General features: G+C 42.3%; 40 protein-coding genes, 1 tRNA gene and 3 pseudogenes (1 of these 44 running past the window's edge). 9 read left to right on the top strand and 35 right to left on the bottom strand.

Going from position 1 to position 57,671, the window contains the following annotated elements:
• The 10 genes from BW716_RS10925 to BW716_RS10880 all read right to left on the bottom strand — a co-directional run.
• On the bottom strand, positions 1-2,351 hold the 5' portion of the coding sequence (locus BW716_RS10925; RefSeq protein WP_083722577.1) for a TonB-dependent receptor. The gene continues 925 nt to the left of window position 1, outside the view; 2,351 of the gene's 3,276 nt are visible here — the first part of the coding sequence; the start codon lies at positions 2,349-2,351; the stop codon falls past the left edge of the window.
• Between the two features lie 148 nt (positions 2,352-2,499).
• Positions 2,500-3,435 (bottom strand): FecR family protein, encoded by a 936-nt coding sequence (locus BW716_RS10920; protein WP_143708824.1) that lies wholly within the window; start codon positions 3,433-3,435, stop codon positions 2,500-2,502.
• Between the two features lie 69 nt (positions 3,436-3,504).
• Complete coding sequence (locus tag BW716_RS10915) at positions 3,505-4,107, bottom strand: RNA polymerase sigma factor (RefSeq protein ID WP_083722575.1); 603 nt, start codon at positions 4,105-4,107, stop codon at positions 3,505-3,507.
• A gap of 161 nt (positions 4,108-4,268) precedes the next feature.
• The gene (msrB, locus tag BW716_RS10910) at positions 4,269-4,784 is read right to left on the bottom strand and encodes a peptide-methionine (R)-S-oxide reductase MsrB (RefSeq protein WP_083722574.1); all 516 of its coding nucleotides are present in this window, start codon (positions 4,782-4,784) and stop codon (positions 4,269-4,271) included.
• Between the two features lie 166 nt (positions 4,785-4,950).
• Positions 4,951-5,919, bottom strand: coding sequence for a tartrate-resistant acid phosphatase type 5 family protein (locus tag BW716_RS10905; protein ID WP_083722573.1), 969 nt, complete (start codon positions 5,917-5,919; stop codon positions 4,951-4,953).
• 190 nt (positions 5,920-6,109) lie between these two features.
• Positions 6,110-7,618 (bottom strand): RagB/SusD family nutrient uptake outer membrane protein, encoded by a 1,509-nt coding sequence (locus BW716_RS10900; RefSeq protein WP_083722572.1) that lies wholly within the window; start codon positions 7,616-7,618, stop codon positions 6,110-6,112.
• Positions 7,619-7,632: 14 nt separating this feature from the next.
• Positions 7,633-10,629 (bottom strand): SusC/RagA family TonB-linked outer membrane protein, encoded by a 2,997-nt coding sequence (locus BW716_RS10895; protein ID WP_083722571.1) that lies wholly within the window; start codon positions 10,627-10,629, stop codon positions 7,633-7,635.
• A 27-nt stretch (positions 10,630-10,656) separates the two neighbouring features.
• The gene (locus BW716_RS10890; RefSeq protein ID WP_083722570.1) at positions 10,657-11,658 is read right to left on the bottom strand and encodes a FecR family protein; all 1,002 of its coding nucleotides are present in this window, start codon (positions 11,656-11,658) and stop codon (positions 10,657-10,659) included.
• Positions 11,659-11,709: 51 nt separating this feature from the next.
• Positions 11,710-12,258 (bottom strand): sigma-70 family RNA polymerase sigma factor, encoded by a 549-nt coding sequence (locus BW716_RS10885; protein WP_083722569.1) that lies wholly within the window; start codon positions 12,256-12,258, stop codon positions 11,710-11,712.
• A gap of 141 nt (positions 12,259-12,399) precedes the next feature.
• Positions 12,400-13,848 (bottom strand): MBG domain-containing protein, encoded by a 1,449-nt coding sequence (locus BW716_RS10880; RefSeq protein ID WP_083722568.1) that lies wholly within the window; start codon positions 13,846-13,848, stop codon positions 12,400-12,402.
• Positions 13,849-14,233: 385 nt separating this feature from the next.
• Here BW716_RS10880 and BW716_RS10875 point away from each other — a divergent pair, with 385 nt between their 5' ends.
• From BW716_RS10875 to BW716_RS36120, 4 genes and pseudogenes are all read left to right on the top strand, one after another.
• Entirely contained in the window at positions 14,234-14,590 is a 357-nt protein-coding gene (locus tag BW716_RS10875; RefSeq protein ID WP_083722567.1) for a hypothetical protein, read from the top strand.
• Between the two features lie 149 nt (positions 14,591-14,739).
• Positions 14,740-17,562 carry a DUF4135 domain-containing protein gene (locus BW716_RS10870; protein WP_083722566.1) on the top strand — a complete coding sequence of 941 codons (2,823 nt, stop codon included), beginning with the start codon at positions 14,740-14,742 and terminating at the stop codon, positions 17,560-17,562.
• Between the two features lie 489 nt (positions 17,563-18,051).
• A pseudogene (locus BW716_RS10865) lies at positions 18,052-18,456 on the top strand (DUF1016 N-terminal domain-containing protein); the annotation flags it as partial.
• The gene (locus BW716_RS36120) at positions 18,438-18,569 is read left to right on the top strand and encodes a PDDEXK nuclease domain-containing protein (RefSeq protein ID WP_143708823.1); all 132 of its coding nucleotides are present in this window, start codon (positions 18,438-18,440) and stop codon (positions 18,567-18,569) included. The pseudogene BW716_RS10865 and the gene BW716_RS36120, both read left to right, overlap by 19 nt.
• A gap of 61 nt (positions 18,570-18,630) precedes the next feature.
• Here the strand turns inward: BW716_RS36120 and BW716_RS10860 are convergent, their stop codons facing one another.
• The 3 genes from BW716_RS10860 to BW716_RS10850 form a co-directional block, all read right to left on the bottom strand.
• On the bottom strand, positions 18,631-20,997 hold the full coding sequence (locus BW716_RS10860) for a glycoside hydrolase family 3 N-terminal domain-containing protein (RefSeq protein ID WP_083722564.1): 2,367 nt from the start codon (positions 20,995-20,997) through the stop codon (positions 18,631-18,633).
• An 11-nt stretch (positions 20,998-21,008) separates the two neighbouring features.
• Positions 21,009-23,063 carry a beta-galactosidase gene (locus BW716_RS10855; protein WP_083722563.1) on the bottom strand — a complete coding sequence of 685 codons (2,055 nt, stop codon included), beginning with the start codon at positions 23,061-23,063 and terminating at the stop codon, positions 21,009-21,011.
• Between the two features lie 63 nt (positions 23,064-23,126).
• The gene (locus tag BW716_RS10850; RefSeq protein WP_083722562.1) at positions 23,127-23,429 is read right to left on the bottom strand and encodes a hypothetical protein; all 303 of its coding nucleotides are present in this window, start codon (positions 23,427-23,429) and stop codon (positions 23,127-23,129) included.
• Between the two features lie 230 nt (positions 23,430-23,659).
• On the opposite strand from BW716_RS10850, the gene BW716_RS10845 reads away from it, so the two are divergent.
• Together BW716_RS10845 and BW716_RS10840 are read left to right on the top strand one after the other, a co-directional pair.
• Positions 23,660-24,889: a peptidase U32 family protein gene (locus BW716_RS10845; protein WP_083722561.1), complete on the top strand. Its 1,230-nt coding sequence runs from the start codon at positions 23,660-23,662 to the stop codon at positions 24,887-24,889.
• Positions 24,882-25,106, top strand: coding sequence for a ferredoxin (locus BW716_RS10840; protein ID WP_083722560.1), 225 nt, complete (start codon positions 24,882-24,884; stop codon positions 25,104-25,106). The genes BW716_RS10845 and BW716_RS10840 overlap by 8 nt, the downstream gene beginning before the upstream one ends.
• Positions 25,107-25,161: 55 nt before the next feature.
• Here the strand turns inward: BW716_RS10840 and BW716_RS10835 are convergent, their stop codons facing one another.
• From BW716_RS10835 to BW716_RS10805, 7 genes are all read right to left on the bottom strand, one after another.
• Positions 25,162-25,491: a hypothetical protein gene (locus tag BW716_RS10835; RefSeq protein ID WP_179091083.1), complete on the bottom strand. Its 330-nt coding sequence runs from the start codon at positions 25,489-25,491 to the stop codon at positions 25,162-25,164.
• A 345-nt stretch (positions 25,492-25,836) separates the two neighbouring features.
• A complete protein-coding gene (locus tag BW716_RS10830) occupies positions 25,837-26,910 on the bottom strand; it encodes an SDR family oxidoreductase (RefSeq protein ID WP_083722559.1) in 1,074 nt (357 codons plus the stop codon).
• Between the two features lie 147 nt (positions 26,911-27,057).
• Positions 27,058-27,633 carry a Crp/Fnr family transcriptional regulator gene (locus BW716_RS10825; RefSeq protein ID WP_083722558.1) on the bottom strand — a complete coding sequence of 192 codons (576 nt, stop codon included), beginning with the start codon at positions 27,631-27,633 and terminating at the stop codon, positions 27,058-27,060.
• Positions 27,634-27,876: 243 nt separating this feature from the next.
• Positions 27,877-27,948: transfer RNA gene (locus BW716_RS10820), tRNA-Met, on the bottom strand.
• Positions 27,949-28,210: 262 nt separating this feature from the next.
• Positions 28,211-29,107: an oxidoreductase gene (locus tag BW716_RS10815; RefSeq protein ID WP_083722557.1), complete on the bottom strand. Its 897-nt coding sequence runs from the start codon at positions 29,105-29,107 to the stop codon at positions 28,211-28,213.
• 192 nt (positions 29,108-29,299) lie between these two features.
• Complete coding sequence (locus BW716_RS10810; RefSeq protein WP_083722556.1) at positions 29,300-31,756, bottom strand: TonB-dependent receptor; 2,457 nt, start codon at positions 31,754-31,756, stop codon at positions 29,300-29,302.
• 84 nt (positions 31,757-31,840) lie between these two features.
• Entirely contained in the window at positions 31,841-32,650 is an 810-nt protein-coding gene (locus BW716_RS10805; protein WP_083722555.1) for a helix-turn-helix domain-containing protein, read from the bottom strand.
• Positions 32,651-33,011: 361 nt separating this feature from the next.
• On the opposite strand from BW716_RS10805, the pseudogene BW716_RS38035 reads away from it, so the two are divergent.
• Positions 33,012-33,449 (top strand): annotated as a pseudogene (locus tag BW716_RS38035) (SDR family NAD(P)-dependent oxidoreductase); the annotation flags it as partial.
• A 52-nt stretch (positions 33,450-33,501) separates the two neighbouring features.
• Here BW716_RS38035 and BW716_RS10795 read toward each other — a convergent pair.
• Both BW716_RS10795 and BW716_RS10790 read right to left on the bottom strand, forming a co-directional pair.
• Positions 33,502-34,203 carry a LytTR family DNA-binding domain-containing protein gene (locus tag BW716_RS10795; protein WP_083722554.1) on the bottom strand — a complete coding sequence of 234 codons (702 nt, stop codon included), beginning with the start codon at positions 34,201-34,203 and terminating at the stop codon, positions 33,502-33,504.
• The gene (locus BW716_RS10790; RefSeq protein WP_083722553.1) at positions 34,200-35,219 is read right to left on the bottom strand and encodes a sensor histidine kinase; all 1,020 of its coding nucleotides are present in this window, start codon (positions 35,217-35,219) and stop codon (positions 34,200-34,202) included. Before BW716_RS10790 ends, BW716_RS10795 begins: the two co-directional genes overlap by 4 nt.
• A 171-nt stretch (positions 35,220-35,390) precedes the next feature.
• On the opposite strand from BW716_RS10790, the gene BW716_RS10785 reads away from it, so the two are divergent.
• Positions 35,391-36,686 carry a hypothetical protein gene (locus BW716_RS10785; protein WP_083722552.1) on the top strand — a complete coding sequence of 432 codons (1,296 nt, stop codon included), beginning with the start codon at positions 35,391-35,393 and terminating at the stop codon, positions 36,684-36,686.
• Between the two features lie 849 nt (positions 36,687-37,535).
• Here the strand turns inward: BW716_RS10785 and BW716_RS10780 are convergent.
• The gene (locus tag BW716_RS10780) at positions 37,536-38,054 is read right to left on the bottom strand and encodes a hypothetical protein (protein WP_143708822.1); all 519 of its coding nucleotides are present in this window, start codon (positions 38,052-38,054) and stop codon (positions 37,536-37,538) included.
• Positions 38,055-38,074: 20 nt separating this feature from the next.
• Positions 38,075-38,551: a hypothetical protein gene (locus BW716_RS10775; RefSeq protein WP_143708821.1), complete on the bottom strand. Its 477-nt coding sequence runs from the start codon at positions 38,549-38,551 to the stop codon at positions 38,075-38,077.
• Between the two features lie 504 nt (positions 38,552-39,055).
• Here BW716_RS10775 and BW716_RS10770 point away from each other — a divergent pair.
• Positions 39,056-39,562 (top strand): nucleotidyltransferase, encoded by a 507-nt coding sequence (locus tag BW716_RS10770; protein ID WP_143708820.1) that lies wholly within the window; start codon positions 39,056-39,058, stop codon positions 39,560-39,562.
• 283 nt (positions 39,563-39,845) lie between these two features.
• On the opposite strand, the gene BW716_RS10765 is transcribed toward BW716_RS10770, so the two are convergent.
• The 11 genes and pseudogenes from BW716_RS10765 to BW716_RS10715 form a co-directional block, all read right to left on the bottom strand.
• Positions 39,846-40,244: a response regulator gene (locus tag BW716_RS10765; protein ID WP_083722548.1), complete on the bottom strand. Its 399-nt coding sequence runs from the start codon at positions 40,242-40,244 to the stop codon at positions 39,846-39,848.
• A gap of 485 nt (positions 40,245-40,729) precedes the next feature.
• Positions 40,730-42,214 (bottom strand): ATP-binding protein, encoded by a 1,485-nt coding sequence (locus BW716_RS10760; protein WP_083722547.1) that lies wholly within the window; start codon positions 42,212-42,214, stop codon positions 40,730-40,732.
• Positions 42,215-42,223: 9 nt separating this feature from the next.
• A pseudogene (locus tag BW716_RS10755) lies at positions 42,224-42,445 on the bottom strand (helix-turn-helix domain-containing protein); the annotation flags it as partial.
• Between the two features lie 157 nt (positions 42,446-42,602).
• Entirely contained in the window at positions 42,603-43,502 is a 900-nt protein-coding gene (locus BW716_RS10750) for a PorP/SprF family type IX secretion system membrane protein (protein ID WP_083722546.1), read from the bottom strand.
• 5 nt (positions 43,503-43,507) lie between these two features.
• The gene (locus BW716_RS10745) at positions 43,508-48,262 is read right to left on the bottom strand and encodes a tandem-95 repeat protein (protein ID WP_083722545.1); all 4,755 of its coding nucleotides are present in this window, start codon (positions 48,260-48,262) and stop codon (positions 43,508-43,510) included.
• 590 nt (positions 48,263-48,852) lie between these two features.
• Positions 48,853-49,995: an AhpC/TSA family protein gene (locus BW716_RS10740; protein ID WP_083722544.1), complete on the bottom strand. Its 1,143-nt coding sequence runs from the start codon at positions 49,993-49,995 to the stop codon at positions 48,853-48,855.
• Positions 49,995-51,386: a RagB/SusD family nutrient uptake outer membrane protein gene (locus BW716_RS10735; protein ID WP_179091082.1), complete on the bottom strand. Its 1,392-nt coding sequence runs from the start codon at positions 51,384-51,386 to the stop codon at positions 49,995-49,997. The genes BW716_RS10740 and BW716_RS10735 overlap by 1 nt, the downstream gene beginning before the upstream one ends.
• An 11-nt stretch (positions 51,387-51,397) precedes the next feature.
• Positions 51,398-54,694 (bottom strand): SusC/RagA family TonB-linked outer membrane protein, encoded by a 3,297-nt coding sequence (locus BW716_RS10730; protein ID WP_179091081.1) that lies wholly within the window; start codon positions 54,692-54,694, stop codon positions 51,398-51,400.
• Positions 54,695-54,881: 187 nt separating this feature from the next.
• Positions 54,882-56,063 carry a FecR family protein gene (locus BW716_RS10725; protein ID WP_083722541.1) on the bottom strand — a complete coding sequence of 394 codons (1,182 nt, stop codon included), beginning with the start codon at positions 56,061-56,063 and terminating at the stop codon, positions 54,882-54,884.
• Positions 56,064-56,126: 63 nt separating this feature from the next.
• A complete protein-coding gene (locus BW716_RS10720) occupies positions 56,127-56,696 on the bottom strand; it encodes an RNA polymerase sigma factor (RefSeq protein ID WP_255373867.1) in 570 nt (189 codons plus the stop codon).
• Between the two features lie 470 nt (positions 56,697-57,166).
• Positions 57,167-57,367: a hypothetical protein gene (locus BW716_RS10715; protein ID WP_083722539.1), complete on the bottom strand. Its 201-nt coding sequence runs from the start codon at positions 57,365-57,367 to the stop codon at positions 57,167-57,169.
• Between the last annotated feature and the right edge of the window lie 304 nt (positions 57,368-57,671).

Below are 57,671 nucleotides of genomic sequence, written 5' to 3'. Positions count from 1 at the left end.
CCCACATTTACTGATTTTGTTTTTTCCCATCCCAGGTCATCATTACCCATAGAGGCTGCATAGATCCCAATAGCGGTGTTAGCGCCAAATACAGTATTGGTACTGCTCATTTCAGATTGGCTGTTGTAAGCGCCAATCCCCTGGTTACCGTTCGTACCGTATGACAATCTTAACTTCAGGAAGTCCAGCCATTCTGTTTTCTTCAAAAATGATTCTTCTGTCAGCACCCAACCGAGGGATACAGATGGGAAGTTGCCCCACTTCTTATTGCTACCAAAACCAGAGTAACCATCTCTTCTCACAGTCGCTGTCAGGAGGTAGCGGTCTTTAAATCCATAGTTCACTCTACCCAGAAAAGACCGGGTATACTCCCTGGAACCTGCGCTGGAACTGGTTTGTACTTCAGCCAGCTCAAGTGCGTTATAGCCCAGTTTTTCAGAGTTAAAACCCGTACCGGAGGCGGTTGTACTTTCGCTGGTCAGCTCCTCATCACTATGCAATAAAGTGACGTCGATATTATGTATCTTATTAAAAGTATGCTTATAGGTAATGATATTATTGACCAGCCATTTGGTCTGGTTTGTAATCGACTTGCCGGCACTACCATTGACCTGAGCGCCCTCTGCTACTGACTTCGGGAAGTACTGAAAATGCCTGTTGAAGATATAGTTCTTGTTGTAGTTGAACTCATATTCCAAGCCTTCAATAGCAGGTATTCTTAATCTGCCTTTCAGCACCAGGTTTAAATTATCCTTAGGTTCATTATCAGTAACATACAGATGTCCCAGTGGATGATAAGCATAGGATTCACTGGCAATATATACGGGAAACTGTCCTGCTTCATTGTATTTATTCCCCAGCGGACTGGCTATAAGCGCATCATTCAGCGATGTTTCCAATCCTGAATAATCACGGTGTGTATAAGTAGGATCGAATTCGATCTTCAACCAGTCAGTAATTTTATTTTCAAATTTGGCAAAGAAAGTGAGTCGTTTGAACTGGTCATTGACGACAATCCCCTGCTGATCGGCATAAGAAGTAGATAAATAATAGTTGGTTCTTGGTGTTTTGCCAGATACACTTAGAGAATAGGATTGAATCGGCGCATCTCTCAACACCTCATTCAGCCAGTTGATATGATAACCTGCCAGGTAATTGTTTTTTTCTTCATCCGTTCGCTGGTAGGAAGCGACCACATCCTTGTCATTCACATCAGGTCTGACAGGTCGGTTATCTGCACTGCCAGGCCCTGTGGCATACCAGCTATACAGATCCTGCTGATAATAATAATCCACGAGTCTGCGGGCAAATGTTTCCGCATCCATAATCTTCGTCATCTGTGTATTAGCAAGATCCTGACTACCATAGTAAGCATTCAGACTAAAAGAAGGCTTATCAGAACTACCTGTTTTTGTGGTGATCACGAGTACGCCATTTGCAGAGCGGGAACCGTATACAGCCGCAGAACTCGCATCTTTCAGTACATCGACAGCAGCGATATCATTGATATTCAGATCGGCAGTCGTCCCATTAAAGATCACGCCATCAACAATAATGAGCGGTACATCGCTCGCAGAAAGAGAGGTCTTACCACGAATAGAAAGGCCACCTGTTTCACCTGCCATACTACCACTCTTCGCATTCAATCCGGGTGTAATACCCTGCAATGCCTGTACAAGATCAGTAGTAGCGGAGTTTTCCTTTCCCTTCATATCAATATGAGAAATAGCGCCAGTAAGGTCTTTGGCTTTTTGCGTACCATAACCGACCACCACCAGTTCATTCAGTTTACCCATATCTTCCTGCATAGTGATAGACATATTTGTTGCCGCAACACGTTCTACAGTAACAAATCCGATATAACTAAATACCAGCATGGCATTGTTATAGACCTTGAGAGAGAAGTTGCCATTACCATCGGTAGTAATGCCATTATGTGTCCCTTTTTCAACAATGTTCACACCTACTAAAGGATGCCCTTTATTGTCAAGCACCTTCCCATTTGCGATTTGATCCTTTGCATGATAAATGACGATGGTGGTCTTGTAAGTTTTGAATTGGAGAGAAGTTTCTTTGAGAATGGACTGCAGAATGTCAGTAACACTTGTATTATTCGCCTGGTAAGAGATAGGACGTGTGTTGGATACATCTCTATCATCAAAAGTAATTCCCCAGTTACTTTTTTGTCCAATAATTTCTAAGGCCTGTGAAAGGCTGATCTTATTAAATGAGACCGATATCCGGACGTTGTCCAGTTCGTTGGCCTGGGCCTTGAGCACATGAGTAACGCTAAGGCAAAAAATACAGGCAAATAATAGTCCCTGCCTTAGCCCCCTAAGGTAATTTTCCATAAATTTGTGCGAATTTTCTAGTGTTATTTTTTCTGTGATTTTGAAAAAGTAATTCTCAGGAATGTTAGCGGAAGTGGTACCAGCACTTCCGTTTTTTTATGCCTGGAACGACGCGATGTGTGATGTTGCCATGTAGGTCATAGTTGTGTTAGTTTGCGGTGATTATAATTTTATTATCTGCTTGCCGGTAAGAGATCTTATTTGTCATGCTCAGAATTTGCAGCACTTCCTCCAGGGTGGTATTAGGCTTGATGACCGCTGTAAACGTCGGCATATTGGCATTGGGATTAGCGATCACCAGGTCGGCATGATACCATCTTTCCAATTCGGAAATTACGTCTGTTAACTTCGTCTGGTGAAACTGTATTTCTCCTTTTTGCCATGCTACAATCCGGGCAGTATTTGGGATAATTTCTTTTGTAATTGCAGTAGGGAATATAGTCAGTCGCTCATGGGCAGTGAGCACATCATAGTTGGATGCACCGGTTACCCCTACAGCCACCTTTCCTTCGGTGACGGTAACGATCGGTTGTTCTGCGCCATAGGCTTTGATATCAAACGAGGTACCGAGTACCTGTGTATAATAATGATCGAACGAAACGATAAATGGCTTAGCGTCATCCTTTGTGACCGTAAAAAATGCTTCTCCCTGAAGGGTAATTTTCCGCTCTTTGAACTTCTTATCAAATGTAATAGAGGAGGCACAGTTCAGCCATACATGCGAGCCATCGGCAAGTAATATGTCTTTATGCTCACCTGTACCGGTAGTAATGGTTTCCCATTGTGTACCTGTAAATAAAAACTTAACAGGTATGATGAATAATAATGCAATTGCTGCCGCCCAGTACCATATTCTTCTATCTGGCTTAGTGCGCATCTTTTTAGATAATCGCGCATATCTTTCGGCGGCAAGGGTCTGATCGGGGATGACATTGTTTGGCAAAGCTTCCCATTCCGCCTGTAAGTAAGCAGAAAAGGCGGCATTGTCTTCAGTTAACAACAACTGTTCAATCAGTTGTTGCTCTTCTCTGGAACATTCACCTGAGAAGTATTTTTTCAATTGCGTCGTTGGATCAGGTTGCACAAAATGTGTTTATACTATTAAATACAGTAAAAAATAAAAAGAGGTCTATGCGGAGGAAAAATATTTTTCTTAGCTGATAATCACGAGGTACATGACCATCAGCACTGCGTCAAAACCGGGGTGCATGAGCAGGTATTTCTTCAGCTGTTTGAGGGATTTAATGATCTGAAGGCGTACCGTGTCCTTAGAAATCCCCAATTCCTGGGCAATTTCTTCATAGGAGAGGCCTTCGAACCGGCTTTTCTGGAAGATCTCTCTACAGCGGTCAGGCAGGGTGGCAAGGGCGTCGTTCAGGATGGAAACGTATTGTTTCCAGACCATATCATTTTCAGGATTGATATGGAAAGCGAGGTTATCGATGGTGTCTGGGGTCAGCTGCTGGTGAGTCTTTTGCTGCTTTAAGGTGTTTAAAATGGTGTTTTTAGCGATTTTGAAGAGCAGGGCAGAGAAAGGCTTGTTTTCATCTATTTGTACCCTGTAATTCCAGACTTTTAAGAATACGTCCTGTAGGATTTCTTCGGCGATCTCCCTGGTAGGGACAATCTTAATGGCATAACGGAATACGCGGTCCTGATAGCGGTAAAAGAGCTCCTGGAAAGCACTTTCCCTATCATAGTATTTAATCTCGCGTAATAATGACTCCTCATCAAGTTGTTGATAGTTCCTTCCCATATGACACTGCAAAATTATAGAATGCGGACAGTAAAGGGGATTAAGGTTAGGTTAATTGTATCTCGTAGCCAAAATAGTATAATCTTTCAGTTTTTTCATACAGGGGCAAAAAAAACGCCCCTGCTGTTGGCAGAGGCGTTAATTATTTATCTGACCATTTGTCAGTGACCATCCGGTTCAAAATCCAGGGAAACGGAGTTCATGCAGAAACGCTTTCCTGTAGGTGGAGGACCATCGTCAAAGATGTGACCTAAATGTGAATTACATCTTGCACATTCCACCTCAATACGTTGCATACCGTAGGAGTTATCTTCTTTATAGAGCACGCTATTAGGGCGGTCTGCTTCAAAGAAACTTGGCCAACCGCAGCTGCTGGCGAACTTAGCGTCGGAGCGGAAGAGTTTATTCCCGCAAACGGCGCAGTAGTAAGTACCTTTGGTATCTGCATCCCAGTATTTACCGGTGAAAGCCCTTTCTGTAGCTTGTTCTCTGGCTACAGCATATAAATCCGCAGGCAGGATCTTTTTCCATTCCGCATTGCTGACATTCAAATGGGAAGTGTCTGTGCGCGAGTAGTACGGGTTATGCATATCTGATTTATTTTTACTTTGCTGAGCGCGGCCGGTACAACTGAAAAGCGTACATAACAGCATACTCAGGTATAATGCGTTTCTCATTATTTATAGTATTATACTTATAATAACGAAATTCGGACCAATTAAGATTGCATGACATTTTAGCCCGGTCAGAACGCTTTCCTGGTAGTCGTGTTCCATATTTCCCCCCATCATTGGGTAAAATGATGCCATGAGGGAACAAATGGTTCCTGAATGGGAATATCGTTTACGCAACCGGGTAAATTAAGGTCTCATAGAGGAGTTTCCCTTCGTGATTGATCACCTTTACATTCAGTTTATCTTTTGCAACGGAGAAGTACATGAAGCCATAATCTGCCGCCTGAAAACGGCTGTAAGGCAATCCATCCTTAACAGGAGTGACTTCAGAACCGGCACCGGAAATGAAATGATGGGTGACACCGCTACCTTTCAGGTGTTGGAGAGAGTGGTCGTGACCGGAAAGGTATACGTTCACTTTATGTTTTTCTAAAACCTCTTCCAACGTCTTACGAATTCCCAATGTATCATAATTTGTAGTCCGTGGTCCGGCAGTATACATGGGATGATGCCCTACCACGATCTTCCAGCGTACATCTTTGTCAGCAGCAGCCAGGGTCTGGTTGATCCATTCCAGTTGTATTTCGGGGTGTTGCCCTTTTACATGCGGGCCATATTCAGGGTTATCATAAAATTCCGGCAACATAGGGTTCGTATCAATAAAGAGCATCAACACCTTACCCTCCTTTCCTACAGAGAACTCTTTGGAATAATAACGTGCCGGCATCTTCCATCGACGGCTGATGTTGGTATATCGTACCTGGGCGTCAGGATCAGATTTATAATCATGATTGCCCAGGATCGGATACCAATCCCACTGAAGGGAGAAATCTGTATAGACGTTTTCAAAGGAATAGTGAAACAAGGGATCGTGCTCACTAATTACACCAGAGGGATAAAAGTTATCGCCGGTGGAGATAATAAATTGATTGGGGTGTTCGGTGGCCCACTTGCCCATCTGACGGGCTACGTGTAACTGATGATCGGCGCCATTGCGGCCCCAGTCGCCAATGGCGAGGAATTGTAAAGGGTAAGGTGCTGCTGGAACGTCTATGTTTGCGTAGGTACTTAAAGACGAAAGCACGGAAGTACTTAATACACTAAAAGCTGTCTGTTTAAAAAAGGTTCTTCTTTTCATTCAATCACATTAAAAAAGGAGGGTGTATTCATTAATTAATGAAACTCCTGAGAAACGTATAAAATGGAATCTGGCTTCATCAGGTATCCGAATTAAAACATTCATGAAAGGGGGAATTCACCAACGGGGGATGAAAACCATTTTCAGAAAAAGAGGGTGTATCTAACTCATGATACACCCTCTTCACATATCAATACCCTGCGTTCTGCACTAAATTTGCATTCAACACGATCTCTGTAGCCGGGATAGGGAACAATCTTCTAAAAGTCCCCTCACCACCGGTCTTAAAGCCCCACGCATCTTCCCACTTACCAAAACGGATCAGGTCATTCCTTCTCCAACCTTCCCATGCCAGCTCACGACCTCTCTCATCCAAAATATCCTGCAGGGTGATTGTAGTCACCGTAGGTGCACTCACCCTTGCACGTACTTTATTAAACAACTCCACGGCTGTAGTGGTGCTACCCCCACTACGCAACAGTGCTTCCGCCTGCATCAGGTATACATCCGCCAGCCTCAGTACAGGAATATCATTGTTCTGATAACGGCTCACCGCATTCGGGTCAGGATAAAACTTGACAGACCTTGCACCACAGGAAACACCATTCACCTCCGCACCCACATTCATAGTCGCCGCATCTGTCAATGTAATCTCCCGGGTCAGGTTCAGCTGATAACTGCCATTCTTCACCGCAGTGCCCGCAAAATCATATTGTAAACCCGATAACCAGGTCGTATCTCTTGCATCACCAGTTAAACTGAACAGATCAAAGAACTCAGGAGAAGTACACATGGCATTACTAGGACTGAAATTAAGCCCGTATTTCGCCTTCAATGTTCCATGCAGGGTGTAACGGGTAAAATAGTTTCCCTGTGCTTTATTGGCGTCAAATACTGCCACAAAGATGGTTTCGTTGTTAGCTGTATTATCCGGACTAAACAGATCCATATAACTCTTTTCCAATGACAATCCTGATTCGCTCATGATCTTATTCCCATAAGTAACCGCGTCATCATATCTTGCCGTACCTGTATAATATTCTGCATTCAGGTAAAGCTTCTGCAGCAATGCATACGCCATCCACAAAGTAGGACGTCCGTAATATTCCAGTGTTACAGTAGCAGGCGCACCTAATCCCGGTACTGCGGCCAGCAATTCACTTTCGATATAGTCAAATACTTCTGCACGGGTAGACTGGGTAGGGCTCTCAGTACTACCATAAGTGGTGATAGGTACATTGCCATACAAGTCCATCATATAGAAGTAAAACAACGCACGCATCGTACGGATCTCTGCCGTAAACTGTGTACGCAGTGCACTGGAATCTGCTTTTGACAACAGGTTCAATACCCGGTTACATTCCGAGATACCACTGTATCCCCAGTTCCATGGTGCATCCAGATCTGAGGTAGTCCAGCTATGTTTGTGCAACTTGATGTAACTGCCATTGTCATAATAGCTACCATTCCTGTTTGGAATCATTGCCTCATCGGTAGACAATTCTATGACTCTCCAGAAGTCAACCGCAAAGGACTGACTTGACATTTTTTGGTATACAGAACCAGTCGCCGCCACATAGCCTTGCTGTGTATTTGGAATAGTGGTCAGTTGTGATTCGACAGGCACATCCAGGTTGGTACATCCTGCTGCAGCCATCATCAGCGTAGCGGAAATAGCGATATATAATAATGCTTTCATTCTTCAGTGTAATTTTAAAATGTAACATTCAATCCCAGCAGGAACGTACGGGTTTTAGGATAGTAACTACGGTTGTCAATGCCTGGTGTCTGTCCAGACACGTTGATTTCAGGATCTATCCCTTTGTACTTTGTAATGATGAACAGGTTATTGCCCGAAGCATACACACGCAACTGATAGTTCTTCTTTGTAGCAAATGAATACCCCAGAGTAGCATTGTCCAGTCGCAGGTAAGAACCGCTCTCTACATAACGGCTGGAAATGAAATGATCCTTATCGTCATTGATAGATTCAGATAATGTACTTACGGGTACATTGGTGGTATTGGCATAAATAGGTGCATTCATATCAGCACGGGTGGCATTCAGGATCTGGTTGCCATACACCCCGCGTACAAAGATGTTGAGGTCGAACTGGCCATAACGGAAAGTATTGTTCCAGCCATAGATTAACTTAGGTTGTGCAGAACCGGTGACACGGAAATTCGTGAATGCAGTACTATCTGTAGACACCGTACCATCAGCGGCTACGAAAGTAGACCTGCCATCTGCATCTTTACCCGCATATTGCAGGGTATAGAAAGAGCCCAACGGCTTTCCTTCTTTAATGATCTGGTAGCCACTGATACCAGATTGTCCGCGTGCACTGAATGCTGCCGTGTAAAACTGCGATGCACTAAACAGGTCGTTGGAGATAGAAGTGATTTTATTCACATTGTGCGCGAGGGTGACGGATGATGTCCAGGTAAACTTACCTGTCTTTACAGGTGTCGTACTCAGAGCCAGTTCAATACCCTTATTGCTCATGGCACCCACATTCGCGGTCATCGTGCTATAAGGATATTGTGTAGTAGATACCGTGTAATCGCCAATCAGATCAGTCGTACGCTTGTCATACACATCCACACTACCACTCAGTTTATTGCCGAACAATACGAAATCCACACCTACGTTCATCGTAGCGGTACGCTCCCATTTCAGATCAGGATTATCATTTTGTACAGGTGTCAGGGAATTGATCCATTCGCCATTATAATAGAAGTAAGAAGAACCGCTACCATAGATCAAACGGGAAGTGTAAGCATTGAAGCCGGTAGAATTACCCACCACACCATAACCAGCACGTACCTTCAGTACATTCACAAAATTCACATCTTTCATGAAACGTTCATTGTGGATATTCCAACCCACGGATGCAGAAGGGAAATAGCCCCAACGATTATTCTTACCAAATGCAGAAGAACCATCACGACGCAGAGATCCCTGAAACAGGAATCGACCATCATAATCATAAAAGGCCCTGCCATAAAAAGAGATCAGTCTCAGGGTAGACACATAGATATCACCATAGTTGACCGTCGTACCATTACCCTGACCCAGGTTATTCCACTTCAGATCGTCAGATACAAAGTTATAACCGCTCACCTGGTAACCATCGCCATTGCGATCTTCCTGCCAGCTATAACCACCCAGCAATTTAATGCCGTGCTTACCGAATCGTCTTTCATAGGTGGCGAATGATTCCAGTACTTTCTTGGTATTGGATACATTCGTACGCTGTGCATACCCTGTATAATCCTGTGCCAGCATAGAAGAACTGTTATAATACAGATCTGTATCATTGCGCTGTTTCTGATAAGAAACAGAGGTAGTAAAATCCAGTCCTTTCAGGATATTCACAGTTGCAATACCATTTATCAACAGGATGTTTGACTTGCTTTGAATGGTATTATCATTGATCAGCGCTACGGGGTTGTAATAACCACTGGTACCAGTAGTACGTGTTCTGTCTTCATAATAGCTACCATCTGCATTCTTCACAGGTACAGTAGGCATATAAGTAAGCATATTGCTCAGCACCTGAGAAGGGATCTGTTTACCATTAGTGACACTGTTGGTCACATTCATATCCAGCTTCAGCCGATCCTTAAAAGCACGATGCTGTACATTGGTACGGATCACCAGTCGATCCATAGCAGATCCTTTGATGATACCTTCATTGTTCAGGTAGTTCACACTCACACCATAAGAAGATTGCTGGTTGCTACCACTGAAAGCCAGATTATGGTTGTGAGAAAAACCGGTACGGGTTACTTCTTTCTGCCAGTCAGTATTACTTACGCCATCATCATTGATCGCATCAATGGTCACATTATTCGCAGCCAGGTAAGAACGCAGCTGGGAAGCGGAGGCCATTTTAATGGTATTGGAAATTCTTTCTACCGCACCATACGTACTATAAGAGAGGTGTGATTGTCCGGAACGCACCTTGCGGGTAGTGATGATGATCACACCATTTGCCGCACGGGAACCGTAGATAGAAGTAGACACCGCGTCTTTCAGCACTTCCATACTTTCAATATCACCAGGTGCTACACTATAGATAGATGCACCTGGTACACCATCGATCACATAAAAAGGTTCGTAGGCATCCGTACCAGATCTGAAAGAAGAAGGACCACGGAGGATTACAGCCGCATTTTCATTGGGGTTACCACTTCTTGAAATATTCAGACCTGCTACTTTACCTTGCAGCATCTGCACCGGATCGCTATATACACCTATATTGAAATCTTCTTTCTTCACAGTGGTTACCGCCCCTACCATTTCACTACGGCTTCTGCTACCGTAGCCAATAACGACAACGTCGCTGAGCTGACCATTGTTTTCCTGCATTTTAAATGCGAGGGATAACTGATCATTGGCCTTTACGTTATAGCGCTCGCTTACGTGTGTGGTATAACCAATGTAACTTGCTTTGATCACATACCCGGTATCAGCAGGTACTTTTGAAAAGCGGAATAATCCGATAGAATCTGTGCGTGTTACCTTAGAAAAAGAAGAAGCATTACGGGTCAGGATGACAGTAGCACCGGGCAGGGGTTCTCCCTTTTCCGTTCTGATCAAACCTTTGATATCTCCCGTTTGGGCAAAAACTTTTAAATGCAGCAATACGGCAAATAAGAGCAGCACCGCGTGTCGCGGAAACGGTCTTTTTCCTCTAAATGTCATGTTATTCTGTATTTATGTATGATCCTGTTATCGGGTGATGTTGTACCCTGTAGCTGTTTTTTCGAGTTTTAATCCATTCACCAGTGTAATGACAGAGAGCAGATCTGCTACACTGTCAGTATCGGCATAAGTACCGGAGAACTTCATATTCTTCAACTGTTGTTCGTCGAAGGTGATACTGGTATGATAATAACTTTGTAAAGTAAGGAACACATTTTTCAGTGGTTCCTGGTGAAACACTTGTCCTTTAGTCTCATTAGCGGCAATCTTTGCAGGTGTGGTTTTCAGCGAAGGCAGCTTGTTATCAGATACGATAGCTTTCTCCTGCTGCGTGTTAAATACCAATTGTTGGCCGGGATTCAGGTATACTGGTTTAAAAGTGGTGCTGGCCTTTTTCACCACTACTTTACCAGAGATCAGTTGTACGTGTACTTCGCCTTTTAAAGCAGTGATACGGAAGGATGTACCCAATGCAGTCGTGGTCAATCCGCCCGCTTCTACAGTAAATGGTCTGTCTTTGTCTTTCGCTACATCAAAGAAGGCTTTACCTTCTAATTGAATATAACGTTGTTGACGCCCGAAGTGCAAAACATGTTTCAGTTTACTACCTGAAGAGAGTACGACTGTAGTACCATCTTCCAGCTGGTAAGTCTGGTCATGCTTTTTGTCGTTACTGATCAGGGTATACCTTACGGTGGTAGTGTCTACCAGCGTAGCCTGTAAGTACCGTTGTTGCTGTGGTTTCCACAGGAGCACACTTGCGCCTATTATTCCAATGACAGCAGCTGCAGCAGCTATTCTGCGGAAGTAATAAACCTTCGGTGTACGCTTAGAGTGTTGGGTAATGTATTGCCACATAGCCGCATCTGTTTCTTCAGGTATGCGTTGCTGTGTAACGAATTCCTCCCATTCTGGTGTACTGATCAGGTCATCTGGGTGTTCAGCAAACCACGCAGCGAGCATTTCCGCTTCTTCCGGACTACAATTGTTGGTAATAAAACGTGCAACCTGTTCGCTGGTGATCTTCATTTGAACTGTTTCTAACTACTATTCGTTTGTAAATTGGGAATACCCTGGCGCTTAATAATTTGTTAACATTAGGAGGACGAGGAGGAGGGCTTTGCGCAGCACACTTAGTATCCTGGAGATATGGTATTCAACCGTTTTGGGGGAAATAGACAGTTGTTGTGCTATTTCATTATAGGTCTTTCCTTCTTCTCTGCTAAGGCGGAACACCAGTTGGCCCTGTTCCGGCATGGCACTGAGAATTTTTTCAATGGCAATGCGGGTTTCGCGTGCCTGATACTGGTTATTGACGCTATCGTCTGATTCAGTAGTTGCTACTACGCCCATGCGTTTTTTCTCAACAGCTAGTTTACGCAACTCATCGATCATGAGAGAGCGGGCAATGCGGAAAATTTGTACATCTATATTAATATCAGGATTGAGTGTATCGCGGTGGGTCCAGACCTTTACAAAGGTTTTCTGTACGACTTCCTGTGCCAGGTACGCTGATTTTGTCCTGCCCAGCAGGAGGAAATACAGCTTATCCTTATACTCTTCATAAACAGACGAGAAGGCTTTTTGATTACCCTCCTTAATGTCTGCTACGGTATAACGTTGGCACATAGTTATGGAAAGGAGTTGTTGAAAAAGCAAAAATATAAAAAGAAGTAGCGCGGGTATATTAAGGTAATGTTATCAAATTCCGGAAGTTAACCATCTCCATGTATGAAGAGTGCCCGCTTACTGGCGGGCACTACCGGGTATTTATCTTGTCAGTTTTACAGTTCCCTGTTCTCTCACCACCTTTCCATAATAATCATTCCCCACTGCCATCCAGATATAAATTCCTTCCGGCACTTTCTTTCCTTTCATATTCGTACCATCCCAGGCAACTTCACCTTTCTTAGGTTTCTGATACACCTGGTTGCCCATGCTATCTAAGATATCAAAAGAAGTGATCGTCTTGATGGTCTTTGCATATACCTGCAACAGGTCATTCTGTTTATCTCCATTTGGTGAAAACTCTTCCTGCACCATAAATGCTTTTGGATTGGCCACACTTACTCTCAATGTATCGGTGGTCACACAGCCATTCTTCTGCATCATCTTAATAAGATAAGTTTCCGGTGCTTTCAAAGTTACTTTTGGATCACTCACCTTTGTATCAGTCAATCCATTATTAGGCGACCATTCATATGCCACACCTTCCATCTTTCTTGCATTCAGCTGCACAGGCTTACCCGGCTCCGCTTTCACAGTTGGCAATGCCTTCGCGGCCATTGGTTCTGTAATTTTTACATCATGAATACTGGTGCCACCCAAAGATGGACAGCTGAGTGGCGTAGCCGTCAATACAACGGTGTATGTACCGACCTTTGCATAAGTAAAGCTCGCACTGTTATTCTCACTACTCTGTCCATCGCCACTATGCCAACTATAATCTACCGCGCCTGTGGCCTTTGTTTTGTTAGTAAAATAAACAGAAGTACCCGTACAACCGCTGGCAAAAGTAAAATCAACAACAGGCGCCAATACCTGTGTCATAGCAATCACATTCGAAGTATTGGAACATCCATTTACATCCACGGCAATTGCCTTATAATCGCCGGGAGCCGACACCTCCAAAGAGTTGCCTTTACCCACAATAGAATCATTCCTCATCCATGTATATGCATACTTGCCAGCTGCGCTTAAAGGCAATGTCTTCAGGCCACAAATAACCGTTCCCTTATCAGCGGTAATTGACGCTACAGGCAATTTATTCACCGTCAGCATTCCATTCACGTAAGTAATATCATAGTTCTCAGCACTCGCTCCTGAGGGTATCAATACATTCGTAGCATCTGCCCTCACAGTAGGATGACTACTCAAAACGCTATCCGATTCATCATACACCCATCCTTTATAAGTTACAGTAAAGGTAGGATCTGGCATACCATAACATTTTGTAAAACTTTGTGCTGTAATGGTCAATGGTGCCTTGTCAATCGTGATTTTTTCAACCGTGCTGTCGGTAGTAATATCCACTACCCCCGCTTTCATAATCTGCACCATCCATTTGTGATCTTCCAGGAACACCCTTGCCACACTGGTATCCGAAGATGTGGCCTGTAGGGTATCGGGGATATTCAGCGCAAAATCCGGGTCCCCGTATTTTTTCTGTCCATATCCATTTAAACAAATGAAACACAATGCAATGAGTAATCGATTCATATTAGAGATTGCTATACTTTGAGACAAAGATAGCACTCCGATTCATTTATCAAAAATGTCCACCCACTTCATCAGCACTCAACAACCCCGACTTGATGGCGAACACGGCCAGGCTCACAGAGTTAAGAGGGCGATGAATCGGGAGTATTCACCGCCCTGTCTTCATGGTTTAGGGAGGGAAAAGGTGTCATTTTTGGTCTTAATGGACAAAAAGCCTACGCTGATGATGTAAAAGTAGGGTATGTGAAAGGGGTAGGAAAGCGGGGGAAATGCAAATTCAATTTCTCACATAAAAATGGGGTCACATACCACATAAATATGTCTTTTCAAACAATCTGGTTTCACCCCTGTTCTTTTGTTGTATTCACATAAAAACAATCTCAACATGAGCACAGCAAACCTAAAAGCTAGCAAATGGAGCAAGACAGCTCCACTATCCGCCCTTGATACAATTCGCATCGAATGCGGCATCGATGAAGACTTCAGAAAAAAATTCATTGCAGATCCTGCTGGTGTATTAAAATCACATGGCATTGACGTACCATCTGATGTAAAGATCAATGTAGTACAGGATACTCCAAGCTCTTACAACATCAGCATTCCTCCTTTCCGGGGTAATGATCTGTCAGAAGCATCTCTGAAATCAGCAGCAGCAAGCAGTAGCGGCACTACCTGGTGTACGACCTGTACTGCTACTACCCCTATCTGTGCAGGCTCACTGGCATCACTGACTTGTGCATAACACTATTACAAGAAGTTATCTTTAGGAGTAACCTGATGGATCTGAAAATTTCTTCATTGAAATTTTTCTCCATCAGGTTCCCCATTCAAACCCGGTAAAGTTATTTTTAAGACAATATCTACTTTCCCACTTATCCGAAAACCACAACTATGAGTGCTGTTCTTGAACAAAAGGCGGTGTACGATATCAGCCTGGCATCCCGTATCAATAGTGAACCCGTTATACCTGAATTAACTGATCCCTTCTGCCAGCAGGCAGGTGCCTTATTACAAGTACGGCTACAGTCAAAAGGAATTAATATCCAGCCCCGTGTTTTGCAAGATCTGACAGATTGGTATGGTAAGATAATTGCCCGGTTGACAAACAACCTGCTTATTCAACGCTATTCCAGTTTCTTCCTGTCTGTATATCCGTTCTGGAGACCGAAAAACACAGCTCCTGGCGATTGTGAACCCGATGCATCCAGAGAAAAACTGGATGAATATATAATATGGGAAAGTGAACAAAACTTATTTTCCGGCAATGAAAACTATCCGGAGTTAACCCGCCTGCTTACACTCGCACAACAAAACTGGCTGACAGTTATTGAAGAACTCTTCGACAGGATACAGTTGCATGGTAAAGATGGCATCCCTGCTTTACATAAATTAACAGCCATCAGTTTCGGAATTTCTGATCCGCATGATCAGGGAAGAACGGCAGCGATACTGGAATTCGGAGAGGTAAAGATGGTGTATAAGCCCCGTTCACTGGATGGTGAATATGGATGGAATTATATATTGGATTACCTGATGGAGAAGGGGCTTCATTATGATTTCTTTTTACCCGGCGTATTAAATTTCGCGGGCTATGGGTTTATGGAATTTGTAGCACCTACGACCTGTCATGATCCGAAACAGGTAGCTGACTGTTATGAAAAATATGGCGCCATACTGGCGGTAGCACATGCTTTTGGTACATATGATCTGCACCACGAAAATATCATTGTACAAGGCGATAGTCCTGTCGTGATAGATGCAGAACCATTATTCAGGTGCCTGTTAGCCAACTCTGAAACAGGAGAGAAACGATTACAACTGGATCGCAATATATCGCTGGAAAATATAGAATCGAGTGAATCGGTGATGGATATTGGGATGTTACCACATACTATTTTGAGTCAGCTGGATAAAGATGGGAATAAGCATGTAGAGTTTATAGCAGGTGCCCTGCATGCCTTTGGTAGTGAGCCGATGAAGGAATTTGTATTTTGTGGAAGGGGATCGGACAATCTACAATTATTGGAGAAATGGTTTACGGCATCGACCATTCCTAACCTGCCTTCATTGAATGGAGCACCACAATTACCCAAAGAATATTTACCCGAAATAGAAAAGGGGTTCCGTACCGCACATCAGTTTCTTTTAAAACACAGACAGGAGATCTTATATAAAGATAAGATGCTGGACCAGTTGCGTCACCTGAATTTACGGCTGTTATTGCGCCCCACAGTACAATATGGCGTAGTATTTATCCGCAGCATCAGTATACAATTATTGAGATCATACGAGCTGCGCAGACAAAAGATCATCGACGATTTAAGGATCCTGGGACAGTTAAGACTCGATGCGATTGATAACATTGAATTACATGAAACTGCAGGTATTTTAAATGGAGACATCCCCCGCTTTGATGTCCTTGCAGGTGGTACAAGTGCTTATGATACCAATTTGCTCTTTTCTCCCATAGAAATGGCAAAGCAGCGTTTTGAGCGCATCAACGAAAAAGAACTGGAACTACAGGTCGTTACTATCAAAGAAAAGATCTCAGAACAGTCACTAAAGGGACAACCCGCATTTGGCATTATTGAGTCGATCGTAAATGCGACGATCTGGAAAGATGGTATTCCATCCTGGGCTTATACAGCTTATGCACCAGGTTATGGCTGTACCATGGTGCATTCTGACCCGGAAGCGCTGTATGATGGCGTACTAGGCACAGCCGTGGCTATCGCAGAAGCAGGGAAACTGGCTAACAATACATCCTGGATGGAGCTTGCGCTGCAAGCGATTCGTCCGCTTTCAAATCCAATCAGTGTAAACAGAGGAGGGGGCCTGGCAAGAGGTCTTGGCGGGGTTATCTATGGCATGATCAGGATTGCAGAAGCGACCAATACACCTGAAAATATACAACTGGCAAAATCAATTGCCATCAAACACTACAAAGAGATATTTGCAAAAGAAGAGCTGGATGAAATACTACACGGTCGTGCCGGATTTTTATTAGCTATGATCGCCTTGTACAAAAGACAGCCAGATTCTTTGCTGGAAACAATCATAGAAGAAACTGCGCAAACACTCATCACCCGATCTGTCTCTCATGAAAGAGGTACCTGTTGGAAAGTATTAGATGGACACTCTCTTCCCAACATCAGTCACGGCACCTCCGGAATGGCTATGGCACTGGCTCGCTGGTATGAATTATCTGGTGACGCAAAAGCAAAAAATGTACTGCTGGGTGCTATGGAATACGATAATTCATTCTGGGATACGACAGAAAGTGGTTGGATAGATGCACGTGTAGCTTTCTTACAGGAAGAGCAGAAAACAACCTGGACATGGTGTAATGGCCGGAGTGGTGGGTTACTTTCCAGACTGGCGGTATCACAGGCAATAGGTACGCCATTTATCGATGACTATTCCCAACATGCATTGTGTGCCTCACATACCGACATCCTGCATGAATCGGCACCTGGCCTATGTTGTGGCACAGCCGGGGCGTTAGATACTTTATTGAAGATCAATGAATATTATCCTTCCGAAAAATTGCAATCACATATATCGCAGGCGAATCGTTTGATCACTTCACATACACCTGATAGTCATTATTCCAATTTAATGCCTGCATTATTCACAGGTAGTGCAGGGTTGGCTTTTGCCATGATGCGGGCTGCGCATCCTGACAAGGTACAGTCAATGCTATGGTTTGGATAGGGGTGATCAGGTTTTGCCATAAATGATATTTGGCTGCGCATCCAGATATGATTTGATTTGAATCGCGTAATCAGCTTTTTTTATAAGGGATCGAACGTATATGATGATCTTTATCATCCATACCTTCTACATGTCTTTTTTCATGATCGGGTATGCTTTCATACGCTACTTTTAGGCGTGCTATATCTTCTTCTGCTGAACTTACATAGAGGATGAACTCACCAAGTTTAAACACAATTGATTCATTTTTTGTTTCGATTCTTCTGCTGATTTCATTTCAAAAACATGATAATCAATATCTTTTTGAATTACAGTCTATCACAGTAATATCGCAGGTTTCAAGGCTAAATGTCATAAAAAACAGTTGTCACTAAACTCCGATCTCTGCAATAAGTAAGTGATTAAAGACCAACTAAAATTGTTTGTTTTATGAATGAATACGTTACTGTATTAAATGAGATCAAGAAAAAAGTCTAACAAGCCCAATTAAAGACAGTTATTGCAGCCAATAAACATATGCTGTTCCTTTATTGGGAAATGGGGAATTACATTCTTAAGCACCAACATGAACAAGGTTGGGGGGCTAAAATAATTTCTCTCCTTGCAGCTGATTTGAAAAAAGCGTTTCCATCGGTCAAAGGTTTTTCTTCCTGGAACCTGTTGTATATGAAGCAATTTGCTGAGGCATATCCAATAACAATGCTGCAAACATATAACCAATTGGAGGAAGAACTGAGCAATGGAAAATCCTTCACTTACGATTGGAATGAAAAATTACAATTAATTGAAAAAACAATTAATTGTAATTACGCAACAGGTTGTTGCGCAATTAGAGGAAGATACTTTTGCTCCTCTGCAAAGGCAAAAACGAAGTCATGGCTGAATATGCCTTAAAAGGCATCGGCCACCCCATCGGCGTAGCCGAATACCAACTCGCCAAAGCCATCCCGGAAGAACTCAAATCTCAATTACCAGACATCTCAGACTTAGAAAACGAATTAAACTAACACACTTCCAAATTGCGCAGCAGGTTGCTGCACAATTTGGAAAATCCTGAAGGCTATCCACTTATTTTTCAAATGCTTTGTGGACCTTTTCTACTATCAGCTCGTCATCCAGCGTGAAATCGGTTTGCTGGTGAATGTCCAATGAAGAGCTACCCACCTTCACTGTATATTTTCCCGATTCCGCAACCCAGGCTTGCTGTGCTTCTATAAAGGAAGCCAGGTCTCTTGCCTGTAATTGTAATGTCACGACTTCACTTTCACCGGGTTTCAGGACTTTCGTCTTGGCAAAAGCCTTCAGTTCTTCGCTGGGTTTGTCAATACTGTTATGAGGTGCGGACAGGTAGAGCTGCACCACCTCCTTACCTGCTACCTTGCCAGTGTTCTTCACTGTCACGGTGGCGGTCAGTTTATCTTTATCCACTTTCAGATCGCTATAAGCAAAAGTCGTATAAGAGCCTCCATAGCCAAATGGATAAGACACCTTGATGTGCTTAGTATTAAAATAACGGTAACCCACATAAATACCTTCTTCGTAAGTTACGTCAGTAGGATTGTCAGCAGGAGTACCGAGCCAGTTCTTTGCAGAAGGCGTCTCATCATACTTCACAGGGAACGTCATGGTCAGTCGGCCACTTGGGTTTACCATTCCGCTGAAGATGTCTGCTACAGAGTTACCACCTTCCTGACCTGGTTGCCAGCTCAGTAAAATAGCATCTGGTTTATCTTTCCAGCTCGCAGTTTCAATTACACCGCCGATGTTCAGGATCACTACTACTTTCTTTCCTTTTGCATGGAAGGCAGTGGTCACATTTTCGATCAGCGCTACTTCATCTGCAGCCAGGTTGAAGTCCTCATCTACTTTTCTGTCGCCACCTTCGCCGGAGTTACGGCCAATGGTGATGATAGCCAGAGCATCGGTAGTTGCTTTCTTATCAATGAGGGCTTTCTCCACATTCATCTCTTTCATACGTTGTGGCAGTGCCAGCAAACCATCTTTTACCTTGCGGAGAGAATCCTGGTAGTTCGCATTCTTTACAAAAGGAACATACAGTTGCTTCAGCTCCTGGTCCACTTTATAACCGGCATTGCTAAGTCCTTCTATTAGTGATACGGTGTACGCTTCATTCACATCACCACTACCGGTACCCCCTGCTATGAAGTTGTAAGAAGTAACCCCAAATGCAGCAATCTCTTTTGTCTTATTGGTATAAGGTAGCAACTGCTTGTCATTCTTTAACAGGATCATCCCTTCTGCTGCAGCCTGACGGGTGATGGCTGCGTGTGCTTTCAGAGCAGGTTTATTGCTGTAGGCATATTTCGCCATAGCCGGGGAGCGGAGTACAAAAGTGAGGATCCTTCTCAGGTCGGTATCTACTACTTCTTTCGTGAGACTACCACTCTTCATCGCATCGAGGATCGCTTGTTTCTGTGCTGGCAAACCCGGCATCAGCAGGTCATTGCCGGCAGAGAGCTGTTGTACTACATTGCTGGTGCCAGCTTTGAGTGCGCTAAAACCTGCATAACCACCAAACCAGTCAGTCATCACAAGCCCTTTAAAGCCCCATTCATCGCGTAGGATGTCGGTCAACAGATCTTTTCTTGCAGAGGTATAAGTACCATTGATCAGGTTGTAAGAAGACATCACTGTCCAGGGTTGAGATTCCTTCACAGCGATTTCAAAACCTCTCAGGTAGATTTCGCGCATGGTTCTTTCATCGATGTGTTCATTGATAGAAAGGCGATTCGTCTCCTGGTTGTTTGCCGCATAGTGTTTAATAGAGGTACCCACACCATTGGATTGTACCCCATTCACAATAGCAGCCGCCATCTTACCTGCAATCAAAGGATCTTCAGAATAATATTCGAAGTTGCGTCCACACAGCGGGTTACGCATGATGTTCAAAGCAGGTGCCAGTAATGCATCTACCCCATATTCCTTCACTTCCTGTCCCATTGCTTTGCCGACTTCCTCCAACAAAGGTGTGTTCCAGGTAGAAGCCAGGGCAGTACCTACCGGGAATGCAGTACAATAGAAAGTAGCTTTTGTATTCTCCCGGATAGGCTTGATACGCAGACCAGCAGGACCATCGGCTACAATCACCCCAGGAATACCCAGTCTTGGAATGGCGTAAGTACCACCAGCAGCACCAGGCACCTTTCCTTCAATCGCACCTGCTACAGGAGTGAGGCCATCGAATCCCGGCATACCCGTGCCTATTAACATACTTGCTTTTTCGTCATCCGTCATCTTGCTGATCAGATCATCTATCCTGTCATTGATCGACAACCGTTCATCTTCATACCTGTCCAGCTTTCCATTGCCATTTAAATCCCTGAAGGTATACCCGTCAATTGTAATGACTGGTGGGGCAGGTTTCCAGCTAATAGCCAGCAATGCCACGGCACCAGTCAGTAAGATTTTTTTCATATATCAATGATTTAATTGTTTTCAATAATTTTCACATCCCATGGCGCTAAGGTCAGGGTGCTTTTTTGATTCACTGCTTTTCCTGACAACAGTTCTTTGCCTGTTTCAAAAGGATAAGTCAATGTTTGTGGTGTGTCTGAATAATTAAACAAATAATGGATGATGCGGCCGGCTGGGTTCTTACCTGTTTTTGTAATGAGTGGGAAATGTAATTGATGTGTGATTCCGGCATCCTGTGCACAATTCTCCATAATCTTTTCACAGAGTGCATTTCCTGGCATAAATGCGATATAAGTTGCCGTACCTTTACCATATTGGTTACGTGTCACAGCGGCATATTGCCCCCATTGTGCATGGTCGTAATACGCGAGTACTTTGGCAGTAGTAGGTGTCACTAACTCCATCCAGTATTTGATCTCATTGTCTTTTGCACCAAATGGGTCACCCTTCAAACCTACATGTTCAGGTACTACAAACTGGCTGTAGTAATTACCAGTTACCGCATTGATGCCACCCGGTTGTGGTGTATAACGCACCTGTACATTCTCATTGGAGAAACCGCTTTTGAAAGTATAGACGATGTGACCACCATTCCCAACATATTTATTGAGTCGCTGTAAAAGGCTATCAGAAGCTGCGTACAAAGCTGGCACCACAATCATTTTATACTGATCAAGGTTATTGCTGGAAGGGTCGATGAAATCAACACCAATATTCATACGATAGAGTGCATCATAAAATGGTCGCATGATATCATTGTATTTTTCGGGTGCCCCCCAACCAAAGCTGAAGGCATTAAAAGCGGTATTAGCTTCATTACTGAAAAATATGGCCACTTCATTCTTTTTGCTAAGATGCAGCAGGTCTTTACTCAGTCTATCAAAATCAGCCCCGATCGTGATGGCTTCATTATAAGTAGGATTAGGTGCAAAGTCGTGACTCAACAATCCTTTCCAGTAGGTCTCCGCACTATTATGAATAGAAGCCCAGTGCCAGTAACTCACCATATCCGCGCCACTGGCAAGATGACTAAAAGCCTGTAATCTTAACTGACCTGGATAAGGTGTCCAGTTGGCAAAACCCTGTGCTTCTGTTTCTATCACGAGATAATTCTGCCCACCTTTCATAGACCGGGCCAGATCACCACCTAAAGAAATCTCTGCACCGGTCAACTGGTTCTGACTGGGATGATATATATCAATGCCAGCAACGTCGAGTGCTTTGGCTGCGGCAAAGTGATCTACCTCGTCCTGAATACCATAAGAATAACCTTTCCAGCTCAGGTCAAAGTTCTGTGTGATAAACTGCTCCGGACGTTTGTATTCCCTCACGATCTTTGCCTGCCATGCCAGAAACTCCGTGACCAGTTGTCGCTGAAATTTCGCGAACTCTGCTTTCACACTGGCATTTACAGAACCGTTCACAGAAGGAAAATCATCCCATGTGCTGATACGGTTACTCCAATAGTTCAATCCAAATGCATTGTTCACACTATCCAAAGTGATGAACTTCTTTTGCAGATATTCTACAAAGGCCTTTTGCACATGAGGTCCTGCGGTATTGTAAGCTTTTGTTTCATTATCGACCTGGTAGCCAATGATGGCAGGATGATCTTTCACATGCTCCATGATCTTCCTGATAATGCGCTCAGCATAATACCGGTAATGTGGATTGGTAATATCCATATTCTGCCTTGGACCGAATTGATTCTGACCATAAGGAGTCGTGGCCAGTACATCGGGATACTTCTTTGCCAGCCATGCAGGTACGGCATAGGTAGGTGTACCCACAATCACACTGATACCGGCTTTGTGCATAGCATTCAGTACCCTGTCGATATGTGTGAAGTTGTACACACTATCAGACGGTTCTTCAGTGGCCCAGGTCGATTCTGCTATACGCACCACGTTGATATGCGCGGCTTTCATCATAGCAATATCCTTATCCAGGCGGTCGTAAGGCATATATTCATCATAATACGCTACGCCGTAGAGCAAATGATCCTTCACCTGTGCAAAAGAAGTGAGGGCAGAAATGCAACATGCAGTTAACAATAGTTTTTTCATAACATCAGAATTTAAAATTGAGTGACGCTTCCAGCGTGAATGGGCGGATATAAGAACCCGTCATCAAAGAATTGTAGCACCGAGGCGCACGCATTGTCGCCAGGTGCGGTTAGGCAATTCTGGCCAGTAAAAATAGACAACGGGCAGGTTATTTTCCTGGATGGTAATTCCAACTACGGTAGCTGGCAACCCGGTATTCACATCACGGGGACCAGTATTGTTGGCAGCGTTCAACATGACGTTCCTATCTCCTTCAGTTTTGTTCATTGCAGTTTTTGCGGCAGGTATTGAATCTTTCTTTTCATTGTCCTGGGCTTCCACCTGAGGGGTAAAAGTGGAAATCATCACTGAATTTGGATATTTCATAACGGAATAGATTGATTTTCAAATAAAGTGGGCATTGTTAACATATAGTGCAGCGTTACGCTTCACACAGAAGCAATAATAAGGCATTTTAGGAAAACCACAAATTCTTCTTAATATTTGGGACTGATCTTCGTCAGTGTGGTTGGCAGTAGGCGCTGATCTTCGTCAGGAACTGCGTTGATCGGAAAAAGTAACTTTGCAAGCCCGTCATGCCAACGGGATACACACATATGGACACAGAACTATTATCGCCTGCAGGCTCGTTCGAGGCTATGCAGGCTGCTATTAATGCCGGTGCAGACGCCATTTATTTTGGAGTAGAACAACTCAACATGCGCAGCCGTTCCTCCGGCGGATTTACCATCAGTGATATTGCAGAAGTAAGTGAACGTTGCCATGCGGCAGGGGTAAAATGTTATCTCACGCTGAACACGGTGATGTATGAATATGACATGCAATTGTTACAGGCGGTATTGAAAGCGGTGAAAGAAAACAATGTGGATGCGGTGATAGCGTCTGACTTTGCTGTGATACAGTCATGCGCAGTGATGGGTATTCCTTTACACATTTCCACACAGGCGAATGTGAGTAACCTGGAATCCGTGCAGTTCTTCGCACGCTTTGCGGATACGATTGTATTAGCGCGTGAATTAACGCTGAAGCAAATTGCTTTTATCTGCAACGAGATCAAACGCAAACAGATCAAGGGGCCTAACGGCGAACTGGTAAAGATTGAGATCTTTGTACATGGTGCGCTGTGTATGGCGGTTTCAGGGAAATGCTATCTGAGTTTGCACAGCAAAAATGCTTCTGCAAATCGTGGTGCCTGTTTACAAAACTGCCGCCGCAAGTATAAAGTGTCAGATGCAGAAACAGGAGAATCATTGGAGATAGATAATGAATACATCATGTCTCCACAGGATCTCTGTACCATCAATATCCTGGATGAAGTATTACAATCCGGCGTAACAGTACTAAAAATAGAAGGTCGTAGCAAAGGGGCGGATTATGTACATACCGTCACCACCTGTTATCGTGAAGCGATTACTGCTATACAACAAGGTACTTACAATGCAGCAAAGATCGAAGACTGGATGACACGCTTATCCACCGTCTATAACCGTGGGTTCTGGGAAGGATACTACCTGGGCAGAGAAATGGGGCAGTGGACAAACAAGCCGGATTCCATTGCAACAGAGAAAAAGATCTATGCAGGTAAAGGCGTACGTTTCTATCCGCAGATCAAAGTAGGGGAGTTCTTTATAGAGAAAGGCACCATACAGCAGGGCGATGAATTGTTATTAACAGGTAATGCCTTTGGGATGGAGAAGATCAGTTTTGATACAGTGCTGGTGAATGGAGAGAAAAAGGACAAGGCGGTAAAAGGTGATAGCATAACGTTTCCGTTTCCTCATAAGGTGACAGCAACAGATAAATTATATAAACTGATAAATGCCTAAGATTATACATTATAGAGATAAATGTATTGGTTGCGGTATTTGTTTTGAGATGCAACCGGAATTGTGGAGGATGAGCCGTAAAGATGGCAAGGCAGTGTTATTGGGAGCGGAGGAGAAGCGGGAGACGGATGTGTTGTTGGTAAATAATTTGCTATTGCAGGAGGCGAAGGGAGTGGCAGCAGCTTGTCCGGTGAAGATAATAAAGACAGTAAGTTAAAGAGAGTGCTAATGCACATTCTTTAACTTACTATAAAAATCGTTCATCATCAATCCTATATCCAGCGAAGTATACACCCTGATCTCCCTGCCAGCCGGATTATATTTATACACCCCTTTATCATTGATAATGGGAGCATGTCTGATTGCATAATTGATGGAGGATGGATCTGGCTGAAAAGAAGGAAGGCAATATATTTCGGATTGTACAAGGTCATCTTAGTTTTGAATGCTTCAATAGCATTCTCAAATTCCTCTTTTTTCAACTCATCTGCACGGTTGGTGGCTCTTGCTACAGCAGTAGTAAGGCCATAACCAAAACTAACAATCGTTTTGTCGTTTATTGGTGCTATTTCATGTGGTGTAAAACCTGCCTGATGCAACACTTTCCAAAAACGATTACTTCGTCCGGAGAAGTGATTCCTTCCTCAGCAGATTTTAAACCTGGATTGATCCCGCAAAAAATCACAGTTAGTTTTTCGGCAATAAGATCAGGTAACATGAGTGGTGTTTAATTTGAGTAGTTTTCATTTGGATTCAGTCATTTGAACTTAGCCATCTGCAATCATGTGAATTCAAATGACAGAATTCAATCATGCGAAATTCAGAACAAAAGTAATTTTATTAAAAATGAGATCATTCATATTTTTTTAGTATCCAGCCTTTACACCATGTCTCTTTTATCTTTAAAAAGTGGCCCTCTTTTGTCTTTAAAAATCAGCCTTCTTTTATCAGGGAATAATCCTGTCTTTTCTCAACTGATCAAACAATTCAAAGAATGAATCCCTCGTGCTCTTATATGTTGTAAATCCTAACTTTCTACTCTTAGACATATCCGTCATCACCTCAATCGGCCTTCCCAAATCCAGATCCGTATGCCATGCAGAAGCGACCTTCCCCATTTCAGTTTGCGTTAACCCATGTTCCTTAGCAATATTTTCCCATATGCCTTCATATGCTTTCAATCTTTCTTCCAGCGGATGAATTTCGCCATCAAATCCTACTGCCTCAACACCAAAATACTTTGCTATTTCACCCCACATCCAGCTCCATCTAAACACATCTCCATTCGTCACATTAAACGCCTCATTTTCTGCCTCCGGTGTCGTACCTGCCCAGAGAATCTGCTCTGCGAGAATACGGGCATCTGTCATATCAGAAATTCCATTCCATTGGGCAGCAGAACCTGGCCATATAAACGGTAATCCTTCCTGCTTACAGATACTGGCATACACAGCCAGCGTACTTCCCATATTCATGGCATTGCCCACAGCTTTACCAATAATCGTATGCGGGCGGTGAATGCTCCAATTAAATCCATCTCTTGCTGCGGCAGCATACACTTCATCTTCCTGGCTGTAATAAAAGTTGTCCAGCGGCAATCTTGGGTGTTCCTCATTGACCGGTGTCAATGGCAAAACGCCCGCTTTTAAATAAGCATCAAAAGGCCCCAGATAATGTTTTAAACCAGTCACCAACCCTACATGACGCACAGATTTACGTGGCGATAACACCTGTAATAAGTTACGCACCAGTGCGCTATTCACCCGTATATTTTCAGCTTCTGTATCATTACGCATCCAGGTAGTGAAAAACACATGACTGGGGGTTACATCCTTCAGTGCAGCCTCCAATGAAGTTATATCCAGCAGATCCGCCGCAACAGGTATCAATCCTTTTACATCAGCTTTGGGTGATCTGGAAAGCCCATAAGTGGTCCATCCTTTTTCAATCAGCAATGCAGATAGATTCCCTCCTGCAATACCACTGGCGCCTACTACAAGTGCTATTTTATCCTGACTCATATCAATTGGTTTTATTGCAAAATTATCCTGTCCTGAGAAGACGAGGGTTGATCTGTGTCAAGAAAAATGTGGGTGCTCTGTGAAGGTGTTTTATGCAAAAATATCCAGCGATGAATAGATTGCATCAGGCAGTGCCATCGGCTTGCGTTATGGAGTCTTATTCCTTTTGATCCTGCTAATAGTTTCAGGCGCAAGCCCCAGATAGGAGGCAATCAATGTCTGAGGAATTCTTTTTATAATTTCAGGATGATGCTGTAAAAGATGTTGATATTTTTCCTCCGCAGTATGCGTAATTGAGCTCATAAGCCGGCGCTCTTTAGTAACAATACTATTCTGATATAAGATACGAAAATACCGTTCCATCACAGGTACCTTCACCAGCATAGCTTCATAATTTGGCAATGTAATTTGCAACACGTCTGTGTCTTCAATGGCTTCAATATTTAATTGTGCAGGCGTAGCAGACAGGAAACTATGGAAATCAGATACCCACCAACCTTCCCAGCCAAACAGGTTAATATGATCTTCTCCTTTATCATCCACATTATAAGACTTGATCAGCCCCTTGGCAATAAAACTCAATTGTTTGCAGGTTTCTCCTTCCTGCAACAAAAATTGCTTACGCTTGAATTTTCTGGCAGTAAAGAATGTTTTTATAATTTCTTTTTCCGGGTCGGAGAGGACGATCTTAGCCGCAATATGGAAAAATAGTGTGTTAAACATTCGCTGGTGTTTTATGGAGGTCTAATACAAACTTACGAAGCAGATTGCAAATCCTGAAGAATGATAAGGGTTAAGCAAAAGCTCCCGGAGTACAGAATAAATAGGGTATTGAGACAGCGGTTGTAAAGGTGATGGGGGTAAATGATAGCGGATTAAGGGTGCATCCTTATGGAGTAATGGGTTTGTTGAGCATTACATCCAATTGCATAAAAAAAGTCCCGGCATAGCCGGGACCGTTATTTGTAGCGAGGAGAGGATTCGAACCTCTGACCTTCGGGTTATGAGCCCGACGAGCTACCTCTGCTCTACCTCACAATGAGTTGCAAATGTATGTAAACAAATATCATCTACCTAATCTATTTTCAAAATTCAGGCGATAAGATCTTCGGATGCTTATAAAAAATGGGGTAAAAGTCACTTCTTCTATCACCGCGTCTCCAAATCCGTATTAGATTTTCACTATTATTAATTAAATATCGAACTGCTATTCTAAACTCTCCTACCTAACAATAAATACGAATTCCGTCTTTCACTTTGATTAATACCCGCTGTTTGCCAGATCAAATACCATTTATTACTACAGGAAATGAATACCCGTTGCTTTTTCTGCGAAATTCCAAAGTTTTATAGCTGCAGGTTTATTCATTGCATTCTCTTGTATGGTGGCTTGAATTGGGTAGCCTCGTAATCCACCTTCTTCCGGCTCATACATATTTCCATTTACAACATCATTAGAAACTGCTGCATAAAGCAATGATAAAGCCCCTTGCCATGGTTCCATAAATGCGCCAAGTCGCTCTTTACCAATAGCAATTTCTTCTTCACTCAAATGCCTGGTCAATGCGGTATTATTTGCACCGGGTTGTGCAGCAATTGATAAAACCTTCTGGCCTTTTACTTTTATTCTGCGACTCAATTCAACTGAAAAAATCAAATTAGCCAATTTACTTTGTCGATATTCCCTTATTGCATTATACTCCTTTTCTAACCTTAAATTATCAAAATCAATTTCTGCACCTTGATAGCCGTTACTGCTGACTGTAACTATCCGGGAATCCGGTGTTGCTAAGAGCGATGCATATAAAAGTCCGGTAAGTGCAAAATGCCCCAGAAAGTTTACGCCAAATTGCAATTCGTATCCCTGCTCTGTTTTTGAGGCAGGAGGCATAGCAACCCCTGCATTATTGATTAGCAAGTGTAAATGCGGATGTTTCTGAATAAACCACTCAACGAATTCATTTATCTGCGTTAGGTTTTCCAAATTAAGTTGGACAGCTTCTAATATTCCGTTCCCCCTATATTCCTTTATTTTTGCGATTGCCTGATGCGCCTTATTCAGATCTCTACAGGCCAGAATTACATGTGCCCCCTTTTCATATAAAGCAAGTGCTGTTTCAAAACCGATACCAGTATTAGCTCCTGTGACAATCGCTGTTTTACCGGTCAAATCAGGAATATTATTTTTCGTCCACATACATACATTATTTTACAAATTTATATGAATGCTTACGCCTTCAAAAGCAAGGATAAATTTATCCTCCTTTTACAATATAAGTAATGCTAATCAACTTTGACATTTAAAATCCTGGTAAACCCTTACCATATTAAGGTAATTGGTTAATTCCTCAATTGCCCACACAATCAATGTCAGGATGTTTTTCTATCCTTAAAATTCCCGGTTACCCGTTTCGCTAGTCGGTAGTTTCAGTTTGCTTGTAAAGCGGTTCAAATTAAAACTCAGATTGATCAGGAACACATCGGTTTCTGAAATATAATTCGTAGTGGTATAAAATGCAGGCCCCGAAGTAGTAATACGCTGTTTATTGGCACCCAGAAAGCCCATATTCATATTCTCCCATAACAGAGAAACTGTTAGACGACCTTTCATCAAACTCTTTTTAAACGAAGTATTGGGTACAAGGAACGCTCCGTCCTCTCCTTGAGCAGTGGGTCTTTTGGACAGGTAGTTGATATTAGCTTGAATACCCGAAGTCTTGCTAAGCTGGAAATTGGTGTTCACATTAAATGAGTAAGCCCATTTGTTATTAGAAATGGTAACTGGAACATTGAGGATTGAAGCAACTCCATGGATTTTATAATTGTACATATTGCCACCTATATACAGCGTCCACCATTTACAAAGGTTTAAATTCAATCCGGCCTCCACCCCCCAAAGGCGGGCAGCACCGGCATTAGTATAAACGCGGTTAAGGATAGTATCTGCATAAACACTGTTTAATCGCTGGATAGGGTTCTGAACATGCTGATAATAAATGGTACTGAAAAATAAGCCTTTATCAAATGTGTGGTTTACGCCTAGTTCAGCGAGGTCAACAAATTCTGGCAACAGGTCAGGATCGCCCGCCTCCAGTGTTTCGGAGTGCTCACGTTCCGGAATCGGATTGAGTTCCAGGTTGCTGGTGCGCTGTATCCGCTTACTATAGCCGGTCTTGAGTTCCCATGCTTTGTTGAAATGATACAAAAGGTTGGCAGCAGGAAACAAATTGGATAGGTTTAGGATGTGGGGATGAGCGTCATAGGATAAATGAACTGTCCTTGCCGCGTACTCATAACGCAGACCTCCATTATATTCCAGTTGACCTGCTTTGCCGGAGTACTGGCTATAAACCGAGTTGATCTCATTGATGGCGTCTGTGCTGCCTTTAAACTTAGCAATGTCAGGTTGCGAGGTTGCCGGAGTTACGAAGTAGTCGAAATCGCCGTGCTGGGTATCATGCCGGAACTGGTAACCGCTTTCCAGTTTACCCTGGCCAATAGTAATTGTATAGTCCAGTTTAAACCGGTATGCACTGATCGGACGTTTATAGGGATTGTTTACATATTGGATGGTATCATTGGTATTGGGGTATTTCAGATTGCGGTTCAAAGTTCCACCGTATAAGTTGTCATGTTCATATTGCAGCCCGGCCGTTAAGCTGGATTTATTGGCAAACATATGGGTATAGTCAAGGTTACCTAAATTAAAGGTACCCTCTTTGGTTTGCAGATTGGAGTTAAGGTAGGTTGTGCTGTTGATAAGCGCACCGGTGCTAAGGTTGGAGGTGCTGTTATGATACAGCAGATCTGCTAAGCGTGCCTGGTATCTTTTTCCACTGTAAAAACCGGCCGAGATCACATTATTGGTATTAGCAGTATAAATTATGGAAGTACGCCCGGCATAGTTGTAACGATCAAAGCTTCGCTCACCATTGGAGGGAAAGCGGGTGATTGTGTTACCAGTAATATTTTTGGTGTAAGCATTGCCTTCCCGGTATCCTTCATTGTCGTTACGTGTATAATTTCCCCCGATCGAAACATCCCATTTTTTCTTTTTAAAATTGATCGTTATATCCCCATTAAAGCGTTGCGGTTTTTTCAGATTATTATAATCAGTGGTACTTGGCAGTCCACCCTGGGCATTGGCAATTAATGTGAACCCGTCGTTAGCTCCCTTTTTAGTCATAATATTGATGATCCCACCGTGACCATCAGGATCATATTTCGATGAGGGCGCAGTGATTAGTTCAATATTGTCGATGGCGTTGGCAGGCAATTGTGTCAGCACAGTTTGTGCATCGGCCAGCACTGGTTTCCCATTAATCAGTACCATAAAACCTGCAGAAGCCCGCACACTGATGTCTCCCTGTGAATTGACTGTTACAGATGGCAGGTTTTTCAAGACATCGATAGCAGAGCCTCCTTTAGCAGATTCAAATTGCCCTGCATTATAACTTTGTTTATCGATCTTGTTCAATGCGGTTATTTTCTGTCCGGATATAGCGACTTCGTTGAGCATTTTAGATGAAGGTGTAAGCCGGATTATGCCCAGGTCAATATCCGAATTGCCAGCTACAATATTTTTTAGGTATTGGGGCTCGTAGCCAGGGAAGGTGATCTTTAGCATGTAGTTTCCCGGCGTAATCTTCCCGATCTTAAATATACCACTGGGGTTGCTGATACTGCCTGCTACCAGGCCAGAATCAATTGTGCTATACAATGCGGCACTTGCGTATTCCACGGGTGACTGACTTTGAGCATCGATGATCCTGCCTTTAATAATAGCATTTTGTGCCGAAGCAGTAAATATTCCAGATAATAAAATAAGGAGGCAGAGGAGTTTCATAATGGCAGATATTAAACCTCACAAAAATATTATCTGCCGCATCGTATTAATGGTAGCCTGCTATGCAATTATGGTATAATAAAATTAATGCCGCTTCGCAAAGGCCAGTTCCCGGTATATCCCCGGTGTAAGGTTGGTATACAGCTTAAAGAACTTTACAAAATGTGAGGGATCCGAAAATTCCAGGCTGGCTGCAATTTCTTTGATGGATAATTCTGTATTGGATAACAGTATTTTGGCTTCCAGTACAATACGTTCATTCAATATCATAGAAGGTGTTTTGCCGGAGGCTGTCTTGCAAATAGTATTCAATTGTGCGCCCGGCAAATGCAGCATTTCGGCATATGCCTGTATTTTTTTGATCTGTTGAAAATGTACATTGACAAGGCTTTTGAATTGGTAATAGATCGGATTGAAGGGCTTGCCATCCTGTAATTGCGCATTCGATTCTTCGGCTGCCTTTAAAAGGATCAGTTGTAAATAGGCTTCTAAGATAGCAGGGGAAGCAGAAGATTGATAGTCCTGGCAAAAGCATTTGACAAGTTCTAACAACATTGCGTTCTCCTTTAGCTGCATAAGCACTGGTAAGTTATACACGATCTCCAGGCTTTTACGGTTCAGTAATTCTTCGCGAAACAGGATCACATAGCCTTTAGGTATCCGGGTAAAATCCCAGCAATGGACCTGGCCAGGCTTCAGAAAATAGATCGACGGTGGCAGTACGTCGTAGCTTTGGTCATCAATAATATGGTAACCGGCACCATGTTCCAGCACGATCAATTCAAAATAATCGGCGTGCTTATGCGGCACTGTTGGCTTGATCACCTCTTTAAATGGACTGATCTTCAACAGCTGGTGACTATAGATCTTCGACTTAACAGGTATCGCTTTCATCAGTTACGAAGTTATCATAATCCTTTAAAAAACAAAAAGGCAGAGTATCCGGAGTTGCTCTCAAACCTATAAACTTTTTAATTGGATTGATGGCGGGTGCATCAGAGGGATTCGCCTCCCGGACATGCTATATTCAAATATCACTTAGATTTTTTGATGGAGAAAGGAGGATTGGATGGTTTGGGAGGCATTTAGGCTAAAATAAGTTAATAAAATCCCGAAGTTGGTATTTTAGTTTGAATTAAATAAAATGGCCGGACCTGTACTTTTAATGGTCTGGACCTCTCACCAAACTAATCTGGACGTTTGAGAAAACCTTCGTGTAGAAGCTTCAACTAATTTTACACCATAAAAAACACTTATGGCAAAAACAGTTTTAGTTACAGGAGCTTCTGCAGGAATTGGAAAGGCAACCGCAATTTTATTAGCGCAAAATGGTTACAATGTTTATGGCGCGGCACGAAGGATAGAGAAAATGCGGGATCTAAAAGAATATGGCATTCAGCCGATTAAATTGGACATCACGAACGACGGAAGCATTTTGGCATGTGTTGACTAGATCTTTAGTGAAGCAGGAAACATTGATATATTGGTAAACAATGCGGGGTTTGGTACAGGTGGCGCAATCGAGGATGTGTCAATAGAAGACGCCCGTTATCAACTGGAAGTAAACGTGTTTGGAGCAATGCGTTTAACGCAGTTAATATTACCCAAAATGAGAGAAAATAAATATGGTAAGATAGTAAACATCTCATCAATTGGTGGTAAAGTTGCATTGCCTTTGGCTGGGTGGTATCATGCCAGTAAGATTCCACGCCATAAAGTAATTAAGGCGCAATATAAAGCGAGTTCTATTGTATGTTTGTCAGATACCGTTTTATCGTTTGCTGGTTCCTGCGACTTATTGGTAATTTGTACCCTGCGATTAGAACCTGAGATTGCCCAAAGGTACTTATGTGATTTAAAGACACGATGTAGGACTTATGTATCTTTAAAAAAAGACCTTGTGGCAAACGCTCATTAATTGCTTTCAGGCTGGAGTATACTGTATATTTTCGTTCTGTAGTAACTATTTGTACATAGTTCAACATAGATTCAACAAATAATATATCTACATACGCTATTTTCTCTAAGCAATTATCGCATTTGACATATAAGTAGTCAGGATGTTCCAGGTTATTTTTTACAGTTAACGAACCACAAATTTTAACTTTTGCCTTTTCACAGGCTTTTGTAAAACGCTCAAACGTTACAGGTTTCATTAAGTAATCGGTGACGTTCAACTCAAATCCCTGCAAAGCATATTCAGGATAAGCGGTTATGAAAATAACCTGCTGGAACACATCATGCCGTTGTAAAAACTCAATACCACTCATCTGAGGCATTTTAATGTCCAGAAAAATCAGATCAACCACTTCGGTTTGTAAGATAGCTTTGGCTATAATTGGATTACGTGCTGTTCCTACCAGGTGTAAAAAAGGTATTCTCTCAATGTATCCTTCTATTTGTTTACGCACCAATGGTTCATCTTCTACAATTATACAGTTCATCATTGGTTTAAGATTAGATTTAGATAGATGTAATACTTATTATCAAGTTCTTTGGTGGTAAGTTCATATTTATTGGAATATAAGAGTTCCAGTCGCTGTCTTACATTCTGCAAACCAATTCCCGTGCTATTATATGTAGCAGATAAATGTTCCTTAACAGGGGCTGTATTCATACAATAAAAATGCAGCTTTCCATCTGTAAGCTGAATATCGATTTGTATGATATTCTCCCTGTTATCATCATCAGACACGTGCTTAAAAGCATTTTCAACGAATGGCATAAGCAGCAATGGAGAAATCGTCAAGTCGTTGCTATCTGCTTTTACATTTAAAATAGTAGTTGCTTCTGTACGTATTCGCTGAAGATTAAAGTAATTTTCCAGATGGATTAGTTCTTTGGACAAGGGAACAAAGTCAGCACTGCATTCATATAATTGGTAGCGTAATAAATCCGCTATAGTCACTAATGTAACCTTTGCCTGTGGCAAATCAAAATCTAATTGTGTATAGAGACTATTAAGAGAATTGAATAAAAAATGAGGGTTAAGCTGTGCTTTAAGGTAGGTCAGTTCCGCCAGTGAGTTGGCTTTTTCCATCTCATTAAGCCTACGTTGGGTATTCACACGATCAAGTGCCAGCTTTAAAGCACCTCCTCCTAACAAACCCAACAATGCAATGAAGAAACGATTATACTGTAAATCAGTGTAGTTCCATGAAAAATTAAAGTGAATGGGAACCAGCATGTGGTTCAAAAATAGCTTCATAACAAACGCATATCCGCCTGCCAGTAGTATAAGATATATTAACGATAGTACCAGCAGCTTTGTTACGTTCTTATGCTTAAAATAACGGGGCATCAGGTATGCATAAATGCCGTAAAAGGCACAAAGTATCAAACTTACATCGAGCGCTGAAAAGTAAAGACGGTTTCCCTTATCACTGATATAAAAATACGTGATCTGGTTCCATATAAAAAAGAACCCCAGCCAAAAGCTCACATGTAGTAGAAAACGTCGCATGAACCAAATTTATGAAAATGGCAAAAAAGTACATCCGTTTTATAGCAAATGTCTTATTTACAGGATTAACGGTAGTTATGCAAATGACATTACCTATTGTGAAAAGTATAAGGCCATTGGTATAATTTGAGATTACCATGTCAGACCAGTATTTAATTTTCACAAAAAAACATGAAAGCTATTATTGGATTGTTAATGCTAATCACCATAACTTTTCGTGGGATTGCCCAGGGAGTAGATACTGCCATGTTACTTGCTGCCACTTATTTCAGGCAAGCGGACTCCGCAAGCAGCCGAAATTTTATGTGGAAACATCCCCTTTATGGCCCTATGTTACTAGTTGATCCCCATTCCAGAACCACTTATGCAAATATGCCGGATAGCGCAGGGGCCTTTACCTTCATAACAGAAGGCTTGTACAAAGGGACGTTACCTCAGGAAGTGATGGTTGCCAATACATCTATAAACTGGCAAGGACGGTTGTGGGCAATTATATTATGGCCATTACCAGTTGACATGGAGGAACGACTAAGCCTTATGTTACATGAATCCTTTCACCGAATACAACATAAACTTGGGTTTCCTGCTCTTAGCCCGACAATAGACCATCTGGCAACTACTAATGGACGTATCTATTTTTTGTTAGAACTGCAGGCTTTAAAAACAGCCTTAGCCAAGCCCGTCGATCAGCGTAAGAAGGATTTGGTGAATGCACTGCTTTTTCGCAAAAAAAGACAGGAATTGTTTCCTTCAACATTTGACAACGAACGCTTGCTGGAAATAAATGAGGGACTAGCTGAATATACAGGAATGCTACTGGGTAGACTACCTGGTAATATAAGACAACATTTGTATAATGAGATTGATAAGGCTGACACCAGGTTGTCATTGATTCGATCCATGGCTTATATAACCGGTCCTGTTTATGGGTATCTGCTTTATGAGAAATCGCCAGGCTGGACACAGTCAGTCGACTCAAATTCTTCATTTCCAGCTTTGATCAAAAAATATTACAAAGTGGCTGTGCCTGAACAAACGACTACTTCTGTATTGGCTAAACTGGAAAAGCAGTACAAGGGAGATAGTATCATACATGCTGAAAAAATGAAAGAGAAAAACAGACGACAGCAGGAAGATATTTATACCCGTCTTTTTACTCATCAACCGGTGTTGGTCATCAACCTGGTGAAAATGAACATCGTGTTTAATCCTAACAATTTATTTGACCTGGGGGAATTGGGTACTGTATATCCAACCGCAGAAATAAATGATGTTTGGGGAAAGTTGAAGTTAGTGGATGGTGGTATGCTCATGAAGGACTGGAAAGTAATCACATTACCGGCAATGGATAGTCTACATGCAAAAGATAGTATTGTACAAGGTAATGGATGGCAGCTGCAACTAAATAAGGGGTGGCGAATTGAAAAAATGGACAGCTTACAATCAGCGTTGATCAGGAAGGAATAATTCCCGGATTGCCCACCTGTCTGGCAAGGTACTGTTAACGAAAAAGGGACCGATCATCTTTTCGATAATCAGGCTCTTTTAGCGGGCTGGGAGGGAAAATTTCCGAACCAATTTATGGATGGTTTATCCGAAATTCATGATTTTATTAGTAGAATTCCTTATTAAAACAACTATAGGCAATTGCACTGTACTTATCTATCCTAATATATCCAAGCTCCAAAACGAGGGAAATAACAACGCCCTGGTTTGATTAACGAAGATTAAGCTGTCAATTTTAGCCCCATATATGCATTAGCAGCTCTGTTGAGGGTTTAATTTCATATTTCTGGATCATAGCATGCATCAGTTAGTGATCAAAACTATTTATTAAACTATTTTCATAAAAAAGACGTTAAAACTGATTTCTGAGATCCTGATCATCCCAAATTTCCGGTGCCATCATAATGAGTATTGAAATTTTGCTAATGAAGGGTATCAAGATGAGGACATGGAATACAGTTGCTCTGACCTGGAATCAATTTGTAAAACGACTACATTCTTCAGGAAAAATTGCAAAGTATATCTGCTTTTGTGGTATAATCTGAAATGTTAATTTAGTTATACATTGCAATCATATTTCAAAATCTGATTCGGCGAAAAGTGCTTTAACATCTCAATAGATGATAAAGTACTTTTCATTACTATTGCTAAGACTTCCAGGAATTCTCTAAACATGATCTGATAGATTTTGAATCCTTTTGCCATAAATTAATCTTTAAAGATAAATGAGTTGCTGGCAAAGGTAGGCATTTCACCTGTGGACTGGCGATTATAACAAACCAGGGACTGTATAAAATACAGCCCCTAGTTTCATTTATACTCCATAATTTTTTCAAACGACAATGTTGTCAGCCATGAATGCTGTTGAAAATGTTCAATACGAAACGCCCTATAATCTTTCTTGTGCAACTTTTGCATCAGCACATTATTATAGAAATTTCCAATTTTCAGCCTCAGATCTACTAATGGATAATTATATATGGCCTTGTTAAATATTACTTTTTCTATTTCTGCACACAGATAGCCTGCCGTCATCAATTCATGATTAATTAAAGAACGATGCCACCTGTTCCAAAAGTTAAAGATCACTTGCGAAAACAACTTTGGTTGACCGGCATAGTTATGCTCTTGGTAAACTAAAGGAAGTTTATGCTCCTTACATTTTGCAACAAAGTATTGTAAACAAGGACTGATATATTTCCTTTCGTCGAAATATGAAAGCAGTTCCTGATAATTTTCCGGACGGCCCACTACAATCGATAGGTCAACCTGACGAAGCGTAATGAATAATTCAAGGATTTTATCATATTCAATTACCGTTTTTTTCATAATGAATTTTATATAAGGTTTTATTCCATTATCCATTTAATATAATCCCAGATTCTAAATCTTGGATTTGCATTAGAAATATTTAATGGTTGCCCTCGGACAGTTTCATCTGTTACAATCCTTACTGCATTTCCTGTTCCCCCGGAACTCGGAGGTTCAGTGAGCAAGGTACCGGAAATTTCAAATTCCACATATGCTCCTTTATTTGCCTGTCCAAGATCAGCTTTATATGCAGGAACAAAAGGCTCCATTTCCACATCGACTCCAATGGGATTTTCCGCATAATCTTCAAAATTGAATTGATAAGGCATATGAGCAAAACCCTCTGTTAAGGAAGTATACACCCTGATCGTATCCTTTAAAACTTTGTATATAGCGAGATTTTTAAGTATCTGCGTGCTATCAACATGGCGATACCCGTTTAAATGATTAAAAGCCATCCAGTCAGTAGACAGGCTGGTTAAATCGTGTAGATAATCCTCAAACAACTGGATCATCTTGAGTAGCCCGTTGTGCATGTACTATTCCTGCTGATAAAACCACAATTAATAATATACAGATATTTTTCATATTTATTTATTATTGTACAGAAACGGGTACATAACCTCTTACGTCTTTACCTCCTCCAGACCAAAAGTAATTGAAGACTTCCTTAAAGAAGCACTTATAGCATTGTATTATGAAATGAACAAAGATAATTTTGAACAGCAGAAAATTTTAAAGGCCCGTCATAGAGAGGTAGATGAAAAGATCGATACTTTAGAGGAAAGCAAATTTACCACCGGTTTTGGTCAAAAAGTTTTATCTTCGATATAAGTCATGAAAAAGCTTACTCGCTATACAAACATTAGAGACCTAAAGGCAAGTAATAGCCAACAGCAGCCTCAACAGTCTGATTTAAAATATGAATCGGATTTAAGAGAATTTATTGCTATAATGAAACAACATTCTTCTTCTCCAAAGCAATCTAAGCGAAATAATTCCTCCAATAAGTCAAAGTAATGGAAAATAAGTTACTAGCAAGTGTTTTGAAAGTATGTAGCATACTTAATAAACATTCTGTTCAATATATAGTAGTTGGTGGAACCGCGGTTGCCTTGCATGGCTATTTTCGCTTGTCACATGACTCTTCCGGAGCTGTCATGGAAAAGCATGATCTTGATTTTTGGTATAATCCAACTTACGATAATTATTTTAAACTCCTTAATGCACTGGAAGAATTAGGGAGGGATGTAACTGAATTTAAAAACGAAATTGCCCCTAATCCGAAAAGATCATTTTTTAGATTTGAAGAGGAATATTTCAAAATGGACTTTTTGCCTGAACTGCTTGGCCTCTCTAGATTTCGTTTATCCTTTGAAAATAGAAGTGTTGCAGAGATTGATGACATTGAAGTGCCATACATAAGTTATGAAGATTTACTTAAAAGTAAATTAGCATTGGCACGAGAAAAAGATATAGATGATATTGAGCAGCTCAAAATCAGGAGAAGCCAGTCTGAAGAATAAATCAGCCCAATCGATATATTGAATTTCGAACTTCTCAAAACATTAAATAGTAAGGGTATAGCACTCATTAAACTCTAATCAAAAAACCGCCTTCAATCGAAAGACTTGAAGGCGGTTTTTTTTACGCAAAGGATATAAGTATCCGGAAAAGGTGCATAGTAGTTTTGTAGGGTCAATAAGACGACCACAATAAACTATAAACGGTGAAAAAGACAGTTTTAATTACTGGTGCCTTCTCCGGATTGAAATACTTCAGCAAAATGGATAGAATGTAATTGCATGTTCAGGACAGCGAATTAACAGCTTCTTCCGCATTCAGTAACTCCGTAACCGTCTGGTGCAACTGCGTTTTGGCAAATGGTTTTTTGAGAAAAGCATCAGCACCATTTTCCAGCGCTACATCCTGCGCGGCCGCATCAACACCAGAGATCATGATCACTTTTACAGTGGGATGTTCCTTTTTTACAACGCTAAGAAAGTCGATACCAAAACCGTCAGGCAGTCGATTGTCTAATAATATTAAAGAAGGCTTTTCCTGTAGAAGATATTCCTCAGCTTTAGCAATGCTTTGCACATGTTCTACTTTCGTTCCATTCCCTTCCAGTAGTATGTTTAGAAGCATGCACAGGTCACCTTCGTCATCAATGATCAATATTTTGTGGGGAGTAGTTTTAGTTTTCATACTTGCATTTTTAATTGTGGTTAGTGAATAAAAAAAGCATGCCAAATAGTAAGATTGTTAAAAATTAATATGTCCAGAGCGAAAACAATAATAAGCACTTCAGGACGGCATTACAGGCACTGGCTGGAAAATTTTACCCAGCGGTTATCGACGCAAACAACAGTTCGATTACTAGTTGAATCAATTTGATGCGGTTGAAATAAATAACTCGTTTTACAAGTTTTCACCCCGGCAATTTCACCCATGGACCTTTTACAGTCAAAATCATTTTTGATATGACTGGCAAAATCAGGTCTCTATTTTCTATATATAAAAAAGGCCTCCAGATTCACCATCTGAAGGCCTTTATATTTTGCTAAACATTAGCGTTTTTTAGCTTGGAGGAGAATTAAGTGATACTGATATTAAATATTATAGCTATTCCTTTGGAAAATCCGAATTGACAAATAGTGTCAGGCCTGGATATTTGTTTCCCGAATCGGAATTTACATACCAACTCCTGCTACTGCCGGCAGCACAAACCAGAATGCCGCGCCCTTGCCCGGGGCGCTATTTACCTGTATTGACGACTGGTGCAGCTCCAATATTTTTTTTGCGATAGCCAGACCGATGCCCATCCCTTTTTTGGGAAGCCCATCTTTATGTAAATACTTATACCGTTCAAAAATATAAGTTTGGTCTTCTGGTGCGATGCCGATACCAGTATCAGCAACTTCTACCTTTACACCGGCACTGGTTTGTTGTAATTGGATGGTGATACTGCCACCTTCAGAGGTAAACTTAAAGGAATTATCTATCAGGTTCTGCAATACCCTTTCAGTAAGCGCAATGTCTGCAAACACAAGTGGCAGGTTACCCTCAGTATTGAGGTTTAAGCTAATACCTTTTTCTTTTGCTTTGAGCTGGTAAGCCATCAGTATATCGGAGGCCAGTTCGCTAAGCAGGAACTGTTCTTTTTCAGGGTTTACCTGGTTGGCTTCCAGTTTGGCATATTGAAACAATTGCTCTACCAGCACTGATAGTTTTTTGGAGCTGTCCAGCACTACCGAGAGGTATTTATTTTTTTCTGGTTCTGCCAGGCTATCTTTTTTGATCATCAGCGTCTCTACATATCCCTGCATAATGGATAAAGGTGTGCGCAGGTCATGGGATACATTGGCAATCAGCTCCTGCCGGAATTTATCTGTGGCACTTATCTTGTCGAAATTGTCCACGATAACGTCCGCCATTTCATTAAATGTAGAAGTGAGCATACCCAGGTTACCTTTGGCATGACCTTCTATGAGGGCAGAATAATCGCCTTCCTTAAACCTCCGGACAACCATTGCAATATCGCAGATACTGTTCGTGATCAGGAAAAAAGTAATGACGCCCACAATAAATGCGATTCCCAGGGCGCAGAAGAAAATATACATACCCAGGCAGTAATACAAATGGCTGTTAAGTGTGGTAAGTATTTCCCTTTGCTTTTCGCTGGCTAATACTGCATATACATAACCAGTCAGTTGCCCGTTCTCATATACCGGTGCTGCGGAAAATATACCTGGCTCGTCCGGCTGCTTGGGATTATCACCAAGGGGGCGTTCTCCATTTTTAACAGCCAGCCATTGTTTTACTTTGCTGATGTCCACCTGATGGTTCTGGACCGATTTATCCGGAACAACATAGTCGGTGATCTTTCCTGTAGTATCCAGTAAATAGACTTCCACACTTGGATTGGCCACCATAATGGAATGAATAATATCGTGTGTTACGGTGGTGTCTGGTTGGCCGTTTTTCAATGGATGTGTAAAGCTAGCAAGGTGTGATGCTACATTGCCATAGAGCTCCTGATGTGCCATTGTATAATAAGACCTGGATAACTTAGAAGCGATCAACACAAACACGATTCCCAATATGATAAGCAGGACAGAAAATACAGTGGCTATTTTCCAGAATAAAAGATTGCCCCGGATTGTTCTTACAGACATAATATTGTTTTATAATTCTTCATTAAAACGGTACCCAACGCCCCAGGTAGTGAGGATGAATCTGGGGTTGGAAATATCCTCTTCAATCTTGCCCCTAAGCCGGTTGATATGGGAGTTGACGGTATGTTCATATCCTTCAAAATCATAACCCCATACGAGGTTTAACAAACGTTTCCTACTATAGCTTTTCCCAGGATTAGCCGCTAGCAGGGTAATCAGATCAAATTCTTTAGGAGAAAGATCAAAGTAACCTTACAATAATCATAAAGCAGCCGGCCCAAGGGAGGACCGGCTGCTTTTGTATATGACTCAATTATATTTGCGAAATGCCTCCGGCAACGAATAAATGTTGAAAGACATTTGCCACTATATTACTAATCATCTGTATCTACTTCGCAATATTCACGCGCAGGTTGATCTCAAAACTATTTCCCATAATAGTACTATAGCCCGTCGTCTGGGTGATGTATATGACCTGCAGGGAAAAAAGTGATTGGTAATTTAATCCTGCTCCTGCGCTTACGCTTCCACTGCTATGATACATCCCTGATACATTAGCCCAGTCATCCAGCAAACCAATATTTACCCCTGCATCAATAATATTGTCAGCACCATTGATACCCCGATAGGCGATTTTAGGTTCCACTTTAGAAATCTCTGTACCCGTATAAAATTTGTAAGAGGCAGCAGTATAGTAAGTGGCAAGTCCGGAAACACCCCTGTTATCGTTTTTAAACGTCGATATCAGGTTCGGCAAGGCTGCCTGAACTGTTAGGTGCAGATCAGTATAAGCTACCCCAAAATCACTTTCAAAGTAATTATCCCGCCTGTTAAAACGCCCTATCGACGGGTCATTTGTCTCCCCATTTACACTTTTGGTATCAAGACGCTGAATGTCCAGCGCCAGTGATAATCCGAAATGTAACGCCTGTGCACGCATGCCCAATGGCAGGTGATATGCATAAGTAAGCCCTACCTTGGTACGCTGCAATAAGCCAGACTTATCGTTGAAAATATTCAATCCGGCACCTACCCTGTTCTTAAGGTTCGCATCGGCAGTAAAAGTTTGTGTAATGGGTGCGCCTGGGATAGCATCCCACGGACGTCTGTAGGAAGCATTGATATGAATGCCTGAATCCAGTCCGGCCATTGCCGGGTTAGCCAGGTATTGATTAAAAAAGTACTGTGATTCCGGTGGTTCAAAATTGGAAACCGCGTTACCAGCTGATTGCGCCTGTGATGCCTGTGCGCTACAAAATAAGAGTATGAGGGTATAGATTTTTTTCATGTTAATTATTTCTGATCGCGAACAATAGTGATGAATCCTTTAAATGTATGTTGTCCTGAAGGGAACGTTACAATGTAGTAGTAAGTGCCTTCGGCCAGCGGAGATCCATTAATTGTAGCGTCCCATTCATTCTGATATCCTTTTTTGTGATATATCAACCGGCCTGTGCGGTCATATATTTTCACCTCATTATCAGGATAACTGTCAATATTCCGGATCACCCATTTATCGTTAATACCGTCACCATTTGGTGTCAGCAGGTTTGTAGCATCCAGTTTATAATCATCTATTACGGTGATAACGATAGATCCCTGAGCGGTACAACCTCCAGCTGTAACTCCGTTTACAGTATAGGTGGCCGTTGCCTGTGGGCGAACATTTAAAGTAGCGGTGTTTTGTCCACCAAGAATGTTATCAGCATCCTCCCAGGTATAGGTTGCAGCACCTGTGGCTGTGAGATAGATGGTAGCACCCTTTGACACAGTGTTACCCTGATCACTGCTGATGCTGAGAACAGGAGGGAGTGATACGTTTACTGTAAATTGTGTACTGATTTCATCAACACCTCCATTGGCAGTACCCCCGTTATCTTTCACGGTTAATGTAACAATAGCGTTTCCTGTCACATCTGCTTTCAGTTCATAGCGCAATGTTGCAGTTCCATCACCATTGTCAGTGACTGTGAGTGTGGTGAATACATCATTGTCTGACGTGACTGTAAGTGTGTTGGTCTGAGCGATCTCCGGTCCGGCAGAGATGCCGGTGACTGTAATAACCTGTTCACCACCTGCGCAGACTGTCTGATCTGCCACTACGCCTACTGTCGGTGTTTCGTTCACATCTTTCAGGAAGATGCTGACTACGCCTGCCGCACTTGTATTATATCCATCGCTGACAGTTACAGCGATATTGAACTGAGCAGTTTTTTCGAAATTGAATTCGTCAGCATCGTATACAGTTAATTGTCCGGTTGTGGCATCTATAGCAAATGCGGGCACGTTATCATTGTCTGTATCTTCATTTTGTGTGATCTGCCAGTTTTTCAATGTGCCGCTATTGTCTGTTGCCACTACCGTACCAATGATCGTATTACTGCTGATATTTTCAAACAGGCTGAAAGATTGACCGGCAGTCACAATAGGAGCAGAAGCATCTACCAGCACAGCATTCAATGAGGCAATGTTGTTGAGGGCCGGAAGTAATTCATTGCCTGCCAGGTCTGTGATCTTACCTGCAGGAATGCTTAGGGGGCCAGTTACAGCAATACCATCATTGTCTGTATCACCATTGACTACCGTGTAATTGAATACCAGCTGGGTAGCGCTAGTGCTTACGAGTGTCGCATCCACCTGCATGGTGCCGATTGTAACGGGCAGAGTTACGCCCGCGGGGTCTACTGTTATAGTCTCATCTACATTTACGTTGAAACTAAGTATTTGTCCGGCCTTATAAGTGCCATCAGCAGGACCCGTTACGTTTACTACGGCAGGTGCTTTTGTATCCACATACACAATTCCCGGCGTTGTCGTATAATTAATAGTAAGATCGGCAGCGTTACCAGCAGCATCTTCGATAGTGCCCATAGCAATCGCTGTTCCAATCCCGATTCCGTCAGTATCATTATCTCCTGCCTGAACGGTGTAACGGAATGTGAGCGTGTTAGTACCGGAACCGCTTATATAAGTAGCATACCCGGTTGTACTTCCTATCAGGAGGCTGATACGTGGTGTACCTGTTAAGAACACACTTTCAGGCCAGGTAACGGTAAGATCAATGTTTGTACCTTCTTTATAGTATCCTGGCGTAACGGTTAAGTTAGTCACAGAAGGAGCTATAGCATCTACAAGTATACCCGTGGTATTGCCAGGAGTAAATGTAAGTACGGCATTGTTGCCAGCGATGTCTGTGATTGTAGTGGTACTCAATTGTAATTGTCCTATTCCTATTCCATCAGTATCCTGTTGTCCTGCCAGTATAGTATAGTGGTAAGTGGCACTAGTGGAAGTGGATGACAGGAAGGTAGCATTTACAGTATTTGTTCCAACCTGTATGGGCAAATATGAAGTGGCACCAGTGAGCGTTATAGCTTCACTGAAATTAACAACAAATTTCAGTTCATCTCCTGTTTTATAGGTGCTGTCTGCAGGTAAGGTAACCGTAGTGACTACGGGTGCTATACCATCTATCTGAAGATCTTTATTAGCAGATAATGATCCTGTGGCACCCGGTGCTGGCAGGTCTAATAACGCATCTTTACTGCCGGCATTATCTTTAATTGTACCACCGCTTAATGCATTCATTGAAGTATAATCCAGGTCGGCAGACAGGTCTCCGCTTTGTACAGAATAAGTGAATTGCAGCGTATCTGTGCCTGTACCTACAGCATAAACGGCATTTTGGTCGACAGTACCGGTTTCCATAATTAACACTGGCGTGCCGGTTACACTTACGACCTCGTTAAATACAACTTTCACGGTGATGAGATCCCCTGTTTTATAGACCTGATTCGGGTTAGTCGAAGTGACGTTGATGATGAACGGTTTTAACGGGCCTACTGCAATATCAATTGTTTTTGTATCCGTTTTTGCCCCACCGGCACCTGAACTACCCAGGTCACTAACTGTGATCTGTAAGATATCGGTACCTGTATAATTACCTGTTGGAGTGTATATAATTGTACTTAAAGCGTTGTTGATATCTGTAAGCGTACCAGAGAAGGTGTTCGTAACATCGGCGGTGCCTGAGCCAATCAAAAACACCAGTCCGGATGTAGACGGTAACGAGATCACACCGTGGTTGACAGTCATTGTTACCTGTACGGAATTTGATCCTGCATCCACGTCGGACACAGACACTTCATTGCTTATTACAAGATTAGTGTTCAGGGCTACCGTCCTGGCAGCAGGTACGGTAATTACGGGTGCATCATTAACCGATGTAATATTGAAAGAAATTGTTTTCGTACTTTCTTCACTGCCGGCATCTCCAGAAGTACCGGGATCTGCGCCGGTAAATCCACCATCGTTGATTGTAATAGTCAGTAATACGTTACCATACGTATTAAGTGCCCCTGTAAATCTTACGCTATCGCTTGAAATATAGGTATTGATATCAGCAATACTTCCTTTAATAATGACGGAATCGTTAGCTGATGGAACGATAGTAATTCCGGTAGCAGGGTTGGCAGACAATGTACCAACACCGGAATTAACTGACAATATTACTGTAACCGCATTGCTGCCGGCATCTGTATCTGAAAAATAGAAACTATTGATAGCAGTAGGTGTATCTTCCTGTGCAGCAGCCTGGGTCGTAGTAGTAATTACAGGCGTAGCATTCACGCTTGTAATTACAAATATTACTTCCGCTGTATCACAATCAGAAGGTATGCCATTATCACAAACCTGGTATTGAAATTTGTCTATACCGCCGAACTGACTATAGGGAGTATAGGTAAATGAACCGTCTGCATTAAAAATAACAGTACCGCTTGCGGGTCCCCCCCCGGATATAAGAGAAGCAGTCAGTGCATTTCCCTCATAATCAGTATCATTGGATAAAACATTGCCAGTAACCGGGGTATTATCATCCCCTGTATAAACATCATCTACTGCATAAGGAGGTGTATTAACGCTGTTTATTGTGATGGTACAGGTAGCGTTTGCGCATGCACCCTGTGCATCGCAGTTACTATATACAAATTGATCTGTACCACTAAACCCTTTATTGGGGTAATAGTCAAAACTACCATCAACCGCCAGTCTGAGTATGCCGTGAACAGGCGCCGTAACCAGCGATGCCCGATTGAAAATACGGAGTGATCCGCTATTAGGATCATTGTCATTACTTAACACGCCAGTAGCTTTACTGACATATAGGGCAACATCCTGGTTGACTGTGTAATTATCATTGGCGGGGTTCGGAGTAACGTTAGTGCTTCCTATAAAGAAGAGTGTTTTCGCGTAACCGGAACAGGCTCCGCTAGGATCACACAACTTATATGTAAAACTGTCTAATCCTGCATAACCAGCATCGGGTGTATAAGAAAAACTGCCTGAGTTGCTGAGAGATAAGCTGCCATGCAGCGGTAGAGAGACAGGACTAAATGTAGTGGCATCGCCATCCATATCGTAATCATTCGCTTTGAGGCCTGGGGCGGTTTGAGAAATGGCCTGATCTGTAGCGAGAACATAATATTCATCATTAGCCACCGGGGCGTGGTTAATATTGATAAACGATACCGTAATGTTGGCAGGAGAACTTATACCACCATTCCCATCACTTAATATAAACTGAATGATACGTGGGTCCGTAGAGGGCCAGTAGCTGTAATTGTTATAGTAGGTAATACTCTGTAATAATGCATCAATAGCCGTGGCTGTGGCATTACTGTTAAACCGGATTTTCAGGTTCCTGCCTGTTTTGCCACCCGAATATGCGGCGATTTGGGTGCCTGCATAATAAATCAGGTTTGCGTTGACAGTAATTTGTCCGGTAGTTTTGATACTGATTTCATCTTCACTGAATCTTGTACTGTTGGTAATAGAAACAGTTAATAGTCCATCGGTAAAGTTATTCGCGGTACCGGCTGTCACATTCGCATTGCTGCCTGCATCCAGCAGAACAGGGGCTCCTGCTACTGTAAAAGATACTGCGTCTCCATCCAGGTTGGCAATTGCCGGAGGGGTAATAGCATATCCTTTGGGAGTCAATATCCATAAAAATAAAATAAGGAATGTAAGGGTAGCTTTTTTATTCATAAATATTGGTATAATGAAAACTGATGGCAGGCAGCGTAGCTGGCATGCTTACTGAGGTAGTCAAATATTGTTGTGGTTAAAATATCTTAGAAGTTGTGTTGCATCTCTTGTTTATAGCAATTTTCAGTCGGATTTAGCGCTATAGGTGGAACAAATATACCATTTTCATACCCAGCGTCTCTAATAGCAGGCGTAAATTTAGAATAAAAAATGAGATAATTAAATTCTCAGATATGGGATAGAGGGTAAGGGTGCCAAGTAACAGGTGGATGGAAGTAGTGATCATTGTATAATATCCAAATGGGATAGGCAACAAAAGTATTGACAACTACCGGGGCTAAATTCGATCCACTTCTTTTTAAAAAATGCCTGTAAAAGAGAATGGGAATAATCAAGTACAACCTACTTAATTATTCCCATTTTCAATGCGGGTAAAGAGGGATTCCCCCCGAATTCTTTTACAGTCAATGGTTTTCAAGATCGCCGCATTCGACCGCTCTGCCATTTCTCCACTGAAAATGTGAAAAACTGAATGAAATCAAAAGGCTTCTTATACGATCCTGCGTAGGCAGGAGGCAAATCTCCTCCAGCTATTTATCATTAACCGGTAAATATTTAGCAAGCAGGTCTAAGAGTGCTGTTCCATGCACATTTTCTGCCAGCAACCTGCCGTCAGGTCCTACCAGGAAATTATGCGGAATGGATTGAACACCATATAAGGCAGGAACAGTTCCTTTCATCCCCTTCAGATCAGATATGTTGGTCCAACTGCTGATTTGTTCCTCACTGATGGCTTTCATCCAATCCTCCTTTTTGGTATCAACGGATACTGCTAATAACTGAAAGGAAGATCCTTTTATCATAGCATACAGCTTCTTCATAAAAGTCATCTCATTACGGCAGGGCCCACACCAACTGGCCCAGAAATCAATGAGCACGTATTTCCCGGCATAGCCAGACAGACTTACTTTCTTCCCGTCTGCACCTGTTAAAGTAAAATCAGGTACTTTTTCTCCTGTTTTTATATTTGGGCGATGAGCTTCCTGGTTTTTGGAATAGGCCAGGCCATCAGGAGAGTTGGCAAGTGCGGGAGAGAACAGCGTATCAATATTGCCTGGTTCGGTCAACATCGATGCTGCAAGTATGGCGGCAGGAGAGTTGTTATGCGCACTTACAAACCCGGCAAATGCCTGCATCCGCTGAGGTTTTATTATATTTAGCGAATCGTTGTAAAGCTTCATCACCGGTATATCTGCCTGATACAACGCTTTATAATAGTGCTCATGCAGCGGCCTCAAAATAGAATCATAATGCCCGGACATGGTGATCAACATCTTGTATTCCTCATTCAAAGCACTACCGGCTACCTGGGAACGGGAGAATATACTATCTCCCAAAATTTTGGTTTCACCTGGTGTGAGGAACATCCTAAGTATTTTCCTGCGGTCAGGAGCGCTGCTTTCAGCCGCAGCTCCTGCCGTCACCAATGTCAGCTGCACATATTTAGGGTAGTCTATGGTACCGGTAAGCTGGAAATGTCCATCCACTACGGCAGCACTATCAATGATCTCCTTATACACAAATCCTCTTCCAGTCATAGATAATGGAGTCACATATATTTTAGTCGCATTATCCATGCTGGTTAGTGTACCCTTAATCTCATAATGGCCCGCCTGTGCATTGGCTATGTGACCTGTCAGGCAGAGTATGGCCAGCCATTTATATTTTCTCATTAGTAGCCTGGATTTTGGGTAAGATGAATATCATTATACAATTCATTCAGAGGAATGGGATACAGGGCAGCATTGGAAGTCCAGTTACTTTTTTCTGCTCCCAGCACGGCATCTATTCTCCCGGTGCGTCTCAGATCGATCCACCGGTGACCATATTCTGTAAATAATTCGGTTTGTCTTTCCTTTTCAATCGCGAGCCTGACTTCTTCCTTTGAAGTAGCGGTGGTATTACCCAGCCCGGCCCTGTTACGGATGATATTGATGTCCGCAATGGCATCTGCGGTATTTCCTAATTCCATATTAGCCTCTGCCCGGATAAGGTATTGTTCTGCCAGCCGGAGGTAAGTGGTATTTTCTGCCAGGGAGGTAGTATTGGTTGCTTTCAATTTGTACTTATAAGGATAATAATAGGTCACATTATCAACCGTTACACTCCCTATCCAGTTGGATAACCGGAGGTCACCGGTTTCAAATGCAGCTAAGAGATGGTCAGAGATCAGGTAAGACGGCGTAGGACTGATAATGAGATAATATTGACCTTCCATTGTATACCCGGTAGTTCCGCTGGATGGTAGTTGCCAGATAGCTTCATTATTATTGGCTGTCATAACTTTGCCAATATTGGCAGAGGTAAGAAGGTTATAAAGTCCGTTACTCTGAGCTATTACGGAATCAGCATAATTTGCAGCTTTTTGCCAGTTACCAAGATAGAGGTGTACCCTGGCCAGTAAGGCCATCGCCGCATATTTGTTAGGCATGATACGTTTTCCGCCGGAGAAGGTATAGTTCTTATTCAGGTTGGCAGCGGCACTCTCCAGGTCAGCAATGATTTGTTGATATACGGTATCAGTGCTGCTTCTGGCAATGTTCTTTGTCACTGTCACATTGGTAGTGGTCACCAATGGGACACTCCCCCATAAATTCACCAGGTAGAAATGACAGAAGGCTCTTACAAATTTACTTTCGGCCAGTGCATCCTGTTTGATTGAATCTGTGAGTGTAGCCGTGCTGTTAGTAATTCCTTCAATGATGCTATTGGCCTGGTAGTTGACTTCATAGAGGTCCGTCCACAGATTTTGGATACTGGTATTATCGGAGCCAAGTGCATTGTTGAGAAAGGCATCATACGTATCTGATGTACTATTGAAATCCAGTTCATCAGCTGACATACCTGTATACGTAGAGATACCAAACTGTAGTTCATACGAATTGGATGTTGAGAGCGTGGCAAACATCCCACTTATGGCAGCTGTCACAGTCGAATTCGTCGAAAATACATTTCCTGAACTTAACTGATTGGACGGGACGTCTACATCAGCAAATTTTTTACAGCCTGCCACTAAAAGAAGGCAAAGATATATTGATATGATAGATTTTATATTGCGGATCATTTGCGTCATTTTTAGAATGAGAGTTTTAAGCCAGCGGTAATAGTTCTTAATGGAGGAATACCTGCAGCCCCTGTTTCGGGATCAGATCCATCAAAGTTTGTAACGGTAAACAGATTTTGTGCTCTGACATAAATCTGTGCAGCTGTCATTTTTACACGCGATAGCCATTCGTTGTTAAAGTTGTAGACCAGGGATAAATTTTTAAGACGCGCATAAGCTGCATTGCTATACACTCCGTCTGATAGCTGGTATTTTACGCCGGATAAATAGGCAGACCCTTCGGTGTAAGAGAAAGTACGAGTGGCGATTTTTCCATTTGTTTCCTTGAACAGTGCATAAGACGATGCAGGCATATTAATAGGATTATAGCCTGTCGCAGCGATCAATGATTTTGCACCTTTCTTCATGTTTTTCCCGGTAAACTGGATGAAGATATCCAATTGAAACGCTTTATAACGGAATGAGTTATTCAATCCTCCATAGTAGTCAGGATTTGACTTACCTAAGTAAACATAATCACCCAGGCCATTTTTAGTAAGGCCTGTTTCGGAGCTATATGCGGTGGTCCCGTTGTTGTTAGCATCCAGGAAAGAGGGAAGACTGGTGGTAGCGTCAACGCCCTGGTATTTGTAGCCATGTACTGCACTCATCGATTCGCCTACTACATAGTTGTATACATAGGAGGTACTGATGAGGGAAGGGAATGCGGTCAGTTTGGTATCGGCAAAAGTAATATTGAAAGCAGCTGACCAGGAGAAATTTTTGGTTTTCACTGGTTGAGCGGTCAGGCTATATTCCATACCTTCCTGTTTGATAGTAGCAGGAAGGTTCATATAAGAGGAAGAAAAGCCTGTCACAGTAGCAAGAGGGCCCTGTACCAGCGGATTATTGGTTTTGTTCAGGAACCATGCGCCGGTAACCAGGATCTTGTCATGGAGGAATCCAAGCTCTAGTCCAATCTCTCTTTTATGATTGACCTCCCATTTGAGATTAGGATTGGAGATCCTGCTGGGAATGATCCCCCCTACGCTATTATAGCTATAGTAGCTGGTAGAGTAGGTATCCAGGTATTGATAATTACTGATCTGGTCATTACCAGAGGTACCATAGCTGGCTCTCAGCTTCCCAAAGCTTAGCACCGGACTTAAAGGCTGCATGAACTTTTCCTGCGAAAAGAGCCATGCGGCGCCAATGGAAGCGAAACTACCATACCGGTTATTTTTGCCAAATTTGGAGCTGGCATCCCAACGGTAATTCGCATTCAGGATATATTTATTATCCCATTTGTAGTTGATACGTCCGAATACAGATTGATATTTGTATTCGGATGAGAATGTATAGACACTCAGTTTACCCGCAGCGCTGGGGCTGGTGAGCAATGCATCGGAGGTGTAGTTGGAGGCGACCAGGTAATATGGCTGGTCAAAAGAACTGGACTGAAATGTGGAGCCTGCAAGCACATTCAAAATTCCGTGGCTGATTTGAAGGGAATACTCTGCCTGTGGTTCCACGTTCCAGGTGGTCAGCACATTCTCCATAAAGAGTGCACCGGGCAGCGTATTGTCGTATGGATTGATCGATTTGCTGTAGCTCAGGTTCTGTGAATTTGACAACAGCTTGTTATAGGAAGAGTTGAGTTTAAGATTTAATCCTTTTATTGGTGTATAGCCGAGAGAAATATTGCCGATGATATTGTTATTCTTCATACTATACTGCTTATACATATAAGCCAGTGGATTTTCATAATTAGTAGAAGAGCTGTTTATCCAATATAGATTGCCAGTACTATCATATAGCGGGAAGTTAGGTGCTTTTGTGAGTCCCACCATTGCCAGGTCGTAAGAATATCCTAACCGGACTACGTTATTATTCTTATCCCAGGACATGGTGGCTCCCATGGAGGCGGTGAACTTTCTATCGACGGAAGAATGTGCGGCTGTAAAATGTATTGCACCTCTCTGATAGTTGTAATCACCGGGAATAACTGCTGTTTCCTTGTGATAATTACCACTCAGCAGGAGGTTTGTTTGCTGACTGCCGCCAGTAAAGGAAACGGCTGCATCATTTGTAGTCGCTGCTTTCCCGATCATCAGCTGCTGGAAGTCTGTAGAGTGGGTGGTATCCCATACCATCAGATCCGGGGCAGTGCTGGCAGTAGGTGCGATATTTGAGTTGGCAAAAGCTGTTCTGCGAATTTCCAGGTATTTTTTCAGATCAAGTGCCTGTACGCTATGAACATCGCCTACACGGGTAGAACCGGTAGAAGCACTGACATCGAAACGCGTTTTGCCTGGTTTCCCTTTTTTGGTGGTGATCAGTATCACCCCGTTTGAACCACGGCTACCATAAATAGCGGTAGCATCAGCGTCTTTCAGCACATCAATACTTTCGATGTCTGCCGGATTAATATTGTTTAGCGGACTGCTGCCGAAAGAAGGTTTAAGATAGCCCACATTATTGCCGCCGGCAGTGTAAACAGCTTCCGATGTGAAGGGCACGCCATCAATGATATACAAGGGATTCGTACCGGAAAGGAGGGAGGCGATTCCCCTGATCTGAACAGAGATACCTGCACCTGGCGTACCGCTTTGCTCAGTGATCAGCAAACCGGGTAAACGGCCTGAGAGTGCCTGCAAAGGGTTGGTAACCGGTTGTGACTCGATTTCTTTGGAACTGATAGTGGCAATATCGCCTGTGGAAAAGCGGCGGGTAGTAGTACCATATCCCATTACCTGTACCTCATCCAGCTTACTGCTGCCGGGTTTGAGGCGGACTGCAACAAAACTCCTGCCATTCAGTGGCTGTTCATAGTTATCATAACCTACATAGGATACCTGGATTACAGCGTTTCCCGGTACGGATTTCAATTCAAACCCACCTTGAATATCTGTACTGGTTCCTATTCTCGTATTTTTCACCTTGATAGTGGCACCCGGTAGTGGTGTGTTATCATTTCCTGTGACAATACCTTTAATGATGGTGTCCTGGGTGGCAGCAGGTGCATTCCCCCTGCTACGTTCAATAATGTAAATACTTTTGCCTCCGGAGATTTGAAAAGTAAGTGGTTGATCGCGTAGTACCTCTTCCAGTGCAGATTCCACAGATGCATTTACAAGGTGCACATTTACCGGGTGGCTCTGATCCTTTACCATGTTTACATCGTAGACCAGGTTATATCCGCTTTGTTTCCTGATTTGCTGTAGTGCATTTTCCAGCGGAACTTTTTGAGCAGTAAGGGTAATTTGTGCGATGCCTTTTGAATGAACCTGTAAGCAAGCGGCCAATAAAAGCCAGGCTGTAAGCTTCATAATTAAAAGCGATTTTGGTGACATAAATGGCAATATTTTGCCATTAGCAGTTATCTGCATAATTTTGGTTGTTTGGATATTAAATAATAATTAGTCCCCTAGACTATGTCTCATTTGATGTCCGGCTTTCACCGGTAGTGCTTGGACTCACTACCGGTTTTTTTACCGGAAACTGATAGTTGGCTGATTATGCTGGCTGAATAGTCAATGTTTTGTTCTCCCCATTAATTATATATTTTATATGATAAATCTCTAAAAAACGTAATGCATCCACCAGCGATGCGGACCTGGAAACGCTGAAATAATATTTTTTATCGGGCAAAGTCCCTTTTATTATTACCTGTACATCATACCATCTTTCTATTTCGTGCAGTATAGTAGCGATGTCAGCGTTATGAAAGGTGATGTTGCCGGTTACCCAGGCAATGGTTTCTTCTACATCTGCCTGATTGTTCACTTGTATTTGCTCAGTACCATTATGTATAACGGCTTCCTGTCCGGGTGTCAATAATTGTGATGCCTTACCAGTTTGTACTTTGATGCTACCTGTGACCAGCGTGATCCATGTTGTATTTTCATTGTTGTAGGCGGTAACGTTGAATTTAGTACCCAGTACGACAATCTTTTTATCACCGTTTATGACATAAAACGGTTTTCCTGCTACCGGTGCAATTTCAAACCATGCCCTGCCTGTTATTTCTACACGACGTTCATGCGCATCAAAGGTAACGGGGAATCTCAGGGAAGAAGAGGCATCCAGTAAGATCCTGGTACCATCTTCCAATGTAACCGGGTATTGTTCACCTTTATAAGTAGTGAGAATATTATATCTTACTGCTCCACCTGGCTGCCCTTCATAAATTAATCCTTCCTGTTTATTTCTGACCAATGCATTCCCCTGTCTGGTGAGCAGCCCCTGGTGGGTACTGTCCAGCTTAATTTTGCTGCCGTCATCCAGAGTAAGGGTAGCAGCGGTACTGCCTCCCGGCAGATCGTGCGTAGTGGCAGCGAGTACGCCTTTGTGGGGAGCCGTTTGCCGTTGCCAGTTCAAATAGGCGCCTGCGGCTATGAACAGGAATATGACAGCTGCTGCGGCAGTCCAATATCTTAAACGTGGTCTTGTAACCCGGTTATTACCGGATGCAAATACACGTCTTAGCATTTTTTCACTGTCTATATTATTAATAGTATGGTCGTCGTCCATGTCCCTTTTATCCCACCATTGCTGCATCAGGGACTCTATTAGCACCTTATCTTCATCCCTGAAGGAAGCAATCGCTGCCCAGAATTCCGTTTGCTCTTCCGGCGTAGCTTTCCCTGTCGAATATTTTTCAAAGAGATATGAAAATCTTTCAGGAAATATTTCCATAATAGTTGCCCTTTATATAGTAAGACGTTTAAAAATGAGAGGAGTGGTATTGGAAAGAAAAATTTATTTCCAAAAGTTTATATAGTAAATTATTGCAATACTGTTCAGGCCATGTTGGGATAAAAACGCACGTAAGCTTTTGAGGGCCATTGACATGGTAGTTTTGACTGTTTCGGGAGATAACTGAAGAGCCTGTGCAATTTGTTCATGTGTCATGCCCTGTTCCCGGTGCATAATAAATATTCGTTTTCTTTGTGGGCTTAGATTGTTGATGGCCTCCTGTAATATGCGTTTGGTTTCTGATTCCAGCAGTTTGAAATCAGCATCTGCGACAGTACCTGCAGCCATTTGTGCCGCCACCACAGCCTGTAATTGCTGGCGGTGAGCCGTGAGGCGGAAAAAATCCATGGCTTTGTTATAAGCGACTTTTGAAAGGAATGCCTTTACATTCCTGACTTCAACCAGCAATTCCCGTCCTGTCCAAAGACCGGTGAAAATGTCAGAGGTTAATTCTTCTGCAATCTCAGGGATTTTTGTCATCCTGTGCAAAAAGGAATATATTTTCTCACAATACCTGTGATAAAGCACTGTAAAAGCGGATTCATCACCTTTTGCTATCAGTGGAAGCAACATTTCATCATTATAATAATCATAAGGCGACATATAGTTCCCTCCATTACATGGTCATAAATTTAAAAATATGCAATGGGATTACAAAGGGGAGAACTGCTATTTCTGAGTTTGGAGGGTTATTTATATACAGCTGGTCCAGTTGGGAACTGAGGACTGTTGTTCATGGAATGTTTTCTTCTTTACTTCCTGCTGCATAAAAAGAAAGGGAATAGCCCCTTTGCACTTCCTTTGAAAAAAGGACTAGTTATATAGCTACATCGATATTAATTTGAATACCTCATAAAAAACAACAGATTTCTCATCGACGAGACTGCAAAATTTCCTGTGTTAATGGCCTATTATGGTTACTTATCATGGTAGGCACAAAAACCGGGGAAGGAGTTTACACAAAAAAATTTACACTCCCTTTTTGGGTGTATGCAATTATCACAACCTTTTTCATCTTTTGACACAAAACCTTCTACTTTCTATTACAATAAATACCTTGTAATTAAAATAACCAGACCAACAACAACAACCAACCCTACCGTTCCATTAATATACCCATCATCTTTCAATACTTCCTTAAACGGACGCCGGCATCCAAAAACAACCCAACGTATAAATGCTCCTGGAACTTGAAAAATAACAAGTAATACAACTTCGAAGATTATTTCCAAAATAGTGTCCATGTTATTTATTAATTTTTAATAGTTGACCTTCATTGATTTTATCTGGATAACCCAAATCCAGGGGATACACAGGTGTACTGCTACCGAAGAGTGCCAGGCAAGAAGCGAAAAAAAGTTAGACTTTCATTTTAATATGGCATTTTCGAAAGTAAGCCTGGCTAAGGTTCTTCTCTGGATGAAACTGCCAGATCACCAGAAATCTGCATTTTCTATGAGAAATATCAAAATGGCCAGGTATAATATAGATATCGAACCAACCGAATTTTTTTAAACTTATCACTGGACTTGAATTGTAATAAAGAAG

The organism is [Flexibacter] sp. ATCC 35208, assembly GCF_001975825.1.
Classification (GTDB): Bacteria; Bacteroidota; Bacteroidia; order Chitinophagales; family Chitinophagaceae; genus Chitinophaga.
The sequence above is the reverse complement of the archived record's forward strand: the minus strand, read 5'-3'. Positions and strand labels throughout refer to the sequence as shown.

Bases quoted from the DNA above. Each gene is read 5' to 3' on its own strand.
- BW716_RS10915 (WP_083722575.1), bottom strand. From the start codon at position 4,107: ATGGGAAGGAACTATCAACAACTTGATGAGGAGTCATTATTACGCGAG.
- msrB (WP_083722574.1), bottom strand. From the start codon at position 4,784: ATGAGAAACGCATTATACCTGAGTATGCTGTTATGTACGCTTTTCAGT.
- BW716_RS10905 (WP_083722573.1), bottom strand. From the start codon at position 5,919: ATGAAAAGAAGAACCTTTTTTAAACAGACAGCTTTTAGTGTATTAAGT.
- BW716_RS10900 (WP_083722572.1), bottom strand. From the start codon at position 7,618: ATGAAAGCATTATTATATATCGCTATTTCCGCTACGCTGATGATGGCT.
- BW716_RS10895 (WP_083722571.1), bottom strand. From the start codon at position 10,629: ATGACATTTAGAGGAAAAAGACCGTTTCCGCGACACGCGGTGCTGCTC.
- BW716_RS10890 (WP_083722570.1), bottom strand. From the start codon at position 11,658: ATGAAGATCACCAGCGAACAGGTTGCACGTTTTATTACCAACAATTGT.
- BW716_RS10885 (WP_083722569.1), bottom strand. From the start codon at position 12,258: ATGTGCCAACGTTATACCGTAGCAGACATTAAGGAGGGTAATCAAAAA.
- BW716_RS10880 (WP_083722568.1), bottom strand. From the start codon at position 13,848: ATGAATCGATTACTCATTGCATTGTGTTTCATTTGTTTAAATGGATAT.
- BW716_RS10875 (WP_083722567.1), top strand. From the start codon at position 14,234: ATGAGCACAGCAAACCTAAAAGCTAGCAAATGGAGCAAGACAGCTCCA.
- BW716_RS10870 (WP_083722566.1), top strand. From the start codon at position 14,740: ATGAGTGCTGTTCTTGAACAAAAGGCGGTGTACGATATCAGCCTGGCA.
- BW716_RS36120 (WP_143708823.1), top strand. From the start codon at position 18,438: ATGGCTGAATATGCCTTAAAAGGCATCGGCCACCCCATCGGCGTAGCC.
- BW716_RS10860 (WP_083722564.1), bottom strand. From the start codon at position 20,997: ATGAAAAAAATCTTACTGACTGGTGCCGTGGCATTGCTGGCTATTAGC.
- BW716_RS10855 (WP_083722563.1), bottom strand. From the start codon at position 23,063: ATGAAAAAACTATTGTTAACTGCATGTTGCATTTCTGCCCTCACTTCT.
- BW716_RS10850 (WP_083722562.1), bottom strand. From the start codon at position 23,429: ATGAAATATCCAAATTCAGTGATGATTTCCACTTTTACCCCTCAGGTG.
- BW716_RS10845 (WP_083722561.1), top strand. From the start codon at position 23,660: ATGGACACAGAACTATTATCGCCTGCAGGCTCGTTCGAGGCTATGCAG.
- BW716_RS10840 (WP_083722560.1), top strand. From the start codon at position 24,882: ATGCCTAAGATTATACATTATAGAGATAAATGTATTGGTTGCGGTATT.
- BW716_RS10830 (WP_083722559.1), bottom strand. From the start codon at position 26,910: ATGAGTCAGGATAAAATAGCACTTGTAGTAGGCGCCAGTGGTATTGCA.
- BW716_RS10825 (WP_083722558.1), bottom strand. From the start codon at position 27,633: ATGTTTAACACACTATTTTTCCATATTGCGGCTAAGATCGTCCTCTCC.
- BW716_RS10815 (WP_083722557.1), bottom strand. From the start codon at position 29,107: ATGTGGACGAAAAATAATATTCCTGATTTGACCGGTAAAACAGCGATT.
- BW716_RS10810 (WP_083722556.1), bottom strand. From the start codon at position 31,756: ATGAAACTCCTCTGCCTCCTTATTTTATTATCTGGAATATTTACTGCT.
- BW716_RS10805 (WP_083722555.1), bottom strand. From the start codon at position 32,650: ATGAAAGCGATACCTGTTAAGTCGAAGATCTATAGTCACCAGCTGTTG.
- BW716_RS10795 (WP_083722554.1), bottom strand. From the start codon at position 34,203: ATGATGAACTGTATAATTGTAGAAGATGAACCATTGGTGCGTAAACAA.
- BW716_RS10790 (WP_083722553.1), bottom strand. From the start codon at position 35,219: ATGCGACGTTTTCTACTACATGTGAGCTTTTGGCTGGGGTTCTTTTTT.
- BW716_RS10785 (WP_083722552.1), top strand. From the start codon at position 35,391: ATGAAAGCTATTATTGGATTGTTAATGCTAATCACCATAACTTTTCGT.
- BW716_RS10780 (WP_143708822.1), bottom strand. From the start codon at position 38,054: ATGAAAAAAACGGTAATTGAATATGATAAAATCCTTGAATTATTCATT.
- BW716_RS10775 (WP_143708821.1), bottom strand. From the start codon at position 38,551: ATGATCCAGTTGTTTGAGGATTATCTACACGATTTAACCAGCCTGTCT.
- BW716_RS10770 (WP_143708820.1), top strand. From the start codon at position 39,056: ATGGAAAATAAGTTACTAGCAAGTGTTTTGAAAGTATGTAGCATACTT.
- BW716_RS10765 (WP_083722548.1), bottom strand. From the start codon at position 40,244: ATGAAAACTAAAACTACTCCCCACAAAATATTGATCATTGATGACGAA.
- BW716_RS10760 (WP_083722547.1), bottom strand. From the start codon at position 42,214: ATGTCTGTAAGAACAATCCGGGGCAATCTTTTATTCTGGAAAATAGCC.
- BW716_RS10750 (WP_083722546.1), bottom strand. From the start codon at position 43,502: ATGAAAAAAATCTATACCCTCATACTCTTATTTTGTAGCGCACAGGCA.
- BW716_RS10745 (WP_083722545.1), bottom strand. From the start codon at position 48,262: ATGAATAAAAAAGCTACCCTTACATTCCTTATTTTATTTTTATGGATA.
- BW716_RS10740 (WP_083722544.1), bottom strand. From the start codon at position 49,995: ATGAGAAAATATAAATGGCTGGCCATACTCTGCCTGACAGGTCACATA.
- BW716_RS10735 (WP_179091082.1), bottom strand. From the start codon at position 51,386: ATGATCCGCAATATAAAATCTATCATATCAATATATCTTTGCCTTCTT.
- BW716_RS10730 (WP_179091081.1), bottom strand. From the start codon at position 54,694: ATGAAGCTTACAGCCTGGCTTTTATTGGCCGCTTGCTTACAGGTTCAT.
- BW716_RS10725 (WP_083722541.1), bottom strand. From the start codon at position 56,063: ATGGAAATATTTCCTGAAAGATTTTCATATCTCTTTGAAAAATATTCG.
- BW716_RS10720 (WP_255373867.1), bottom strand. From the start codon at position 56,696: ATGTTGCTTCCACTGATAGCAAAAGGTGATGAATCCGCTTTTACAGTG.
- BW716_RS10715 (WP_083722539.1), bottom strand. From the start codon at position 57,367: ATGGACACTATTTTGGAAATAATCTTCGAAGTTGTATTACTTGTTATT.